Consider the following 45,026-nt stretch of genomic DNA (forward strand, 5'->3'; position numbering starts at 1 on the left):
TGGTGGCTATGACGGGATTCGAACCTGTGACCCCCGCATTATGAGTGCGATGCTCTAACCAACTGAGCTACATAGCCAACCTTGCTTCCGGTGAGTCGTTACCTCGTCACCGTGCGGGCCGAATTATGCGTATCTGGCTCTGGGGCGTCAACCCTTTTTTTGCCAGAAAAACGCAATTTGAGTGCGTTTGACCAGTTATTGGTCTCTGTTGCGCAAAAGCCCAACAATCTGGTTTTTTTTAAGACATTGCCATGATTGCCCGGGCAATGGCAGATAAAAAACAGGCCAGCAAATGCTGGCCTGTCATGGGATTAGACGTTGAACAGGAAGTTCATGATATCGCCATCTTTGACGATGTAATCTTTCCCTTCAGCGCGCATCTTGCCCGCTTCCTTGGCGCCTTGCTCACCCTTGTAGTTGATAAAGTCTTCAAAGGCGATGGTTTGGGCGCGAATAAAGCCTTTTTCAAAGTCAGTGTGGATCTTGCCAGCCGCTTGCGGGGCAGTGGCACCGACCGGAATAGTCCAGGCGCGTACCTCTTTCACACCGGCGGTGAAGTAGGTCTGCAGGTTGAGCAGCTGGTAGCCGGAGCGGATAACGCGGTTCAGGCCCGGCTCTTCGATGCCAAGGTCAGCCATGAACTCGGCGCGATCTTCATCGTCCAGTTCGGCGATGTCGGCTTCGATGGCGCAGCAGACCACGACCACGACCGCGTTCTCGGCGGCGGCGATTTCACGTACCTTGTCCAGATAGGGGTTGTTCTCGAAGCCATCTTCCGCCACGTTGGCGATATACATGGTGGGTTTCAGGGTCAGGAAGTTGAGGTGGCTGACAGCGGCCAGCTCTTCTTTATCCAGCTTCATGCCGCGGATCATCTGGCCGTTTTCCAGCGCAACCTTGATCTTCTCAAGCACTTCCACTTCCAGCTTGGCATCCTTGTCGCCGCCTTTGGCGCGCTTGGACTGACGGTGAATGGCGCGCTCGCAGGCGTCCAGATCCGACAGGGCCAGCTCGGTGTTGATCACTTCGATATCGTCAGCGGGAGAGACCTTGCCGGCAACGTGAATGATGTTCTCGTCGTCGAAGCAGCGCACTACGTGGCCGATCGCTTCGGTTTCACGGATGTTGGCCAGGAACTGGTTACCCAGACCTTCACCCTTGGAGGCACCGGCAACCAGACCGGCGATGTCGACGAATTCCATGGTGGTCGGCACAACGCGCTGCGGATTGATGATGGCAGCTAGCTGATCGAGGCGGGGATCCGGCATCGGCACCACACCTGTGTTCGGCTCGATGGTGCAGAACGGGAAGTTGGCGGCTTCGATACCGGCCTTGGTCAGCGCGTTGAACAGGGTGGATTTGCCTACATTGGGCAGGCCCACGATACCGCATTTAAAACCCATGGATTGTTACCTTACTTGATGGATGCTGTTGGGGGTCGCCCGCAGGCGGCCCATGTCATGCTTGTTCTGGTCGTTGCTCATGTACCGGCACAATGCCCGTACAGGGTCAAACCGACCTAACCCTTTTCCGCCTTGAAGCTGTGCAAGCGATTCATGGCCTTGGTCATATCTTGTTTGAACAGGATGTCGGTGGCACGCAGGGACTCGTCCAGCGCGGCGTCGATCAGGTTCTGTTCACTGCTGGGGGCCTTGGTCAGGACGAAGCCAGCCACCTGCTCTTTGCTGCCGGGATGGCCGATCCCGAGACGCAGCCGGAAGAAGTTATTGTTGTTGCCCATCTTGGCGATGATGTCCTTGAGGCCGTTATGGCCACCGTGACCACCACCCTGCTTGAACTTGGCGATGCCAGGCGGCAGATCCAGTTCATCATGGGCCACCAGAATCGCTTCCGGCTCAATCTGATAAAAACGCGCCAGTGCGGCCACCGCCTTGCCAGAGAGGTTCATATAGGTGTTCGGGATGAGCAGCCGCACATCCTGCCCCTCGACCAGGATGCGGGCAGTATGGCCGAAGAACTTGGGTTCTTCACGCAGGCTGACATTGTGCCAGCGGGCCAGTTGCTCCACATACCAGGCGCCCGCATTGTGGCGGGTCTTGGCATATTCCGGGCCGGGGTTGCCCAGTCCGACGATCAGTTTGATTTCGCTTGTCACGCTTGATGTCTTCACTCGCAGCTGCCGTGGGCACACTACCCAGGGCAATAGGACGCAATATTCTAGCCGCCGAGTGGCGATCACTCAACCAATGCGCATGTTATGGCGGGATTTGCAGCATTATTGCGGCCAATGGGTGGCTAACGGTGGGCAAACGGGCCTCTTGCATGAGGCCCATTTCAGCTTGCCGATGGGTTGTGCCCGGTTGACTACCGTCGTTATTTGGCACGCAGCAGGGTGACGGTCTCTTCATCCAGAGCGGTCAGGGTGGGACGGGCATCGCGCACATACTCCACGAAAGAGGCTGCATCGGTGCCGCAATCCACGCCGCTGGCTTTGCAATCGAGGGCCTGGCCCGGGGCGTAGACGGCGCCGAGCAACTCGCCATTTTGTGCCACTTTGAGCACCGGGAAGGCGGTCAGCTTGCCATTGACGCTGGCGATGTCGACCCGCTCGCTCTGGTGGCGCTGGGCATTGGCCAGTGCCTGCCAGCCATCGTTGCCGTTGGCGCTGTAGGCGTTCATCACTACCCAATAGCGCTGACTATCCACCAGATCTTGCCACTCGCCGCTTGCGGTCTTGCGCTGCAATTGGGTCAGGGTGCCCGCCTTGCCTGCGTCGGTCTCCTGGAAGGTGTAACGCAGGTGGCCGCCATAGGGGAACTTGCCGGCATGGGCGCTGGCGGGCAGGGTGGCGGTGATGGTCTCGGTCAAGAGGGCACGCACCTCGGCGCCGGTCAGGGTAAGCACCGAGAGCTGGTTCTTGAACGGCAGCAGGGTGAGGGCACTATCCCCCTCACGCCATTCGCCAGCAGGCAGGTCGGCGCGCACGCCGCCCACCGCAACCAGAGAAAAATCGACCGGGCCACCAGTCAGATTTTGTACTGCTGGGGTATTGGCCCAGTAGAACTCCCCTTCGGCAACCAGCGGCGCCACGTCGGAGCCATGGCTGTCGCTGCCGTTGTCACCGGGGCGACGGGCATTTTGCAGTTGCTTGGGGATGGTGCCGATCACCGGGCCGTAGGCTTTCTCCAGCGCCGGTTTGTAGTGGCTGTCGATGATGCCGCGCAGGCGCGGATCTTCGTCCACGGTCACCAGATTGGGCTGGTTGTCGACAAACTGGCTTGCCTCTTTGCTGCGGGCATCGTCGAGTGCTTGCTTGCGCGCCGCATCGGCGAAGAAGTCGCGGCTGGCCAGCAGGCTATTGTGGCCCTGGCAGTCGGTCACCTGACCCTGGCTGTCAAAGGTCACCTGTGCCAGACCGATGGCCTGGGCGTAGGAGCCCGCCTGCACCACGCAGGTCTTGCCGATGCCATCCGGATTGGTCACCAGCTTGGCGTAATCGCCAGTCTTGCCCCAGCCAATGTTGCGAAAATCGCCGAGCAGGCTGTGGGAGTGGCCGCCGACGATGGCGTCGAGGCCGTTTACCTTGGCGGCCAGTGCCAGATCCCGCTCGTTGCCGATGTGGGTCAGCGCCACGATCTGGTGGATCCCCTTGGCTTGCAGCATGTCGACCGTGGCCTGAGCCGAGGCGACCTCCTTGCCAAAGCGCAGCTTGCCGACGTTGGGGGCGATATTGCCCATGTCTTCCAGCACCAGACCGATGACGGCGACCAGCTGTTTGCCTTGCGGCAGGTTGTCGAGATCGGTGACCGGGCTCTTCTGGTTGCCGTCAAAGGCGTAGACCACGAAGGGCTTGAGGTTGTCAGCCTTGCTGAGGGCCGGATCGGCCTTGGTGTCGAGGTTGGCGGCCAGCACCGGGAAGTTGACCCCCTCGATGAAGCGGGCCAGCTTCTGGTTATCCAGATCGAACTCGTGGTTGCCCAGCGCCATGGCATCGAGGCCGAACTGGCTCAGCAACTCGGCGTTGGCCATCCCCTCGTTGAGCTTGAAGTAGCCGCTGCCCTGCCAGGCATCGCCGCCGTGCAGCAGCAGCAAGGGTTGGTTTTTGGCTAGTGCATCGGCCTGATAGGCTTTCGCCATGGTCAGCAGGCGCGGATAACCGCCAAAGCGGGTATAGAGGGTGTCCGTCTCCCCCTGCTGGGCAAAGATCTGCCCTTTGATCTCGGCATTGACCGGATCAAACTGGGAGTGGGTGTCGTTCATGTGAGCCAGAGTCAGCACGAAGGGCGGGTTTTCTTTGGCGGGCTGACAGGCGAACAGTGCGGAGGTGAGGGTCGCGAGCAGGAGGGGACGCAAGCAATTCATGGGTAAATCCTTAAGCCTGCCGGGGGCAGGGTCGTACCAGATAGCAGAAAGTTGGAAAGAGAAGGTCCAGAAAGACGAAAACCGCCTGATGGCGGTTTTCGTTATTGCTGAATCTATCAATGCTCAAACATGGCAGAGATGGACTCTTCGTTGCTGATGCGACGAATGGCTTCGGCCAGTACAGTTGACAGCGTCAGCTGCTTGACCTTGCCTACCGCTTTCATCTCCGCAGTGAGCGGGATGGAGTCGGTGATGATCAGTTCGTCGATCACGGAGTTCTTGATGTTCTCGACGGCGGAACCGGAGAAGACCGGGTGAGTAGCGTAAGCGAATACACGCTTGGCACCGCGCTCTTTCAGGGCCTCTGCGGCTTTGCACAGGGTGCCGCCGGTGTCGATCATGTCATCAACGATGATGCAGTCGCGGCCGGCAACGTCACCGATCAGGTGCATGACCTGGGAGACGTTCGGGCGGGGACGGCGCTTGTCGATGATGGCGATGTCGGTGTCATCCAGCAGCTTGGCGATGGCGCGGGCACGCACGACGCCACCGATGTCCGGGGAGACAACGACAGGAGACTCGAGGTTCTTGGACTTCATGTCTTCCAGCAGCACCGGGCTACCGAACACGTTGTCTACCGGAACGTCGAAGAAACCTTGAATTTGCTCGGCATGCAGGTCAACGGTCAGCACGCGATCCACACCGACGCTGGAGAGGAAGTCAGCGACAACCTTGGCGGTGATAGGCACACGGGCGGAGCGGACGCGGCGGTCCTGACGGGCATAACCAAAGTAGGGGATAACGGCAGTGATACGGCCAGCTGAAGCACGACGCAGAGCATCCACCATGACGATCAATTCCATCAAATTGTCGTTGGTCGGGGCACAGGTGGATTGAATGATGAAGATATCGCCACCACGTACATTCTCATTGATCTGTACGCTGATCTCGCCGTCGCTAAAGCGACCTACGGCAGCATTGCCGAGTTTGATAAACAGGCGATCTGCGATCTTCTGGGCTAGTTCCGGCGTTGCGTTACCAGCAAACAGCTTCATGTCAGGCACGGTTTGAAACCTCGGGGTTGCATCCAGTATGTGGGGGAGTCTGAAATCAGACCCTATCGTTTTGGGGCAAACGATTTATCAAGATAACGTACAAGGTGTCTGCTGCCCAATGATTGTGATGATACCGGTAACCCGAATCCGTGGCCGAGTGCAAAACCGGCCACGTTAATCATCATCAATACCGTTCGGTAAAATTGGCTGGGGTACTAGGATTCGAACCTAGGAATGGCGAGATCAAAACCCGCTGCCTTACCGCTTGGCGATACCCCAATCATTTGAACTGTTGCAATGTGGAGAAGAGAGGTGATATGTTCTCGCCCTTGGCGACAAACCCATCAAGTCCCTTCGGCACGCAGGCCAACACTTCCCGAGCAGTCACTTCGTCTTCAAATTGAGCAAAGACGCAGGCTCCTGTGCCCGTCATTCTTGACGGCGCGTATTCTAGCAACCAGCCGAGCGCATTGGCAACCTCGGGGTGGCGCTTTTTCACCAGTGATTCGCAATCGTTTTTCCACTCGCCTTCCAGCAGGTTGTCCAGCGCCATTTTCGGCGTGGCTCTCGGCAGGTCCGGATCCTGGAATACGGCCGCGGTCGCTACATGGCAATCTGGCTTGAGTACCAGATACCAGGCATCGGGCAGTTCGACCGGTTGTAGCCGCTCGCCCACTCCTTCGGCAAAGGCCGCCTTGCCACGGACAAACACCGGTACATCAGCCCCCAACTGGACGCCGAGCGCTGCCAGCTCATCTTCGCTCAAACCCGCTTGCCAGAGGTGGTTAAGCGCCACCAGCGTGGTCGCTGCATCGGATGAACCACCGCCAATGCCGCCGCCCATGGGAAGCACTTTTTCCAGCCGGATATGGGCACCTTGCGGGCTCGGCAGGGTTGCTTGCAGCAGGCGTGCCGCCCGAATAATCAGATTCTGCTCATCCGGTACCCCGGGAATGGCCGGGCTCAGTGTGAGTGTGTCGTTATTCGGTATCACCTCGAACTCGAGCCAGTCGCTGTGGTTGAGGAAGATAAACAGGGTCTGCAGCTCGTGATAGCCATCGGGACGACGGCCATTGACGTGAAGAAACAGGTTGAGTTTGGCCGGTGCCGGCCAGCGTGTGGAAGCCATTAACGTGCAAGAGTCCATTGGTTGATCTGAAGCTTGAGGCGGCTGTTCTGGCCAGTCATGGTCAGCTGGTGCGGCAGGCGGTAGCCATCCTGATCCCGATAATCGCCATAGACGATCTGCCACTGGCCGTCGCGCACGCTGGCCAGACTGCTGTCGGGGTTGAGTTCAAACTCCGCCTGACCCGGCAGCCCCTTGATCCACTCCGGTAATCCCGCAACCGGAATATTCCAGCCGGTCAGTTGATAGATGAGCGCTTCGGCATCCTGGCTCTGGTGGCGATTGCCGTCGCTGTCGAGCAGGGTGATTTCGCCCTTGCTGCGGGAGAGCTCCAGAATGCTGGTGCCAATCAGGCTGGTGAGGTTGAGGCGATAATCCTCCCCATCCTGCTGCCAGTTGAGACGGGCGCTGCCCTTTTGCTGTGGCGTGATGATGGCCATCTTGCCGGATAGCTGCCAGTGGGTCAGTTGCTCGAGACGGGTCCGCTCCTGGTTCCAGTTCACTTGGTCACGCTGGGGCTGGGTGGTGGCACAACCGGCCAGCAACAGCAGGCAGGTGAGGGTAAAAATACGTAGCAGCAAGAGATGGCTCCAGAGAGAGGAATTTGCCACAGTATACGGGGCGGCCGTATTGCTTTTAAAGACTTACCCTTTCTCGTACAATTGGCAGCCTTTGCACCCAGCGTATGAAATGATCGTCGCCCACTCATGAGTTTGCTTGCCCTCGGAATCAACCACAACACCGCCAGTGTCGCCTTGCGGGAACGGGTCGCCTTTGGCCCGGACTGCATCGATCGCGCCTTGCGTGAGCTGGTGAGCCAACCTGGTGTCAGCGAGGCGGTGATCGTCTCCACCTGCAACCGGACCGAACTCTATTGCAATCTGGAGGAGCAGCGGCAGGAGCAAGTGCTGCGCTGGCTGCAGCAGTTCCACGGGCTGGACGCTGCCGAACTGGTCACTGCCATCTATCAGCATCACGATGAAGAGGCGGTGCGCCACCTGATGCGGGTGGCGTGCGGGCTCGACTCGCTGGTGTTGGGGGAGCCGCAGATCCTGGGGCAGATCAAGCAATCCTATGCCCACGCCCAGCAGGCGGAGTCGTTGAAGGGGGCGCTGGAGCGGTTGTTCCAGAAATCCTTCTCGGTGGCGAAAAGAGTGCGTACCGATACCGAGATTGGCGCCAGTGCCGTGTCGGTGGCCTTTGCCGCCGTCAGCCTGGGTCGGCGGATCTTCTCCGATCTCTCCCAGACCAAGGTACTGCTGGTCGGGGCGGGGGAGACCATCGAACTGGTTGCCCGTCATCTGCGCGAGCAGAACGTCACCAAGATGATGGTGGCTAACCGCACCCTGCAGCGTGCCCAGACCCTGGCAGCCGAATTCGGCGCCCAGGTGATGACGCTCGAAGAGATCCCCGACTATCTGCACGAAGCGGATATTGTCATCAGCTCGACCGCCAGCCCCCTGCCCATCATCGGCAAGGGGATGGTGGAGCGCGCGCTGAAGGCCCGCCGCTTCAAACCCATGTTTCTGGTGGATATTGCCGTGCCGCGCGACATCGAAGCCGAAGTCGATGAGCTCTCCGATGCCTATCTCTACACGGTGGATGATTTGCAGGGGATCATCGAGCAGAACCTCGAAACCCGTAAACGGGCTGCCGCACAGGCGGAATTGATCGTGCAGGAAGAGCGGGACGAGTTTATGGGGTGGTATCGCGGCCAGAGCTCGGTCGACCTCATTCGCGATTACCGCCATCAGTCCCAGCAAGTGGCTGACGAAGAGTTGCAACGCGCCCTGCTGGCGCTGGCCCAGGGCGAGAGTGCCGAACAGGCGCTCAAGGCGATGGCCCATCGCCTCACCAACAAATTGATCCACGCGCCGACCCAGGCGTTGCGCCAGGCTGCCTCCCAGGGGGATCAGAGCGAGCTCTCCCGCTTGCGGCAGGCGCTGGGGTTGTCACAAGAGCCATAATTTTCGGGCAACCTGCCGGTTGTCCCGTCCTCCATTGAGAATGCAAGAGTTATGAATCCGTCACTGATCAGAAAGCTGGAAGGCCTCATCGAGCGCCACGAAGAAGTACAGGCCATGCTCGGCGAGCCAGATGTGGTCTCGGATCAGGATCGCTACCGCGCCCTGACCCGCGAATATGCTCAGCTGGAAGATATCGTTCACGCCTTCCAGCGTTACCGTCAGGCGCAGGATGATCTTGAGACCACCCAGATGATGCTGGAGGAGGATGATGCCGACCTGCGTGAGATGGCGCAGGAGGAGCTGCCGCTGGCCAAGGCCAATCTGGAGGCGCTGGAGCAGGAGCTGCAACTGATGCTGCTGCCCAAGGATCCCAAGGATGACAACAACTGCTATCTGGAGATCCGCGCTGGTGCCGGTGGCGACGAAGCGGCCATCTTTGCCGGTGACCTGTTCCGCATGTATTCACGGTTTGCCGAGCGTCAGGGCTGGCGCGTCTCCATCGTCAGCTGCAACGACGGTGAATACGGTGGCTACAAGGAGGTGATCGCCAAGATCGACGGCGAGCGCGTCTATGGCCGTCTCAAGTTTGAATCCGGTGGTCACCGGGTACAGCGGGTGCCGGAGACCGAATCTCAGGGTCGGGTGCACACCTCCGCCTGTACCGTCGCCGTGCTGCCGGAAGTGCCGGAAGCCGAGCAGATCGAGATCAACCCTTCCGATCTGAAGATCGACACCTTCCGCGCCTCCGGTGCCGGTGGTCAGCACGTCAACAAGACCGACTCGGCCATCCGCATCACCCACCTGCCGACCGGTCTGGTGGTGGAGTGTCAGGACGAGCGCTCCCAGCACAAGAACCGCGCCAAGGCGATGTCAGTGCTCTCCGCCCGCCTGCAAGCGGCCGAGGATGAGCGTCACCGCGCCGCCGAGCAGAGCACCCGCCGCAATCTGGTGGGCTCCGGCGATCGCTCCGAGCGCATCCGGACCTACAACTACCCGCAGGGTCGCCTCTCCGAGCACCGCATCAACCTGACCCTCTATCGCCTCTCCGAAATTTTGGAAGGGGATCTGGACTGCGTCATCACGCCGCTGGTGCAGGAGTATCAGGCCGATCAGCTCGCCTCGCTGGCCGAGAACAACTGATGCAAATGGTGATTCGGCAAGCTCGCATTAAGTGTCGTGCCCATAAGGTGGAGTGGCACTGATGCAGATACAGCAGGCCCGCACCCATATCATGACTGTGTTGGCTGAGGGGGAGTCCCCCCGCGCCGATGCCGATGTACTGCTCTGCCATCTGCTCGGGTGTCGTCGCAGCTATCTGATGACCTGGCCCGAGCGTGAGCTGGATGCCGCCCAGCAGGCCACCCTGCAGGGGTGGCTGGTCCGTCGTCTCAATGGCGAACCCATCGCCCATCTGGTGGGCGAGCGGGAGTTCTGGTCGCTGCCCCTCAAGGTGAGCCCGGCGACCCTGATCCCGCGCCCCGATACCGAGGTGCTGGTCGAGCAGGCGCTGACCAAAATCCCGCAGGGGCCGTGCGCCGTGCTGGATCTGGGCACCGGCACCGGCGCCATCGCGCTGGCGCTCAAGTCCGAGCGGCCCGAGGTCGATGTGTGGGCGGTGGATCGGATGGCGGATGCCGCGGCACTGGCGCGCGAGAACAGCGTCGCACTGGGGTTACCCATCGAGGTGCGCGATGGCAGCTGGTTCGAGCCCCTTGGCGAGCCGGATCACGACGAAACGCCACGATTTGCGGTGATTGTCTCCAATCCCCCTTATATTGATGGCGCCGATCCCCATCTCGAGCAGGGTGACGTGCGCTTTGAACCCCGCTCGGCGCTGGTTGCCGATGACGCCGGGCTGGCTGATATCCGCCACATCGTGGCCCATGCTCCCGCTTATCTGCTGACCGATGGCTGGTTGCTGCTGGAGCATGGCTGGGATCAGGGGGAGGCAGTGCGTCAGTTGCTGCGTGATGGCGGCTACCGCGAGGTAGCCACGGTGCGTGATTACGGGGATAACGACAGGGTGACGCTGGGCCTCTGCCCGCTGCGCTGACGGTTCCTCACTGTTACTCGGCGGGTTGCCTGTGCGCCCTCATGCAAGGATTGAATATGATTTTTGTGCTCAAACACCTGCACCTCACCCTGATTGCCGGGGCCGTGCTGATGTTTATGCTCCGTTTCTACTGGGTACAGACCGCCACTGGCCGAGCCTACAGCGCGCCGGTGATGAAGGTCAGCGGCTGGCTCAACGGTCTGGTGGTGCTCTCCGGCGTATTGCTCTGCATGGTGCTGGATCTCAACCCGCTCAATAACGGAACGCCCTGGCTCAGCGAGAAGCTGATGGCCATTCTGGTGCTGGTATTTCTGGCGGCGATGGCGCTGCGGCTGGCCAAAAGCAATCTGGTGCGCTGGTGCTCCTTTCTGGGGGCGCTCGGCTGGATCTACTTTATTGCCAAGTTGGCAGTGCTCAAACAGACGAGTGTGTTCGGCTAAGGCATGAAGAGAATGTTACACATAGACGAATGGACCGATTTCGAAGCCCACGACATCACCGAGCTGGCGTTGTCAGTCAGTGACGAGATTTATGGCTCGGTCGAGGAGGGGATGCGCGAGTTGAACCTGCTGGACGAGTGGCTGGACGAGCAGATCGAAGAGGGCACCTGCGATGAGGTGCGCCAGCAGTTGCTGCAGGGCTTCTACCACAGCCTCGGTTTTCATGGCGACTGGCAGGATTATTTCTCTGCCAACAACTGCGATCTCAATCAGGTGCTGGTTCAGCGCAAGGGGATCCCGGTCAGCCTCGGTATTCTCATCATCCAGCTGGGACGCAAGCTTGGGCTCGATGTGGAGGGGATCTGCTTCCCCGGCCACTTCCTGGTGAGCTTTGCCGGTGGCGAGGGGGAGGTCTATGTTGACCCCTTTACCGGCGACGAGCTGAGCCTGGCCCGCATCGAGCTGCTGCTGCGCGGTGCGTTGGGGGACTTGGCGACCCTGACCCCCGACTACCTGCAGCCCTCCGGCCAGTGGGAGATCATCGAACGGCTGCTCAACGTCAGCAAGGGGGCCCTGCTGCGGGAAGATCGTATGCCCGAGGCGCTGCGTTGCAGCGAGCTGTTGTTGCGTATGAAGCCCGGCGATCCGCTGGAGACGCGGGATCGCGGCTTTATCTACGAGCAGCTCGACTGCCCGCGTCAGGCCGCCGACGATTTTGAATATTTTATTGAACAATGCCCGGACGATCCCGTCGCCGATGTGCTGAAAGTGCAGCTGGCCGCGCTGGATCTGAGCCCCAAGCCCCTCCATTAAGGGCGGCTTGAAACTGAAACAGAAGAATATCAAGGCCGCTGCGTCCGGTCGCAACGGATTAACTAGGCTTCAGGCCCTTTTATTAAGGATGTCTTAGATGGAACAGAAGAATATCAAGATCAACCAGATCGACGTTGCCAATGACAAACCGTTCGTGCTGTTTGGTGGCATGAACGTGCTGGAATCCCGCGACATGGCGATGGCGGTGTGCGAGAAGTACGTGGAAGTGACCAGCAAGCTGGGCATCCCGTTCGTGTTCAAGGCGAGCTGGGACAAGGCCAACCGCTCCTCCATCCACTCCTACCGCGGCCCAGGTCTGGAAGAGGGGATGAAGATTTTCCAGGAGCTGAAAGCGACTTTCGGCATGCCGGTCATCTCCGATCTGCACGAACCCCATCAGGCCAAGCCGGTCGCCGAGGTGGTTGACGTTATCCAGCTGCCCGCTTTCCTGGCACGCCAGACCGATCTGGTGGAAGCCATGGCCCGCACCGGCAACGTTATCAACATCAAGAAGCCGCAGTTCCTCAGCCCCAGCCAGATGAAGAACATCACCGACAAGTTCGAGGAGTGCGGCAACGACCAGCTGATCCTGTGCGAGCGCGGTGCCAACTTCGGCTACGACAACCTAGTGGTGGACATGCTGGGTCTGGGCGTGATGAAGAAGAGCACCGGTGGATATCCGGTGATCTTTGACGTGACCCACTCCCTGCAGTGCCGTGATCCGCTGGGTGCCGCCTCCGGTGGCCGTCGCGAGCAGGTGACCGAGCTGGCGCGCGCCGGCATGGCGGTCGGTCTGGCCGGTCTCTTTATTGAATCCCACCCGGACCCGAAAATTGCCCGTTGTGATGGCCCGAGCGCCCTGCCGCTGGAGAAGCTGGAAGGCTTCCTCAAACAGATGAAGGCCATCGATGACCTGATCAAGGGCTTCGAACCTCTCGATACCTCGGCCTGATCCCGACGCTGTCATGCCTGATGAAAATGCCCCGCAATGCGGGGTATTTTTATATCTGCCATATTTAGTTGAAGACTCAAATTAATCTGCGAGCAAATAATTGTCGGTTGCCGTGGTGTTAATGGTGTTAATTTTGTTGTGTGATTAATGTCTCTTAATTGTTTTTTATTACATGTAAAGTGGTCCCCGTAGTAATGCAGAAACAGCATGGATCGGGTGAGGTACGCAGATATCTCGTCCGGCTATCTGCATGTTTATTGCTGCCATAACAATGTGCAATTAAATTAACAGGACGTTAATAATGCGAAAGAAACTATTTAGCAGCCTCTATTTTCAGGTATTGCTCGCGATTACCCTCGGGGTATTTCTGGGGCATGTCTATCCGGAACTGGGCGCCGATATGAAGCCCCTCGGTGATGGCTTCGTCAAATTGATCAAGATGATCATCGCCCCCGTTATTTTCTGTACCGTGGTTACCGGCATTGCCGGGATGGAGAGTATGAAGGCGGTCGGCAAGACCGGCGCCATTGCTCTGCTCTACTTCGAGGTGGTCAGCACCATCGCCTTGATCATCGGGCTGTGCGTGGTCAACCTGCTGCAACCGGGTGCCGGCATGAACGTCGATCCGGCAGCGCTGGATGCCAGCGCCATCTCCGCCTATGCGGAGCAGGCCAAGTCCCAGGGCATTATCGCCTTTTTGCTGGATATTATTCCGGGCAGTGTGATCGGTGCCTTTGCCAGCGGTAATATCTTGCAGGTGTTACTGTTTGCGGTGCTGTTCGGCTTCTCCCTGCATCATATTGGTGAAAAAGGACAGATTATTTTCGGCGTCATCGACAGTTTCTCCAAAGTCATATTTGGCATTATCAATATGATAATGAGACTGGCGCCGGTCGGTGCATTCGGGGCAATGGCATTTACCATCGGCAAATATGGAGTAGGTTCACTGGTACAGCTGGGCCAGCTTATTGCCTGCTTCTATCTCACCTGCCTCTTCTTTATCTTCATTGTGCTGGGCAGCATCGCTAAAGCCTCAGGCTTCAGCATCCTGCGTTTCATCTCCTACATTCGCGAGGAGTTGCTGATCGTGCTGGGGACTTCCTCTTCAGAGTCGGTACTGCCGCGGATGCTGGATAAGATGGAGAAGCTGGGTTGCCAGAAATCGGTGGTGGGGCTGGTCATTCCGACCGGATACTCTTTTAACCTGGATGGCACCTCCATCTATCTGACCATGGCGGCGATTTTTATCGCCCAGGCCACCAATACGCCGCTCGACCTGTTCCAGCAGATCACCCTGCTGGTGGTACTGCTGATCTCCTCGAAAGGGGCGGCGGGGGTGACTGGTAGTGGCTTTATCGTGCTGGCAGCGACCATTTCGGCGGTGGGCCATCTGCCACTGGCTGGTTTGGCGCTGATCCTGGGGATCGACCGTTTTATGTCCGAAGCGCGGGCGTTGACCAACCTGATCGGTAACGGGGTTGCCACCGTGGTGGTCGCCAAATACTGCAAGCAGCTGGACGAGAAGAAAATGGATGCAGTGCTCGGCGGCAAGGTCGGGCAACTGGAAGCGGACAGGGCGTAAGCGCTGTTCCCCCCCGCACGGCCGCGTTGGCTGGTGCGGGGGCAATAAAAAAACGGCCAATCGGCCGTTTTTTTTGTGCTGATACCGCAAGTATCAGCTTTTCACTGCAGGGCGCTGATTACAGGCTCTGGGTGAAAGTACGGGTAACCACGTCACGCTGCTGTTCCGGGGTCAGGGCGTTGAAACGCACTGCGTAGCCAGATACACGGATGGTCAGCTGCGGGTACTTCTCCGGGTTTTCGATAGCATCTTCCAGAGTTTCGCGACGCAGCACGTTGACGTTCAGGTGCTGGCCACCTTCAACAGCAGGCTCAGCCTGAACCGGCAGTTCGCGGTATTCGAACTGACCCAGGTCAGCCAGTTGCACTTCTTGATCGGCAGCGAAAGCATCGCCTTTGACGCAGATGCAGCGAGCTTGTTGCTTCTCTTCGTCCAGCAGCCAGAAAGAGTTCAGCAGAGCGGTGTTGGCGGCCTGGGTGATTTGAATGCCTTTGATCATGGTATGACTCCTCAATGGGAACGCGAATCCAACTGTAAGGAAATTACCCTGATGTATTTAAGCTACCGTCGATGGCGATGACTTAAAGGGCCCTTGCCTTACACCTTTTCTTTGATGGGGTCATATATACCACGGTGGTAATATTACCAAAATTGATCCAGATCAAGAAAACCCGACAAAGCGCCATTTCAATGGGATTAAATTCTTGAGTTGAATCAAAAATAGGTCATTTTTCTGATTTTGTAAGATATGCAAATTATGCATCTTTTATCTCGTCAATCTAGTAATTTAACTACATCTTTTCAGCTTTTTCTGAGGTTAATTGAGGGGTTGGCTACACTCAGCAAAAAAAGCGAGGAGAGTGCCGGGTGAATAATGGGTGGCGAAAGTGGGCATGGCTGGCCCTGTTCTGTTGCTGGGCAAGCAGTGTTGCGGTACGGGCCGAGACGGTGCGTATTGCTGTGGGCGAGTGGCCACCTTATATCAGTGAGGCGCTGCCCAATCAGGGCTTTCTCTGTGAGGTGGTGCGCCAGGCCTTTGCCGAAGAGGGGCTCGATGTCAGCTTTCACTTCTATTCCTGGGCCGAGGCTTACCGACTGACTCTGGAGGGGCGCTATGTGGTCACCATGCCCTGGTTTCGCTCCCGCGAGCGGGAGCAGCTTTTCTATCTCTCCGCCTCGCTCGGCCATTTCACCACTCGCCTGATGACGCTGAGCGGTACGCCCGCGGTCAATCTGGGTGAGCTGAAATACGAGCCGGTCGGGGTGACCCGTGGCTATTTCTATGGCGATGGTTTTGCCGCTCGTCAAGCCGGGCTCACCCTCGAGTGGTCAGATTCCGATGAGGAGAGCATGGGCAAGCTGCTTGACGGGCGGATCCACTATCTGGTGATGGATGAGCAGGTGGCACAGACCATGTTCCAGATGGCGCTCGTTCGTCATCCCCAATCGCTGTCACTGACCGGCGCCGCCGACCTCATCTGGTCGCAACCGGGATACCTGCTGATGCGCAAGGCTGATCCCGAGGCGCGCCGTCTGATGCTGCTGTTCAATACCGGCCTGCGCAAGCTGGAGCGCTCGGGGCGCCTCGCCAGGCTCTGGAAAGCGTGAGCCACGGTTGCGTCTTGCGGGCTGGCCCCCTATCCTGAGCCCTTCGCCGTATCAAGTGAGGAGGCCGGGGTGCTGACCTGGAGTGATGTGATTGGCTCTGAGAAAGAGCAGGACTATTTCAAGAGTACGCTGGCAACTGTCAGAGCCGAGCGGGAAGCGGGCAAGGTGATCTACCCGCCAGCTACCGATGTGTTCAATGCCTTCAAGCTGACCGAGCTGGATCAGGTCAAGGTGGTGATCCTGGGCCAGGATCCCTACCACGGCCCCAATCAGGCGCACGGGCTCTGCTTCTCCGTTCTGCCCGGCGTGCGTACGCCTCCCTCACTGGTCAACATCTATAAAGAGATGCAGCGTGACCTGCCAGGTTTCGTCACACCCAATCACGGCTTTCTCGAATCCTGGGCCAAACAGGGGGTCCTGCTGCTCAACACTGTGCTGACGGTGCAGGCCGGTCAGGCCCACTCGCACGCCCATCTGGGATGGGAGACCTTTACCGATCGGGTCATCGAGCAGATCAATGCCAGTTGTCAGGGTGTGGTGTTCCTGCTGTGGGGTGCCCACGCCCAGAAGAAGGGACGTTTCATCGACCGCCAGCGCCACTATGTGCTGACCGCGCCGCACCCGAGCCCACTCTCTGCCCACCGCGGTTTCATCGGTTGCGGCCACTTTAGCGAGACCAATCGCTTGCTGGAACAACAGGGCAAGAGTCCAATAGAGTGGAAATCTGTCTGCATCCCACTTGATTGAGTGCAAAGTTCGGGCGACAAATGACCGTATACTCAGGGACATAAGATTAATTCAGAGCCAAGGAGTGCCCATGTTATCCAGTCTGCACAAGGACCATCTCAACATCGCCCGACTTTTGGAGCTGCTCAAGCACAAACTGGCAGCCATTCGTGCCGAAGAGCCCATCAGCTATTTTCTGGTGCGCGATGTCATCGACTACCTGCGGGAGGTCTCTGACAAGTACCACCATCCCAAGGAAGACCTCATCTATGACTACTACTTGAAATATCGGGTGGTGGAGGGGGAGGTCGCCAACCGCCTGCAGGAGGAGCACGTCAAGCTGCTGGAGGCCGGGGCCGATCTCAAGGAGATGGTGGAGATGATCCTGATGGATGCGGTGATCCCCCTCGATCAGTTCACCACCAAGCTGGAGCGCTTCGTGGAGCTGCAAGAGGCACACATGAACTATGAAGAGGGGGTGATCTTCCCCCATCTGCGTGACACCCTGACCGAGGATGACTGGCGTCATCTGGAGCAAAACTGGCAGAACCGCGCCATTGGCGACCCCCTGTTCGGGGCCGAGGTGAGCCAGCACTTCCAGGCACTGGCCAAACGCCTCTCTCTGCCGCTCACGAACGGCTAAGACGAGCCCGTACCCGCCGCGTGGCGGGTATTGTGTGAGTGCAACTTGAGTGAAAACAGAAAGGCCTCCATCCGGAGGCCTTTTGCATGGTGGAGCAAGCTTACGCCTGTGGTTTCAGGAAGTTGCGATAGAGCATATAGAGGTGGGCCGAGCTCCAGCTGAAGTTGCTTGCCCCCTGCATGGCGCCGGTCTCCGGATTGTAGTTTTCGCGGATGGGGCCGCTGCCCGCCAAGCCTTCTGCGTTGTTGAACAGCTTGTTGACCAGTGCTTCGGCATCGCTGCGGTAGCCGTAGTTCTCCAGCCCCTTCACCCCGAAGTAGAACTGATCGAGCCATACCCGGCCGCGCCAGTAGATATTGGGGTCGTAGGCCGGGTTGGTCAGCGCGGCTGTGCCCAGCGGAATCTTTGTGTTGAACTCTTGGGCGTTGAGCATAACCTCGCGCACCCGTGCCGCTTTCTCCTTGTCGGCGACTTCTGCCCAGAGCGGGCTCCACCCTTCCGGGCCACGGCCGCGGGCGGTCAGCAATTTGCCGACGCAGCCGTTGCCGTCAGCAACATCCCCCTGAGCAATCTGACGATCGTAATAGAAGCCTGATGCCTCATCGAACATGCAACTGTTGATGTAACCAGCCAGCTGGGTCGCGCCATCGCGGTAGCGGCTTGCGTCGTTCGGCTTGCCAAGCAGGTCGGCCATGTCGGCTAGAATGCGTTTCTCTTTGGCGAGGAAGGCGTTGAGCTCCACTGACTCCTGATCGATGGAGAACCCGATCAAATCGCCATTGTCCTGATGGTTTTCAAAGAAGGCGACGTTCCAGTCCTGACGTGCCTTGGCCAAATCTCCGCCATAGGTCTTGTCGGCATAGCGTTGCAACTGGCCCGGTTCGATAAAGCCGAAGCGGGCGGCGTTGTCCATGCCTGACTCCCAACCGGCGCCGTGCTGGGCACCGATATCCATGTCGCTGTACCCGCCCACGTTCAACACCTGTTGATAGAGCGGCATACCGGCGCAGGCATACCAGCCATCCCCCTCACTGGTACAGCTGGAGAGATCCAGCCCGGCGGGAATACCGTTGGAGTACTGCACCTTGAAGGTGATATTGCCGTACTCGTCGTTGTGCTCCACATGCTTGGTGGCGCCATATTCGATGATGCCGTTGCGGTTGTTGTCCCGCGCGCGGTACCACCAGTCGTGGTAGGCCTGCAGCTTGGGATACATCTCGGCGATAAAGGCCTTGTCCTTGGTGGCGCTGTAGATTTCCCAGATGGCCCAGGCGGAGAGGGGCGGCTTGGTGTCGCGCTCGTTCCAGTTGCCGCCATCGCCACCGCGATCCGCCAGCTTGTTGTAGAAGACGGCGTCGATCACCATGCCCGCATCCTGTGGTCGCACCGGATCATCCGGCTGTACCTGATAGTCATACATGGCGCGCACGTTGTTCTTGGCTACCTCAGGGTTGAAGTGTGCCATGGCATAGGCGTGCTTCCAGCTATCCCAGGCCCAGACGCCGTCGAACCAGCGGGCGGTATTGGAGGGGGTTACCCCGTCGTGGAGGATGGCGCCAGCCGGGGAGCGCCAGTTGCCGTTGAGGGTCTCCATCGCCTTGACGGCGATGCGACGCTCCGACTCGGGGATCCCCTGATTGGAGAGACCCTTGGCAAGGTAGTCCTCCCAGCGGCGGATGGAGTCGGCAAAATAGCTGGCCGGGTTGGCCAGCAGGGCTTGACGGCTCTGCTGATGGCGGCTGGCGTCATCTGCGGAGTGGAGATAGCTCTGCAGGGTGTAGATATCCTCGCTCCCCTTGGCAGCCAGGGTAATGCTGGCGTCGCTTTGGTAGCCCAGTGTCTTCTGGTCGAGGGTGGTGCGGCTTGGCAGGGTACGGTCGATGCGATAGCGGGCGCTGCCGCTCTGCATGATGTTCCAGGTGCTGCGCAGTTTGCCGAACTGGAATTCGATTCCTCTGTCGCTCTCGCTGATGGTGCGAGTCCAGCCTGGATATTTGCTGGCAATCGTATCCTTGGTATCCCATTGATTGAGCAACTCGCCCTGCCAGTTGAGGTTGAGGGTGAGCGGTGTATCGGTCTGGTTGATGAGTCGGGTGCGGATAAGGGCGGTGCGGGCATCGCCATAACGCAGCTCCAGCTCCAGCGTAAAGGGTTCGAACTCGAAGCGTTGCACCAGCGCACCGGGAATGGCGTACACCTCCTGCTTGCGGGCGCTGGTGAGCGGGAACGGGCGGCCGCTCGCATCGCTCAGGGTGAGCTTGTCCAGCTCGCTGGCAAAGAAGAGGCTGTACTCCTCCGAGATGACCATGGGGCCGGTAAAGCCCCCCCACTCCTTGTCGCTGGCAGGCAGCAGGAAACCGTGCCATGCCCCCAGATCGAGCAGCGGGTTGTATTTGAGGTTGGAGTAGCTGTCAAAGTCGCGGAATTGGGTTGGTGTTCCCCGACGGTCGATCACGTCCTTGTACTGGATGGCCTGCTCCGGTTTGGCGACTGTGCTGTTCTCTGTCTGGTTATCGTTGCAGGCGGTCAGTCCGAACAGGGCGGTGCCTAGGGCTACCGAGAGTAAAGTTTTACGAAACATTTCTCGCTCCAATTCCGTTTATGTAGGTTAAAAGGAAGATTTTTTACGCTTATTTTTAGTGAAAAGGTGTTCGGTAGCCATTGTATGGCAAGGGGAAAGGGGGCGCTGGCGCGAGATCACACTCTGAAGAGACGGCAATGTGAGCGGGATCACCGGGTTACATCAGGTTACATAAGATTGGTTTTAAGTAATGCTTTACTTGTCGTTGCTCGCCAATCTGGCAGGGCAGGTGTGCAGGTATTGGTGAGGCGTCAGGCCGAACTCCTGTTTGAAGCGGGCGGCAAAGCGGCTGGGGGAGTCATAACCGCAGGCGAGGGCGACCTCCAGCGGGGTCAGGCCCTGTTGCAACAGGTTGAGGGCGTGGCTCATGCGTACCTGAGCCAGCAACTGGCGAAAGCTGCGACCTTCGGCGGCCAGCTTGCGCACCATGGAGGCGCGGCTCATGGAGAAGTGGGGGGCCACCGCCTCCAGGGTGTGGTCGATGCCGGGGTCCACCGCCAGGTAGCGTGCCAGCCGCTCTGCGAGGGTCATGGTGCTGGCGGGAAAGAGCAATCCGAGGGCGTTGGCGGCCCGCAGCTCGGCATAGAAGCCGCGCAGCAGTTCGGCCTGGGTCGCCTCGCTCAGTCCCCGTTCGGCCATGGTGCTGATGAGCTCGAAGCAGAAGGCGAGCCCGGGGGTGACCTTGACGGCAGGTTCCTCCAGATCGGCGTGGGAAGGGGCTGACTCGGCCAGCCATTCTGGTGGCGGCGGAGTGAGCAGCGTGATGGCGTGGGAGCGAAACTTGCCCTGCTCCGGCTGATTGACGAAGGTGAGCTGGTGGCCTGCCGGGATCAGCAGCCACCGCTCCCTGTCAAACGACAGACGCCGCTCGCGCCACCACAGTTGCTTGCTCCCCTGGGTGACCCAGATGAGGGTCGGGGCGTAGATGAGCACCCGGTGCAGGGGCTGCTGGCGGATCCCGAGATAGTGGCTCTGTTGCAGCAGGGGAGTGCTCATCCGGTTGGCTCCTAGGGGGTGACGAAGGTGGCGGTCAGGGTGGCCTTGCCGAGCGCCATGCTATTGAGCATGTAGCCTACCATAGCGGGCGGGGTATCAGCCTTCACCTCGAGGTCATGGGGCAGGGCCCAGGCGGTGAACTGATAGCGGTGCATGCCGTGACCAGCGGGCGGGCAGGGGCCGCCGTAACCCTGGCTGCCAAAGTCGGTGCGGATCTCCAACCCCTGCTTGAGCTTGCCGGAGGCATTGCTGGCCAGCTCGCTCTGGGTGGCAGGCAGGTTCACCACCAGCCAGTGCCACCAACCGCTGCCGGTGGGGGCATCGGGGTCATAGGCGGTGATGGCAACACTCTTGGTGCCTGCCGGCAGATCCTGCCAACTCAGCTGGGGCGAGTGGTTGTCGCCGCTGCAGCCAAAGCCGTTGAAGCTGAACTGTTTGGCCATCAGCTGGCCTTCGTGAATATCCGTGCTCTTCAGGGTCATGGCAAAGGCTGGCATGGCCGTCAGGCAGAGCAGTGGCAACAGGGCACTCTGTTTGAGCAATTTCATTGGGTGACTCCTCGTGTGGTAACGGGTTCACTTTAACGAGGGCAGGGCAGAATAATATTGCATAACGGCTCAATGCGAGGTTGATTGGTGAGTTAATTGAGCATTTGGGTTGTTTTATGGCAAGAAGGTAAACGGCAGCCATAAAAAAACCGGCATCAGGGATGCCGGTTTTTTGTTTGACGATGAGAAATGCGGCTTAGCGCAGGATCATCTCGTCACGGCCCGGGCCGACGGAAACCATCGGAACCGGTACGCCGAGCAGCTCTTCGATACGCAGCACGTACTGCTGGGCAGCGCGCGGCAGCTCTTCGAAAGTGCGGCAACCGGTGATGTCTTCGCTCCAGCTTTCCATCTGCTCGTAAACCGGCTTCAGGGCAGCGGTTTGCGGCCAAATTGGGTTCTCGGTGTGGGCACCTTCGTAGGCCACGCAGATCTTCAGATCCGGCAGACCGGTCAGGCAGTCCAGCTTGGTCAGAGCCACTTCGGTGGCGGCTTGCAGCTCGACACCGTTCTTGGTGGCGACGGCGTCGAAGTAACCGACATCACGGGGACGGCCGGTGGTAGCGCCGAACTCATTGGTGATCTTGCGGAACTCGTCCTGGTTCTCCATGGCGGTCAGCAGGGTGCCGGTACCGACAGAGGAGCTGAATGCCTTGGCCACAGCGATGACGCGCTCCGGGCGCAGACCCGGCAGACCGCCACCGATACCGGCGTAGGCGCCAGATACGTGGGAGGAGGTGACCCAGGGGTATTCGCCGTAGATCAGGTCACGGCCAGCGCCCAGCTGCGCTTCGAACAGCAGAGTCTTGCCTTCTGCCTGCAGCGCTTTGAGCGGCATGCTGACGTTGCAGACGGCGTCGATCCAGGGGGCAGAGACTTCCAGCAGCCAGTCGGCCATCTCCTGGGCAGTCTGGGTGAATTCGAAGGAGGGGTAGATAGCCTTCATCTGCGGCAGTTTCCAGTCCAGCATGAACTGGATGCGCTCGACCAGTACGTCCGGCTGTTTCAGCCAGCCAACCAGGATCGCTTTCTTCATCACGCGATCGCCGTAGGCAGGAGCGATGCCCTGACGGGTGGAGCCATAGGCGCCGTCACCCAGACGTTGCTCTTCCAGGGTATCTTCCAGTGCGTGCAGCGGCAGGCACAGGGTTGCGCGGTCAGAGATGGCCAGCTTCGGAGTCACGCCGGAGGCTTTGACTTCCTCGAGCTCGACGGTCAGTTTCTCGGGGCTGATCACCATGCCCGGGCCGAGGACAACCAGGCAATCCGGGTTGAATACGCCACTCGGAACCTGGTGCAGCTTGAAGGTGCCAAGGTCGTTGACCACGGTGTGGCCAGCGTTGTTGCCGCCCTGGAAGCGAATGCTGGCGCCAGCTTGACCTGCCAGATAATCCACGATGCGGCCTTTGCCTTCATCACCCCAGTTAGCACCTACGACTACGATAGACGACATGACTCTTTCTCCTAAGACGTTAGGCGTCCATCCTAGGAGCCTGATGCGGATTAGAAAAATTAATTATCTTTATAATTCCGATAAGAGAAACATATAATTATGGCCAATTAAGCGGCAAACCGTCCGATTTTGCCTGACAAGCCCCGCACATCGCGGGTTGAGGGACTCTTATGCTGGATATTCACTGGCTGCAAACCTTTGTCACTTTGGCCCGATTGCAACATTTTGGCCAGACCGCCACCGAACTGCACATGACCCAGCCCAATGTCAGCCTGCATATCAAGCGGCTGGAGCAGGCGACCCGGGTGCGGCTGATCGAGCGCAGCCCATTTCGCCTGACGCAGGCGGGGGAGCGACTGCTGCAAAGCGCCGAGCGCACCATTGCCGAGTTGCAGCTCTGCCAGTCCGATCTCAATGCCCTCAACCAACTGAGTCAGGGGACGCTGGCCATCGCCGCCAGCGACATTATCTCCCGCCTGCTGCTGATCCAGCCGTTCCAGCGCTTCAAGCGGGAGTTCCCCGGCATCGACCTCACTCTTTTCAACACCACTTCGGATCAGGCGGCCGAGCTGGTCAAGGCGGGCAAGGCGGATCTGGGCTTCGTGATGGCGCAAAAGCGCAGCGAACCGCTCTTCTATACCGAGCTGCAACAGGTGACCTGGTGCGCGCTGGGGCACGGCCTTGCCCGCTGGCAGGCGCGGGCGGTGGCGGGAGAGAGCGATCCCCTCGACGAGCCGACCCTGATCCTGCTCGGTCACGACACCCGCACCCGGGCGTTGATCGACCCGTCCCTGCCGCTGCTGGCATTGCCCCCCTGCCGCATCATGGAGGTGGGCAGCGTCGACGCCCAGCTCGATTGGGCCGAGGCGGGCTTTGGTGTCGCCATCGTGCCGGACTTCTCCCTGCATCCGCGCCTCAACCTCACCGCGCCGGTCACCAGCCTCGGCGACTTTCCCGGTACCAGTCTGGGCTACGTGGTGCGCCAGAATCAGGTGTTGTCGCGGGCCATCAAGCAGTTGCTGCACTGGGTAGAGGAGGAGATCCAGAAGCCCAACCCCTATCTGACCCGGGTGATGGAGCCGTAGCGGGGCGGCAAGGTGAGTAGGTCTATCGGGGTGACTGTGCCGCCATCAATTGCGTCACTATCGAACGTGCGTAAACAATCAGGGCAGCCGAGGCTGCCCTGATGCATTTGTGGGAGCTGACCATTCAGGGTTGCAGCTGTGTGGCTGCGCTGGTAGCAGGGGAGGGCAGTGTATCGGTTTTATCCTGCGTTGGGGTTTCGTCAGCAACCGCGCTGCTGGCAGGCTGGGTTGCCTGCTCTTGCGGCGCAGTGGCCGCAGAGGCGCTTTGCGGCAACTGAGCCGAAACGGCAGCCGACGGTGCTGGGGCCGTTGACGCTGCGGCCGAAGGGGCCACGCTCTCACCCTCGGTGGTCGGCGTAGCAGTGAGCTCGGGGGTGACCTCGAGTGCCTCTTCGGGCAAGGGATTAACCTCTGTGGCTTCTGTCGCCACTGCGGCACTGCTGGTGGCGGTCGCGTCAGAGGGCGCAGTCGTCCCGTTGGCGGCACTCACCTGCTCTGCCGTTGGTGCCGCCTCAGAGGCCGATGGCGCTGGTGTTAACGGCTCCGGCGTCAGATTTTCCGCGGTTAACTGCTCGGGGGGCAGTGGCAAGGGGGCTGGCGATTGATCCGACATCCCCGCATGGAGTGGCAGCTCGGTGTGGGCCTGCAACTGCTCGGGGGTCACCTTGCTCAGTGCCGGATGCAACCGGCTGAACTGTTTGACCCGGGCCAGCAGGGTATCGCGCACGGTACGGACGATGGGGTCCGGCAGGCTGGCCAGCGCCACCAGTTCGGCACTCATTCCGATATTGTTGATGGCGGTGGTCTGCCCCGGATAGAGGTTGGCGGCGATGCGGCTGCGCTGGTAGTAGGGGTGTTGCTTGAGCAGCCTGTCGATCTGCTCCCCTTCGATAGGGATGAGGCGCACCTTGCAGCGGCTGATCAGATCGCCGACCGCCAGACTGGGGTGACCGGCTACCACAAAAGCGGCATCCAGCGAGCCATCGCACAGCCCTTCCAGCGGTTCGCTGTCCGACTTGAGTTGATAGGCAGCAAACTGCCCGGGTTGCCATCCCATGGCTGCCATCAGGGCCTGGCTGGTGATCTGCTCACCGGCGCCGTTGTTGCCCGGATAGACCCGCTTCCCTTCGATATCTGCCAGGGTGGTGATGCCGCTATTGGGGGCGGCCAGCAGGGTTAACGACTCCTGATAGAGGCGAAACAGGCTGCGCAGCTCATTGTTGGTCCCCTGCCCGCTGAAGGGGCCGGTGCCGTGCAGGGCGTGGTGCAACACATCGGACTGTACCAGCGCCAGCTGTACGTCCCCCTTGTCGAGTGCCTTGAGGTTGGCCATCGAGCCACGGGTGCTCTGCACGGTGCAGCTGTCCCCATGCAGGGCATGGCCGGCATTGAGCACCCGGCAGATGGCGCCACCGGTCGGGTAGTAGACCCCATTGAGCGGGCCCGTTCCGATAGTCAGCGCCTGGCTGCCAAAGGGGAGCAGCGCAGAGAGTGCACAGAGGGGAAGCAGAAGGTGATGCAAGATCCGTAGAGACATAATTGACCGTTGACTGAGTTGACCGCTGGCTGATGACACAGGGAAAAAGGGATGGGGCTTGCCCATCCCGTTGCTGGCTGATCAGGGCTTGTTATTGAGGATTGCCCGCTCCATCCGCGCCAGCGCGTCGGTCAGCCGTGCCCTGGTGCAGCCGAAGTTGAGCCGCACGAACTGACCGTCGCCAAACTGGGCGCCGGGGGAGAGACCAACGCCGGCCTGCTCGAAGAAGGCGATGGGATCGGCAAGGCCAAGGGCGCTCACATCGATCCAGGCCAGATACGTCGCCTGATGGTTGGCCAGTTTGACGCCGGGCCAGCGGGCAACCGCCTGCTGGATCAGGGCCAGATTGGCCGCCAGATAGTCGAGCTGCTCGGTCAGCCACTGTTCGCCACCCTCATAGGCCGCTTCGGCGGCGACAAAGCCCAGCAGGTTGACGTCGGCGCTGATGCCGCGCATCGCCTGCTGCAGCCTGAAGCGCAGACGGGCGTTGGGGATAATGGCGAAGGAGCAGCAGAGACCGGCGATATTGAAAGTCTTGCTCGGGGCCATCATCACCGCGCAGCGCTCGGCCGCTTGCGCACTGATGGCGCCGTAGGGAATGTGGCGGGCGTTTTTATCCAGCAGCAGATCGCAGTGGATTTCATCGGAGCAGATCACCAGATTGTGGCGCGCGGCGATGGCATCGATGGCCAGCAGCTCGTCACGGGTGAAGATGGTGCCGCCCGGGTTGTGGGGGTTGCAGAGCAGCAGCAGATCTGCGGCGGGGGCCTGACGCTCAAGCTCTGCCAGATCCAGCACCCAGCGACCGGCTTCTTCAACCATCGGCACGGTGAGCAGGGGACGATCATTGAAGCCCGGCGCCTGCAGGAAGGGGTAGTAGACCGGCTTGGGGGTGATGATGCCGCGGCCATGCTGGCTCCACGCCTTGCAGGCGAGGTTGAGCCCCGGCACCACGCCGGGCAGGAACACCAGCCATTCGGGCTCGATTGCCCAGCCATAGCGGGTCGCCATCCGTTCGATAATGAGTTCGATCAGGCGCGGCGAGGGGCGTGAATAGCCGAAAATGCCGTGGGCAACTCGTTTGGTCAACGCCTCAATCACGGACGGGGGGGAGACAAAGTCGGTATCGGCAACCCACATGGGCAGCACATCCTGACCCTTGTACTTGTCCCATTTCAGGCTCATGGTGCCACTGCGGTCTACTTCCTGATCAAAATCAAACATGCGAACTCCTTGTGCTGGCAGGATGGGCTTTCACTCTACGGGGTCGCGGCCTCCCTCGCAAGGCGCACACCTGCTTATGCCATCCTTGAGCCCGCTCTTGATAGTGACATAAGATAGGCGCCGAATTTTCATACGGCTGCCGCCCGTTAGCCCGTATCGTCCCTCCAATCAGTGGTAACCCTATGAGCTTGTCGATAGCGGCGGTCAAACGCCCGGACCCCGTCTCTCTTTCATTTCTTGCCGTGACCTTTATGACCGGCGTCGCGGTGGCACTGCAGGTGCCTACCTTAAGTCTGTTTCTGGCCGAAGAGGTACAGGTGCGCCCCTTTCTGGTCGGGCTCTTCTATACCATCAATGCGGTGGTGGGCATTCTGGTCAGCCAGTGGCTGGGCCATCGCTCCGACAACAAGGGGGATCGCAAGCGACTGATCCTGCGCTGCTGCTTTGCCGGGGTGGCGCTCTCCTTGCTGTTTGCTTGGAACCGCAACTACTGGCTGTTGGCGAGTCTGGGGGTGATGCTGGCGGCGCTGGCGGCCACTGCCAGTCCCCAACTGTTTGCGCTGGCGCGGGAGTACTCCGACAGCCGCAACCGGCGGGCGGACATGTTCAGCTCGGTGATGCGAGCCCAATTTTCGCTGGCCTGGGTCATAGGCCCGCCCATCGCCTTCGCGCTGGCCATCGGCTACGGTTTCGAGCTGATGTACCTGGCTTCGGCACTGGCCTACCTGCTCTGTGCCCTGGTGGTGTGGCGCTGGCTGCCCTCGCTGCCGCTGCCCAAGCTGGCTGAAGAGAGCGAGCGGGTCAGCAGCTGGCGGGATCCGGCGGTGCGGGCGCTCTTTATCGCCTCAACCCTGATGTGGACCTGCAACAGCATGTACCTCATCAATATGCCGCTCTACATCACCCGGGAGCTCGGGATGGATGAGAAGCTTGCCGGTATCCTGATGGGCACGGCAGCGGCGCTGGAGATCCCCTTCATGCTGCTGGCGGGTTACTACACGGCCCGTTTTGGCAAGCGCCCCATGATGTTGCTGGCGGTGCTGGCTGGCGCGGCCTTTTACACAGGTCTGGTGACCCTCACCGACCAATACGCCCTGATCGCCTTGCAGCTGTTCAACGCCATCTTCATCGGTATCGTGGCGGGGATCGGCATGTCTTACTTTCAGGATCTGATGCCGGGGAGAGCCGGGGTAGCGACCACCCTGTTTGCCAACAGTATCCGCACCGGCTCCATCATGGCAGGGGCCATCGCCGGTGTGGTGGCGGAGGTGTGGAGTTTCCACGGGGTCTTTATGGTGGCGCTGGGATTGGCACTGGTGGCACTGGCCGCCAGCTGGCGGGTGCCCAACGTCTGACGGGGGATCTGGCTGTTATTTATCGTGCTGGGAGTGGGCGTGCGGGAGCGGCGCTGATTCGCCCTGATATTCGTTGCGCAGGCAGCGCAGCAGCAGCTCGGTCGCGGGGCCGAGGGATTCGGGGGAGAGGGTCAGCAGGTAGGTATAGAGATGGCGCTCGTTGCCGCTCTCCAGATCCAGCTGTATGAGTGAACCTTCCGCCAACTCCCGCTCCACCAGATGACGCGGCAGCCAGGCATAGCCGAGGCCGAGGCGCAGCATGGCGAGCACTTCGTGGTAGTGGGTCGCCTTCCAGCCGGTGTCATCCGCATCGTTCCAGTCCACCGAGCGGTGAATGGGGGGATGAAGGCTGATCTGGTTGTGACTGGTCAGCACGTCGCTGCGGATGGGCCCCTCCTCCTGTGCCAGCGGATGGCTGGCGGCGCAGAGGGGCAGCAGGCACACCTCGTCCAGCAGCAAACCGGTGCGATCGCCGGGCAGGTGCTCGGAGAGCATCAGATCCCCCGGTTGCAGGGCGTTGAAGTGGCAGTGAATGCGTTCGTGCAGGTTGACCCGGCAACCCCGGCTGCGGGGGTAGAAGCTGGCTAGCGCCCGATAGAGGCGATCCCTTGGCTGCAGCGCCGAGACATAGAGGTTGATCTGCGGTTCCCACTGCCGCTCGAGGTTGTTGGCCAGATTCTCCAGCTCCTCCACCTGCTGGCTCAACTGACGAGCCCGCTTGAGGAAGATCTCGCCCGCCGGGGTCAGCACCGCCTTGCGGCCGCGCACCTCCAGCAAGGGCACCCCCAGACTCTGCTGCAACTTCGCAACCGCATGATTGAGGGAGGACTGGCTCTTGTTAAGCGCCTCGGCCGCCTGGGCGTAGCCGCCGCAGTCGACCACCGCCTGAAAGATCCGCCATTGCTCAAACGTGCTCTTGGGACGAAACATAGTTCAACCTGATTGGAGATAGGATGGTCAGTGGTTCGAACAGGGAGCCTGTGCCCCCTATTCAATTTAACCCCTGCCGCACAACACTCTGGGTATTTTATTGATTTATTTGGGCTGAGCCACAAAGGTCTGGCCGGTTTTGCCGCGGCTGTCCGACCCCATCAGGTAGAGGTAGAGCGGCATCAGGTCGGCCGGAGTCTTGAGGTTCATGGGATCTTCTGCCGGGAAGGCGCTGGCGCGCATCTTGGTACGGGTACCGCCCGGATTGAGGGTATTGACCCGCACACCGGTGTTCTCAAGCTCGTCGGCCAGCACTTCCATCATCCCCTCGATGGCAAATTTGGAGATGGCATAGGTGCCCCAGTAGGCGCGCCCCTTGCGTCCCACGCTGGAGGAGGTGTAGACGATGGAGGCATCGCCCTGCGCCTTGGCGGTCTGGCGCAGCAGCGGCAGCAGCGCCTGGGTCAGCAGGAATTCCGATTTGACGTTGACCTGCATCACCTCGTCCCACTCCTTCTCCTGAATGTGTTCAAACGGAGAGAGGGTGCCAAGCAGACCGGCGTTGAACAGCACGCCGTCGAGGCGGCCAAACTGCTGGGCGAAGGTTTCGGCCATGCCGCGGTAGTGGGCGGCGGTGGCCCCTTTCAGATCCACCGGCACGATGGCGGGCAGCGGATAACCGGCCGCTTCAATCTGGTCATACACGGCTTCGAGTTTGGCGCTGGTGCGGCCGAGCAGGATCACGGTGGCACCGTGAGCGGCGTAGGTGAGGGCGGCTTCGCGGCCGATCCCGTCGCCGGCACCTGTGACCAGAATGACTTTATCCTTGAGCAGATCGCGGGGTGCCTGATAATCGAGCATGACAACTCCTGTTAACAAATTCCGGCCATAAGTGCATGGCAATCGGCGCCAAGTGTACTGATCCGCGCGCCTGTTTGACCAGCCAGCGGCAAGAAAAATGTGAAGAAAATAGAGAGGTTGTGATGCTCGGGTTGGTTTTTCCGGGCACTGGCTGCGATTTTTTGCGCGCCTCCATCAAACTCCCTAGAATGTGACGAAAACCGATCAATTTTGGAGTCCATCGTGACATTTCTGACCGAATATGGCCTGTTTCTGGCCAAGACAGTGACCTTCCTGCTGGCCATCGGCGCCATCATCCTGATAATCGTCAGCACTCGCCAGCCGAAAGCGCGCAAGGGTGAGCTGGTGGTGACCGATCTCTCGAGCGAGCTGGAGCAGGGGCAATTTGCGCTCAAGAGCGCGCTCGCCAGCAAGGCCGAGCGCAAGGTGATGGAAAAGCAGCAGAAAGAGGAGCAGAAAAAACGCGCCAAGGCGGGGGATGAGCGTAGTCGCCTGTTCGTGCTCGATTTCAACGGCAGCATGGATGCCAAAGAGGTGGCCTCCCTGCGCGAGGAGGTGAGCGCGGTGATTGGCGTCGCCCAGCCCGGCGACGAAGTGCTGCTGCGACTCGAATCCGGTGGCGGCGTGGTGCATGGCTATGGCTTGGCCGCTTCCCAGTTGCAGCGACTGCGCGATCGTGACATCAAGCTCACCGTGGCTATCGACAAGGTGGCGGCGAGCGGTGGCTACATGATGGCCTGTGTGGCGGACAAGATCCTGGCTGCCCCCTTTGCCATCGTCGGCTCCATCGGGGTGATCGCCCAGATGCCGAACTTCAACAAGTTGTTGAAAAAGCACGATATCGAATTCGAGATGCACACCGCCGGTCAGTACAAGCGCACCATCACCATGTTCGGCGAGAACGACGATCTGGGGCGCGAGAAGTTTCGCGAGGAGCTGGCGGCGATCCACGAGCGCTTCAAGGCCTTTGTGGCCGAACACCGTCCGCAACTCGATATCGATCAGGTCACGACCGGCGAGCACTGGCTGGCGAGTCAGGCCAAGGGGCTGGGGTTGGTGGATACCCTCTGCACCAGTGATGATTACCTGTTGGCGCAGGCCAGCCACCACAAGGTGATCGGCATCCGCTATCGCAAGCCAAAAAGCCTGACCCAGAAGCTGGGGCAGCAGGGCGCGCAGGCGCTCGAGGCAGGACTTGGGCGGCTGTGGCAGCAGAGCCCCTGGCGCTAGCCAGAGGGAAATCCCGTGATAAAAAGGCCAGTCGATGCCCATCGGCTGGCCTTTTTGCATCCGGTTGCACCTTGCTGGTGGGCGAGGGTTGTTTCTATTGAGGCCCTCTGTTACAACTGAATGCTTTCCCCGTTTATGACAGGATCTTGTGGTAAGAGCTGCGGGGCATGGAGCATAGCGATGTCATGGAGCACCTTCAGGCAATTTACCCCGCTGGTCTGGATCGTCATTCTGGGCACCTTCATGGTGCGTACCAGCTACTACATGGTGTGGCCCTTCCTCTCCATTCTGCTCTATCGGGAGTATGACCTTTCGGCCACCTTCATCGGCCTGTTGCTGGGGGGCTCAATGGCCCTCTCTACCCTGGTCAGTTTTTACGGCGGCTGGCTCTCTGATCGCTTCGGGCGGCGCAGCATACTGCTGGCTGGTTGTCTGGTGGCGATGATCTGTTTCGGCCTGCTCGGTTTCTCCCATGCGGTGTTCTGGCTCGGGGTCGGGGTGATGGGCAGCGGCCTCTCGTCGGGACTCATCGATGCCCCCGGCAAGGCGTTGATGGCTGACAGTCTGGCCTCGGCCAAGGCGCGGGAGCTGGCTCTGCATCTGCGCTATTTTCTGCTCAACCTGGGGGCGGCGTTGGGGCCGCTGCTCGGGGTGACCCTCGGGATCAACGCCCAGCAGGAGACCTTCCTGTTTCTGGTGGTGAGCTATTTGCTGCTGGCGCTGGCCTTTGGCTGGGGCTTTCGCCGGGCTGGCAGCACAGGCAAGCTGGGGACTGCCGGGCCCGGCTTACGGGATGCCATCAAGGTGTTGCTGGCGGATCGCGCCTTCCTGCTGCTGGTGATGGCCAATCTCCTGATGGTGCTGGTCTACTCCCAGTTTCACTCGCCGCTGGTGCAATACCTGACCCGGGCCGGTATGCCGCAGGTGGCCGAGCTGGTTGCCCTGCTGGTGGCGACCAATGCCCTGACCGTGGTGCTGCTGCAGTTTCCGCTGCTGCGCTTGTTGTCACGCTGGCCGGTGCGGGTACGGCTTCATATCGGCATGGCGCTCTTTCTGGCGGCCCAGCTGCTCTTCGCGCTGGGGGACCCGATGGTGCGCAGCCACTGGTTTGGCGCCGTGCTGCTGCTCAGCATCGGCGAGACCATCCTCTTCCCCCTGCTTAACGTGCTGATCGACCAGATGGCCCCCGCTCACCTCAAGGGGAGTTACTTTGGTGCCAGCGCACTGGCCGGGTTGGGAGGGGCTGCTGGCGCCCTGCTGGGAGGCTGGATCCTCGAGCAGTGGAGTGGTCAGTTGCTCTATGTGCTGATGGCGCTGCTTTGTGTGGCGATTTTTGCGCTCTATGAGTGGGGGGCCAGAGTACAGCGTCCCGCTGTGGTCACGTCTGTGGTTGAGCGGAGCTGACCCGGTTAATGCGGGGATCTTTGATGCTGAATGTTCAGTGCGTGCTACCCGGCGTCTTCTCTTTAAGCGCCTTCTTGGCAGCGTACATCCTCTCGTCGGCGAGCCGGATCAGGTTTAGCCCATCGTCGTAGTGCTCCGGCCCGGTCTGCACTATGCCGATGCTGAGGGTAAGATCGCCCAGCTGCTCTTTGACGGTGTTGACCAATCGTTTGAGATAGATATCCCGCGCCTGACTCTCGTTGCAGTTGGGCAGGATCAGGCAGAACTCATCTCCGCCATAACGAAAGCAGCTGTCTTCGGCGCGAAAGACCTGACGGATGCAGTGGCCGACGATGCGCAGGATCTCGTCTCCGCGCTGGTGACCTTCGGTATCGTTGATTTGCTTGAAGTTGTCGATATCGAGATAGGCGATGGCCATGGGTTCGGCACGGCGCTGACAGGTGCGCAGGCTCAGCAGCAACAGCTCGTTGAGGTGACGAACGTTGAGCAATCCGGTCAGGGCATCGGTGCGGTTCAGCTCCTCCAGCTGCCTGGTCCGCTCGCGCACTTTCTGCTCCAGACTCTTGGCATAGTTCTCCGACTTCTCTCTGGAGGACTCTATTTCCGACACCAGACTGCGAATATAGGTTTCGAAGACCAGAGTGATGTCGAACAAAAAGAGTTTGTCCAGTGCCGCCAGCATGGCGAGGCGCTCCGGTTCATCGTGGAGTTGCTCGAACATATCCTCGATAAGCAGAGCTTTGAGGGTGTTGATGGCGGCCAGATAGAGCTTCGGCTCGACCCCGATCCGCTTGTGAACCAGCCCGATCCGCAGCCGGTTGTTGACGTACTCCAGATCGTAATGGCCGCTGAAGAGATCGAGCACATAACGCCGTTGCGCGGTGCGCAGCCGGATGAGGGTGTCGGCATCGCCGATCAGCAGGGCGATTTCGGTGATGGCTGTCTGCTGCTGGTAGAAGCGATCCACCAGGGCATCGATCCGTGGCTCTATCTTGCTGCAGTAACTTGCCAGCCGCGCCACATCCTGTTCATTGAGCAGCAATAACTCCTTGCGATGAGCAATCTCGAATTCGGTGATCCTCATCTGCTCAAGCAGAGTCTGTTCGGTCGGATTCATCGTCGTCCTCGCTCTATGGCTGGGCGTTGTGCTGTCCGTGAGGTGGGACAAGCAAGAAAGAGTCTCAATTGATAGTGTAGTCAGCTGGGCGGGTGCGCACGCAATGCCCCCGCGTGGCGGGGGCCATGGAGGGTCAGATGATGGCTAAAGGGGCAAGAGATCCGGAGGGGGAGATTAGAAGGTCAGCACCTTGTCGGCAGCCAGGGTCCACTGGGCCAGCATCGGCAGGGTGCCGACCTCAATCCCCTCGATCAGTGGCAGGGCTGTGATGCCACGAGCATCGGTGCAGGTCTTGCACAGGCGAATGGTGACGCCTTGTGCCAGCAGGATCTCCAGCATCTGGCGCAGGTTGTACCCCTCGGCCGGTGCCTGACCGGCCAGCGCCGCGCTCACCGCATCGGACATCAGGAACAGCTTCAGGCTGGCACCCCCCTGTTCGTTGAGGGCGATAGCGAGACGCAGGGCGTTGAACAGGGATTCGCTGCCATAGGGGGCACCGTTGGCAATGACCACAATTTGTTGATTCATAACAGACTCCCGATTGGAAAGAGCGCCATTGTAGAACCAACAGGGTGCCAATTGCGTGATGTCGCACAACTTCTGTCGCACCTTTTTCCCACTTGCTTGACCCTGCTGTCGATCGAGGTTTTTATGGTCAGCTCGCAAACAAGACCGGATGAATCGAGATGTGGAAAGTATTGGGAGCCGGCTTGCTGCTATTGGCGGTCAGGCCTTTGGCAGTGAGGCTGTCGGTTGCAAGGCCCGTCTGCAGGCCGTCAATGACCAGCTGGTGTTTGCCAAAGCACACAACAACGCCGGGCAGATTGCCGGGCTCGAACAGGCAGCGCGCAATATCAAGGCCAACTGTACTGATGAAGGTCTGCTCAAGGAGCAGAAAGAGCGGGTTAACAAGCTGCGTGGCGAGGTGGATGAGCGTCTGCTTGAACTGCAGGAGGCGAGAGTCAGTGGCAAACCTGAGAAGATTGCCAAGCGGCAGGCCAGGCTGGAGGAGTCCCAGACCCGGATGCTGGAGGCCCAGCGGGAGCTGGACAAACTGATCCGGCTGGTCGGCAAGTGATGGCCAGCTGCTGCACGCAGGATCAAAAAAGGCCGATTGCTCGGCCTTTTTTCGTTTTATTGCCTGTGCATCCGCACAAATTTCTCCATCAGCTGATCTTCGGTCTCCACATGAGCGGGATCCCAGATGATGCAGTCGATAGGGCAGACACTGATGCAGGTCGGCTTCTCATAGTGACCGACGCACTCGGTGCAGCGACTGGGGTCGATCTCGTAGATCTCCTCACCCAGACTGATAGCCTGGTTGGGGCACTCGGGATCGCACATGTCACAGTTGATGCACTTGTCGGTGATGAGCAGCGCCATTTCAGGCCGCCGTGTGCGGGTTGCGGGTATCCTGGCTGTCGCCCAGATTGCGCAGCAGGATGCCGTAGTTCACATCCAGATCTTTCGGGACCGGCACATAGACCACGTGACCGTTGCCCGGCGCGGTGTCGATAAGCTCCCCTTTGCGGTTCTCCATCTGCTCCAGATTGAAACGGACGTTGCCCTGCGGGGTCATCAGCTCCAGGTTGTTGCCCACCAGGAACTTGTTCTTCACCTCGACCTCGATCATGTCACCTTTGCGACCGGTGATCTCGCCGACAAACTGCTGGGTGTCGGAGACGGAGTAGCCGTAGTCGTAGTTCTGGTATTCGCTGTGGTTGTGACGGCGCAGGAAGCCCTCGGTATAGCCGCGGTGGGCCAGATTTTCGAGGGTGCCCATCAGGCTGCGGTCAAACGGCCGGCCCGCTACCGCATCGTCGATGGCCTTGCGGTAAACCTGAGCGGTACGGGCGCAGTAGTAGAAGGATTTGGTGCGCCCTTCGATTTTCAGGGAATGAACGCCCATCTTGGTCAGTCGCTCGACGTGCTCGACGGCGCGCAAGTCCTTGGAGTTCATGATGTAGGTGCCGTGTTCGTCTTCGAACGCGCTCATGTACTCGCCCGGGCGGTTGGACTCTTCCAGCAGCACCAGGGCATCGGTCGGCTTGCCAAGGCCCAGGGTGTTGTCCGGGCGGATGGCGATGGGCTCCTGACGGTGGACGATCTGGCCCACGTCATCTTCTTTACCCTCGTGCACCTTGTACTCCCAGCGGCAGGAGTTGGTGCAGGTGCCCTGGTTGGGGTCTCGCTTGTTGATATAGCCGGAGAGCAGGCAGCGGCCGGAGTAGGCCATGCACAGCGCGCCGTGAACGAACACTTCCAGCTCCATCTCCGGCACCTGCATGCGGATCTCCTCGATCTCGTCCAGCGACAGCTCGCGGGAGAGAATGGCGCGGGTCAGGCCCATCTGATGCCAGAATTTCACAGTGGCCCAGTTGACCGCGTTGGCCTGCACCGAGAGGTGAATGGGCATATCCGGGAAGGCTTCACGCATCATCATGATGAGACCTGGGTCAGACATGATCAGCGCATCCGGCTTCATCTCCACCACAGGGCGCATGTCGCGGATAAAGGTCTTGAGCTTGGAGTTGTGGGGCTGGATGTTGGCCACCACATAGAACTGCTTGCCCAGCGCATGGGCTTCGTTGATGCCCAGCTGCAGGTTTTCGTGATCGAATTCGTTGTTGCGCACCCGCAGGCTGTAGCGGGGCTGACCGGCATAGACGGCATCGGCGCCATAGGCGTAGGCGTAACGCATGTTCTTGAGGGAACCTGCGGGGGAGAGCAATTCTGGTTTAAACATGGCGGACTCTTTATATCTGATTGCAAATCAGGACGACCCTACCTAATAGAGTCTAATAAACAATAACTTAACGCACTTTTCTTTGTGTGTATAGTCGTGTGTAGTTGGGGGCTCCCAACACGTCAAGATTTTACCACCAAACCAAGCTGCCAGCCACGCACACCGCTTTGCTGAGTTGATTTAAGGTGCACAACCGCTAGCAGAGAGGAAGATCGCAAAACAATATGGGGACATATCAGCAGCTATCTATAGAGGGTCATCCTGATTCATCAGCTCATCGTGACTGACAGCGGATGAGCTATTTGGAAAGGGTTAACTCGTGGATTCGAAATCAATAGACGACACTATGGGCTTCATGCAGCACATGCTGCAAAATCACAATGTAGTGATGTGATGGACGCCCCCACCCAGCGCGGTCAGTTTCATACTTAGGCTGACTGCGTTCAACTTGGGAGAGCACCACATGAGCACGATCAAAGTAGTTGGTATCGATATTGCCAAGTCTATTTTTCAGGTGTGTGTATGGATGGCTGATGGTTCTGTTGCCTGGAATCGTAAAATATCTCGCCAGAAACTGCTCCACACGATGCGCCAGTTTCCACCGCAAACACTGATTGCTATGGAAGCTTGCTCAACATCTCACTTCTGGGGACGAACACTGATATCGATGGGCTATGACGTAAAACTCATTCCTACACAGCATGTCAAAGCCTTTGCAAGACACCAGAAGAATGATGCCAACGATGCATTAGCTATTTGTGAAACCGCTTGCCGACCAGGGATCCACTTCGTATCAGTTAAAACTACAGAGCAACAAGATATCAAGGCGTTACGTAGTGCTTGCCAGCTCATAGTTGAGCAGCGAACCGCTCTGGCTAACCAACTACGGGCATTACTTGCCGAGTACGGGGTCATTATTCCAGCCGGGTTACAACGCCTGCAACAACAACTGCCAGAGGTGCTTGAAGACGGAGACAATACGATAACCTTCACGCTTCGCCGGCTACTGAGCCTGTTACGAGAAGATGAATCGCCCCGGCTTCTCTAGACACTTTCGAGCCGCTCGAAATATTGCTTTTCACACTCTACTGGCGATAGCCCATTGTTGAAACTGTGCCGGCGCTTGGGGTTGTAAAACATTTCAATGTAATCGAACACATCCTGACGGGCTTCCTCGCGATCCGCATAGGTTTTACGTCGGATCCGCTCGCGTTTTAGGAGCTGGAAGAAACTCTCCGCCAACGCGTTATCATGACAATTGCCACGTCTGCTCATGCTGGCCTTAAGCCGATGATCCCGCAAAAAATCCTGCCAGTCATAGCTGCTAAACTGGCTCCCTTGGTCGGAATGAACCAGCACTTCCTGCTCCGGTCGCCGTCGCCACACCGCCATCAGTAACGCGCTGATAGCCAGCTCTCGGTCGATCCGTGGCCCCATTGACCAACCAATGACTTGTCGTGAAAACAAATCCAATACCGCGGCCAGATAGAGCCAGCCTTCATGGGTTCGGATATAAGTGATGTCTGTTACCCAGACCTTATTTGGCTCAGTCACATCAAACTGGCGTTCAAGATGGTTCGGTGCAACCACCGTTGGCCGGCCACCATAATGACCGGGACGGCGGCGATAACCGGTTTGTGAACGTAAACCTTCATGACGCATTAATCGCGCCACCCGGTGTTTCCCACAGGTCTCGCCCATCTCTCGCAGGTCATCCCGGATCTTGCGATAACCATAGATGCCCCCGCTTTCTAGCCAACATTGCTTGATCTGGCCCAGGAGGCGTTGGTCTTCCAGAGCTAGGGCAGATAAAGGTTGGTGCTGCCAAGCGTAATAACCGCTCGGGTGGACATTCATCATCCGACACAGTCGGCGGATGGGATGTGTGGACGCGTGCTCCCGGATGAAGGCGTACCTTACCCTGACAGCTTGGCAAAGTACGCGGCGGCCTAATCCATCCACCCCGCTATGCTGGAGCCAGCATCAAGGAGGCTCATCATGACGCAAGCGCAGATTTACATTTACGGGATCGATTTAGGCAAAAATTGGTTTCACCTGGTGGCGATGGATCGCATGGGGCATGTATTGACCAAGCAAAAGCTCACTCGTTCACAACTGAAACAGTTCATCAGTACGACTCCACCCTGTCGGGTTGCCTTCGAGGCATGTCCTGGTTCGCAATACTGGGGACGCCTGTTCCAACAGGCGGGGTTCGAGCCCAAGATTATTCCCGCTCAATTTGTTAAGCCCTACCTCAAATCGAACAAGAATGACTTCAACGATGCCACCGCCATTGCCGAGGCTGGTAGCAGAGGCACTATGCGCTGTGTCCCGTTGAAATCTCATGAACAGTTGGCATTGCAGGCGACTCATCGCGTCCGTCAGCGTTTCATCGTCGAACGAACCGCCACTGTCAATCAGATGCGAGCGTTGCTGCTGGAATATGGGCTCACCGTGCCAGTCGGCAGAAAAGTCTTCGAGCGCTCTCTGCCGACGATCCTTGAAGATGCCGAGAATGGCTTGCCTGACTTTATCCGCGCCCTGGTATTACGCCTGAGAGAACGGTGGCAACAGCTGGATATTCAGATTGATGAGATGAGCCTCATGCTCGGACAAGCCTCAAGCGCATCAGGTTTGTGCCAAAAAATCAGTACCGTCCCCGGTATTGGACCGATTGTCTCAACCGCGTTGGTTGCCGCAATTGGCAATGGCTCACAATTCAAGAAAGCCCGCGACCTGTCAGCCTGGTTGGGGCTGGTCCCCAGGCAATATTCAACGGGCGGCAAATCTTCGCTCGGCGGGATCAGTAAGCGTGGCAATAGCTATTTGAGGCAAATAGTTATTCAGGGCGCCAAAGCGCTGAAAATTCACATGAAGCGTGACAAATCATCGTTAGGCGAATGGGTCGCGAGGCTAGAGGTCGGCCATCACCACCATGTGGTCCTTATCGCCTTGGCCAATAAGATAATGCGAATTTGCTGGAAAGTGCTGACATCCGGCAGGGATTACCAACCGTATCCCAACACAAGTTCAGCCGTTTAACTGATAGAACTCATACTCGGTTTTGCGAGCCAAAAACAGATGACAGAAGCGTTTACCCCACGACGTTGCAGCCTGGCTAAAAAAGCAGTCTCTCATGACTGGTAGCTTTATTAGGACGACGACGTGCGGATCCCATCAAGGCCAGAGCCGGAAAACGGCTCACAGAGAGGCCGGATACATTGACGCAAACGACTTCTGGAAATCAGTTCAAGCTTGCAGATAAGGAGCAGACCATACATTTTTTAAGATATCTCGCTCATCGGTGACGCGGCGCAGTTCAGCCTTGAGGCGCCGAATTTCGGCTTGCTGGCTGGAGTTATCCTGTTGCTGCGCTTCGGGTTGGCTGTAGCGTTTGAGCCAGACATAAAGACTGTGGCTGGAAATACCAAGTCGTTCCGCGACCTCTGCCACTGGGTAATGGCGCTCAGTCACCTGCTTGACGGCGGCCAGTTTGAATTCTTCCGTGTAACGTTGCTGCTTGCTCATAACACCTCCTGATTGACCTCAGTTTGAGGCTCTTGAGGTGTCTAGGAAAGTAGGGGCGATTCAGATGCAACTTGCGCCAGATTCGCCGTTTCTCTGCGCCGTGTTTTCTGACCTTCCACTCGCCTTCACCAAACACCTTCAGCCCGGTTGAGTCGATAACCAAGTCGGTAATGCGTCTCTTTGGGGGCTGTCGATAAGCGACCGTCACTGTGCGTGCTCGCTTGCTGACGCAGCTGTAATCGGGGGCACAAAGCGGTAAGTTCATCAACTCGAACAGGGAGTCGAGTAGTCCCTGAGTGGCCCGCAGAGTGAGGTTGAAAATCCCCTTGAGCATCAGGAAGGTACAGATGGTCTGGTCAGTGTAAAGCTGGCTGCGATCCCGCCGCCCATGATGGTCGTGTGGAACCAGTTGTTCATGGCCTCGGTATCAACCCAGAAGGTGAGTGAACCACGGTTAATCGAAGACTTGTTGTATTGAGGCCAGTTGGTGATGGGGTGAAGCGACGTGCCCATGATGCAGACTTGAAGGGGGTAGTGGTGATCAGATCACCGCGCCCTCAGTTAGTTCCATTCAAGCTGCATTGATTTGGGAAACAACGCCGAGCATGGGATAGCTGTGCCCAAAAATCGAGATAAGCCTCGAAAATGAGGCTAAATGGCGCTTAATAGCCGAATACTTGTGGCAAAAAGTCAGGTTTTTGGAGTGATGGGCATTTCAAATGTGGACAAAGAGCTCGTGATGAAGGTGCGCTCCACTTGTTCGCACCTTCCGTAGCACTATTAGGATCAGTTATTTAGGGACCTGGGGACGATTCACTATTGGGATCAGTTATTTAGGTGACAGAAAGTCGTCAATATCCAAAGAAGATTGGCTGTTGAACAGCCAGGGTATATTATTCAGACAGCCCTCCAAGAAAATTCAAACGATGCAATTTTCCTAACCAAACTATCAGTGGATGAGAGATTTCATTTTTCCCCAAGGTTGAGATGTTAATGTTCTCCATGTTTTTTGAACATCAAATCTGCTTTTATTCCCATCGTCTAACTCAGCAATTCCTCGTTTATCTACAGTGTAAGGATGTATAAAAAGCACATGCAAAATATGCCCGCCCCCCGTCTTTGTTACCTCTTTAGTCTCCCTACACTCAAAGATGTCCGGTTGACGACAGATCTTGGTGAAGTCATTACTTATGGCCCAAGATGAGACATTAAAAACCTTCGCAACCTCTCGTGAGCTAATAGGTACTCGTTGCTCAAGCAACCATTGCGCGACTCTCAAATAACGTGGCAAGCCCCCTCCCATACGTTAACCAGCCATAAGATAGATTGAAACTGAAAAAAACATGCTTATTTGAAGCACACATTAGAGCACGCATTAGTCTATATGCATTAAAATTTAATCATTGAGTGCCATGCTCTGGTTATAAGTTACTATGCATTAAGTGATAATGGCAAGTTCTATATCTTTTACATCTGAAGAAAAAGTATAACCGTAATTACCCGGGTGCTTGAGTAGGGGGCGTAAATATTCATGATTTACCGCTACCGGGATTGGTTGGCTTGGCGGGTTGTTCAGGTTTTTTCTGAATTTTTCATTTTTGTTTTTTCATTTAATATGTTTTCATGGCCTTTTATGTCAAGTCAAAGGTAGGCTTTGTTATGTATAAAATAAAATGCAACCACTTAGCGCTGTGTATTATTTCTGTGCTGTTCACTTCAGTACAAGCTAAAGCTGGTTTGGAAGCATGGAATGGACAAGTTTTTGCTGAAAAGGGAGCAGGTGAAGTAATATTTGGCGGTAGTGTATATAAAAATGAATGGTGGGTCGGCCCAGACCAGTGCCCGCTCATGGCAGCGACAGAACCTGCGAATAACGGCTGGCGTTTTTCTCGTGTGGCAACTACCGATGAAATCACATCCATAGGCAACCCATCAGATTGCATTATAACCACTGATGAAAATCCAGATGATAGTAAGTATGAAGAATTCAGTTATGAGTCGTCATACACAACTGGTGATATCGTTTCTCTTGGCGGAGTGACTTATAAAGCAACACAAGATGTAAGGCCAAAATCTTTTTCACCTGGATCCGGTAATCCATGGTCTAAATATACCCCGTTGATGACATGGGAAAATAACAGGGTCTATCATAAAGGTGATGAGGTTGTCGGGACCGATGGCAATCGTTACATGGCGTTATTTTATGTTGAAGCTAATGTTGACCCTGTTGATGTAGAGAATCAAAATCCAACGCAACAAAACTCAAAACCGTGGTATCCAAAAGGGGAGTGGCACAATTTCACCCAAGAAGAGCTGGCACAAGTATCCGAAATAAATTTGGAAAGCATCTATCAACCTGATACGTTAGTTAAATATAACAGTGACTATTACTTCAATAAAGTTTCAGTGCAAGGCGTTCTTCCTGATGGACAAACTCCATGGAAGGTGTACATCGATTGGGGTAACACTAAAGAATTGGTTGGCTCACCAAAAACTGAGTGGCCAAAGCAGTTTTATGCTCCTTATATCGATTTTGTGATGAATGACGTGCCAGACATGGTCAAACTCAAAAATGAGAAAGGAGTTAACAATTTCGTTTTGGCATTTATTGTGGCAAAAGACGAAAACACATGTTTGCCGACTTGGGGGACTTCGTATCCTGTTAATGGCTATAAGCAATACTCCAAGGTGAAAGCACTCCGGGATGCTGGCGGTGATGTAATGGTTTCTGTGGGGGGCGCGAATAACTCGCCAATGGCGGTTGCATGTAAGAACATCGATGATTTGGTAGAAGTGTATGATGGTATTGTTAAAAATCTCAATTTAAAAGTGCTTGATTTTGATATTGAAGGGATGGCTGTTGCGGATTCAGAATCGATTGAACGTCGAAATCAGGCGTTGGCTATTCTCCAACAACGCTGGATTTCAGAGGGTCGCGACATCAAACTCTGGTATACTTTGCCTATTATCCCTGAAGGTCTTACCGCAGATGGGATGGCCGTCTTGATAAACGCCAAAAAACATGGTGTTCGATTGGATGGTATAAACGTTATGACAATGGACTATGGTCGACCACAATGTCAGTCGGATAATACTGAAGGGCAAAAGATTCATGGTAAGTGTGCAACCACCGCTATCGAGTCGCTGTTCGAGCAAGTAAAGAGCATTTTCAATACCAAGTCTGATGATGAGATTTGGAACATGCTTGGTACCACACCAATGATTGGCTATAACGATGTTAAAGGAGAGGTGTTCTATAAGTCTGATGCTGAGTTGGTTTTGGAGCATGCGAAGACCCATAATCTTGGAATGATAGGGATCTGGTCGTTACTTCGTGATCGCCCCGGTGTGAGTGGTCAAGTTTCACCTGAACATAGCGGTCTAACATCAGAGCAAGCGGATACTTATGAGTTTAGTCGAATCTTTAGTCCATTTGCTGAATCTGGTTTACCCACCATTGATGAGGTGAGTGCGAATGCCGGACTGGATCAAGTTATTGTAGGACCTGGGACTATTACGCTTGATGGCAGTTCGAGCCATATTCCTGCAAATGTAGAGTCGATAAATTATCAGTGGACTCAAGTGAGCGGGCATCAGGTTGCATTGAATAATCCCACGGCCGCAATTGCCTCATTCAACGTTGATGCTATCGATGCCCATTATGAGTTTAAGTTGAAAGTGACAGCTGATGAACACACATCAGAAGATATTGTAGCCATTAATGTTACAGCTTCGGAAATTGAACCCGTGATATCAATTATTGGTGATCATCTTGAAGTTAAAGAAAATGATACGATCACTATCGGTACGACGACGAATTTAAATGATGTGGGGAATTACAGCTGGACTATTTCTCCTGATTGTATTGACTTCATTGATGGGGGTAGTTCGCTGACATTTACGGCTCCTGTGGTTAATGAGGATGTAATATACAATGTCAATGTGGTGTTGAGCGACAGTAATGGACATGTAGCTTCTGATTCAACTCGGCTTGTAGTAAAAAATACTGATAATGAGATTGCTGGTGATGGATATCAGTACATCTTCCCTGCGGGAGTAAATAATTATGTCGCAGGCACTCGTGTTTTGTTTTCAGATGGGAACATTTATGAGTGTTTTGGTGACTGGGCCGCTACTTGCCAAAACCAATCACTTGCACCAACCGTCGCAGCAGACCCTAACTGGTGGATGCAACAGTGGAGAGTTGTTGGTAACATTCAGTAACATTTAATTTGATGTTTGAGGGAGCTTTGCTCCCTCCATTTTATTAATTATTGATACATCCACGATGCTAACTTTTTTGACTAGTAGAACAGTTGATGTCCCCCATCTCCTATTCCCCAAGTGACGACTGTACCGTCCTACTTCAGGGTAGCACATGCATTACTGGCACTAAAAAGGTGTTTTACATTCACCAACTGTGGCAGTACTGCACTACTTATCAGCACCCGAACCAGGATCGCCCCAAGATACTTGAATCGCCCCTGGTTTTCTAGACACTCTGTTGCTGAAAAATAAACTGCCTTTCAAACTCTACCGGCGACAGCCCATCATTGGAACCATGGCGCCTGATTGGGTTGTAAAACATCTCGATATAATCAAATACGTCGCTGCGGGCTTCGTCTCTTGTCGCATAAATCCTGCGCTTGATCCGCTCCCGTTTGAGCAACTGGAAGAAACTCTCGGCGACCGCATTGTCGTGACAGTTGCCCCGTCGGCTCATGCTGCAACTCAGGTTGTGGGTCTTCAGAAAGTCCTGCCATTCGCTGCCGGTAAACTGGCTGCCCTGATCCGAGTGCACCAGTACCGGCTGCTTGGGCTTGCGCCGCCAGACGGCCATCAATAACGCATCAACCGCCAAGTCTGCCGTCATGCGTGATTTCATCGCCCAACCGACGATCTGGCGAGAGAACAGGTCGAGCACCACCGCCAGGTACAGCCCCCTTCTTGAGTGCAGATGTAGGTTGCATATTCCGGCCGATCATGAACACCAATTCCGATTCAACGTGAACACCATTTCCGGACCAATGTGAACGCTCATTCCGGTTCAACCTGAACACTTCGCCCCTCCTTTCCGGAAACAGTGTTCAACATCCCGGAATCACTGTTCACATTCACCGGAATCATCCTTAACGCATTGATT

The 45,026-nt window shown here is 57.5% G+C and carries 36 protein-coding genes, 2 tRNA genes and 5 pseudogenes; 18 read left to right on the forward strand and 25 right to left on the reverse strand.

What is annotated here, in order from left to right; translation table 11 throughout:
• The 8 genes and pseudogenes from NOM06_RS03370 to lolB all read right to left on the reverse strand — a co-directional run bounded on the left by NOM06_RS03370 (position 1) and on the right by lolB (position 7,085).
• Positions 1-77 (reverse strand) — tRNA-Met (locus NOM06_RS03370).
• A 234-nt stretch (positions 78-311) separates the two neighbouring features.
• Positions 312-1,403, reverse strand: a complete 1,092-nt coding sequence (ychF, locus tag NOM06_RS03375; protein WP_005353921.1) for a redox-regulated ATPase YchF — start codon at positions 1,401-1,403, stop codon at positions 312-314.
• A 116-nt stretch (positions 1,404-1,519) separates the two neighbouring features.
• On the reverse strand, positions 1,520-2,116 hold the full coding sequence (gene pth / locus NOM06_RS03380) for an aminoacyl-tRNA hydrolase (protein ID WP_058059203.1): 597 nt from the start codon (positions 2,114-2,116) through the stop codon (positions 1,520-1,522).
• 218 nt (positions 2,117-2,334) lie between these two features.
• Positions 2,335-4,323: a bifunctional UDP-sugar hydrolase/5'-nucleotidase gene (locus NOM06_RS03385; RefSeq protein WP_255909914.1), complete on the reverse strand. Its 1,989-nt coding sequence runs from the start codon at positions 4,321-4,323 to the stop codon at positions 2,335-2,337.
• 116 nt (positions 4,324-4,439) lie between these two features.
• Positions 4,440-5,387 (reverse strand): ribose-phosphate pyrophosphokinase, encoded by a 948-nt coding sequence (locus NOM06_RS03390; protein WP_005343846.1) that lies wholly within the window; start codon positions 5,385-5,387, stop codon positions 4,440-4,442.
• 195 nt (positions 5,388-5,582) lie between these two features.
• Positions 5,583-5,657 (reverse strand) — tRNA-Gln (locus tag NOM06_RS03395).
• Positions 5,637-6,507, reverse strand: a pseudogene (gene ispE / locus NOM06_RS03400) (4-(cytidine 5'-diphospho)-2-C-methyl-D-erythritol kinase). Before ispE ends, NOM06_RS03395 begins: the two are co-directional and overlap by 21 nt.
• Positions 6,507-7,085 carry a lipoprotein insertase outer membrane protein LolB gene (lolB, locus tag NOM06_RS03405; protein WP_005353907.1) on the reverse strand — a complete coding sequence of 193 codons (579 nt, stop codon included), beginning with the start codon at positions 7,083-7,085 and terminating at the stop codon, positions 6,507-6,509. Before lolB ends, ispE begins: the two are co-directional and overlap by 1 nt.
• Before the next feature lie 126 nt (positions 7,086-7,211).
• Between lolB and hemA the strand changes: the two genes are divergently transcribed.
• The 7 genes from hemA (at position 7,212) to NOM06_RS03440 (ending at position 14,311) form a co-directional block, all read left to right on the forward strand.
• Positions 7,212-8,471, forward strand: a complete 1,260-nt coding sequence (hemA, locus tag NOM06_RS03410; protein WP_255909915.1) for a glutamyl-tRNA reductase — start codon at positions 7,212-7,214, stop codon at positions 8,469-8,471.
• Between the two features lie 51 nt (positions 8,472-8,522).
• Positions 8,523-9,611: a peptide chain release factor 1 gene (gene prfA / locus NOM06_RS03415; protein ID WP_005353897.1), complete on the forward strand. Its 1,089-nt coding sequence runs from the start codon at positions 8,523-8,525 to the stop codon at positions 9,609-9,611.
• A 61-nt stretch (positions 9,612-9,672) separates the two neighbouring features.
• On the forward strand, positions 9,673-10,524 hold the full coding sequence (prmC, locus tag NOM06_RS03420) for a peptide chain release factor N(5)-glutamine methyltransferase (RefSeq protein WP_139731176.1): 852 nt from the start codon (positions 9,673-9,675) through the stop codon (positions 10,522-10,524).
• A 56-nt stretch (positions 10,525-10,580) separates the two neighbouring features.
• The gene (locus NOM06_RS03425) at positions 10,581-10,964 is read left to right on the forward strand and encodes a SirB2 family protein (RefSeq protein WP_005362206.1); all 384 of its coding nucleotides are present in this window, start codon (positions 10,581-10,583) and stop codon (positions 10,962-10,964) included.
• Between the two features lie 12 nt (positions 10,965-10,976).
• Complete coding sequence (locus tag NOM06_RS03430; protein ID WP_005334938.1) at positions 10,977-11,777, forward strand: SirB1 family protein; 801 nt, start codon at positions 10,977-10,979, stop codon at positions 11,775-11,777.
• Between the two features lie 97 nt (positions 11,778-11,874).
• A complete protein-coding gene (gene kdsA / locus NOM06_RS03435) occupies positions 11,875-12,729 on the forward strand; it encodes a 3-deoxy-8-phosphooctulonate synthase (RefSeq protein ID WP_005334937.1) in 855 nt (284 codons plus the stop codon).
• 301 nt (positions 12,730-13,030) lie between these two features.
• Complete coding sequence (locus NOM06_RS03440; RefSeq protein WP_058059198.1) at positions 13,031-14,311, forward strand: dicarboxylate/amino acid:cation symporter; 1,281 nt, start codon at positions 13,031-13,033, stop codon at positions 14,309-14,311.
• A gap of 118 nt (positions 14,312-14,429) precedes the next feature.
• Here NOM06_RS03440 and grcA read toward each other — a convergent pair whose 3' ends face one another.
• Positions 14,430-14,810, reverse strand: coding sequence for an autonomous glycyl radical cofactor GrcA (gene grcA / locus NOM06_RS03445; protein WP_005334936.1), 381 nt, complete (start codon positions 14,808-14,810; stop codon positions 14,430-14,432).
• A 368-nt stretch (positions 14,811-15,178) separates the two neighbouring features.
• On the opposite strand from grcA, the gene NOM06_RS03450 reads away from it, so the two are divergent.
• From NOM06_RS03450 to NOM06_RS03460, 3 genes are all read left to right on the forward strand, one after another.
• Entirely contained in the window at positions 15,179-15,919 is a 741-nt protein-coding gene (locus tag NOM06_RS03450; RefSeq protein ID WP_255909916.1) for a transporter substrate-binding domain-containing protein, read from the forward strand.
• 69 nt (positions 15,920-15,988) lie between these two features.
• Positions 15,989-16,666: a uracil-DNA glycosylase gene (ung, locus tag NOM06_RS03455; RefSeq protein ID WP_005353881.1), complete on the forward strand. Its 678-nt coding sequence runs from the start codon at positions 15,989-15,991 to the stop codon at positions 16,664-16,666.
• Between the two features lie 70 nt (positions 16,667-16,736).
• Positions 16,737-17,288 (forward strand): hemerythrin domain-containing protein, encoded by a 552-nt coding sequence (locus NOM06_RS03460; protein WP_255909917.1) that lies wholly within the window; start codon positions 16,737-16,739, stop codon positions 17,286-17,288.
• Between the two features lie 100 nt (positions 17,289-17,388).
• On the opposite strand, the gene ygjK is transcribed toward NOM06_RS03460, so the two are convergent.
• The 4 genes from ygjK to NOM06_RS03480 all read right to left on the reverse strand — a co-directional run bounded on the left by ygjK (position 17,389) and on the right by NOM06_RS03480 (position 22,866).
• Positions 17,389-19,869, reverse strand: coding sequence for an alpha-glucosidase (gene ygjK / locus NOM06_RS03465; RefSeq protein WP_255909918.1), 2,481 nt, complete (start codon positions 19,867-19,869; stop codon positions 17,389-17,391).
• Between the two features lie 195 nt (positions 19,870-20,064).
• Positions 20,065-20,865: an AraC family transcriptional regulator gene (locus tag NOM06_RS03470; RefSeq protein ID WP_255909919.1), complete on the reverse strand. Its 801-nt coding sequence runs from the start codon at positions 20,863-20,865 to the stop codon at positions 20,065-20,067.
• Between the two features lie 11 nt (positions 20,866-20,876).
• Positions 20,877-21,413, reverse strand: coding sequence for a YbhB/YbcL family Raf kinase inhibitor-like protein (locus NOM06_RS03475; protein ID WP_069526371.1), 537 nt, complete (start codon positions 21,411-21,413; stop codon positions 20,877-20,879).
• A 196-nt stretch (positions 21,414-21,609) separates the two neighbouring features.
• Complete coding sequence (locus NOM06_RS03480) at positions 21,610-22,866, reverse strand: adenylosuccinate synthetase (protein WP_005347796.1); 1,257 nt, start codon at positions 22,864-22,866, stop codon at positions 21,610-21,612.
• Between the two features lie 170 nt (positions 22,867-23,036).
• Here NOM06_RS03480 and NOM06_RS03485 point away from each other — a divergent pair, with 170 nt between their 5' ends.
• Positions 23,037-23,951: a LysR family transcriptional regulator gene (locus NOM06_RS03485; RefSeq protein ID WP_005353868.1), complete on the forward strand. Its 915-nt coding sequence runs from the start codon at positions 23,037-23,039 to the stop codon at positions 23,949-23,951.
• A gap of 124 nt (positions 23,952-24,075) precedes the next feature.
• Here NOM06_RS03485 and NOM06_RS03490 read toward each other — a convergent pair whose 3' ends face one another.
• Both NOM06_RS03490 and NOM06_RS03495 read right to left on the reverse strand, forming a co-directional pair.
• Positions 24,076-25,488: a TAXI family TRAP transporter solute-binding subunit gene (locus tag NOM06_RS03490; RefSeq protein WP_255909920.1), complete on the reverse strand. Its 1,413-nt coding sequence runs from the start codon at positions 25,486-25,488 to the stop codon at positions 24,076-24,078.
• Between the two features lie 81 nt (positions 25,489-25,569).
• Complete coding sequence (locus NOM06_RS03495; protein ID WP_255909921.1) at positions 25,570-26,712, reverse strand: MalY/PatB family protein; 1,143 nt, start codon at positions 26,710-26,712, stop codon at positions 25,570-25,572.
• A gap of 182 nt (positions 26,713-26,894) precedes the next feature.
• Here NOM06_RS03495 and NOM06_RS03500 point away from each other — a divergent pair, with 182 nt between their 5' ends.
• Positions 26,895-28,067: an MFS transporter gene (locus tag NOM06_RS03500; protein WP_064335729.1), complete on the forward strand. Its 1,173-nt coding sequence runs from the start codon at positions 26,895-26,897 to the stop codon at positions 28,065-28,067.
• A 15-nt stretch (positions 28,068-28,082) separates the two neighbouring features.
• Here NOM06_RS03500 and NOM06_RS03505 read toward each other — a convergent pair whose 3' ends face one another.
• Entirely contained in the window at positions 28,083-28,997 is a 915-nt protein-coding gene (locus tag NOM06_RS03505; RefSeq protein WP_201984547.1) for a LysR family transcriptional regulator, read from the reverse strand.
• 105 nt (positions 28,998-29,102) lie between these two features.
• Positions 29,103-29,858 carry a YciK family oxidoreductase gene (locus NOM06_RS03510; protein WP_005334909.1) on the reverse strand — a complete coding sequence of 252 codons (756 nt, stop codon included), beginning with the start codon at positions 29,856-29,858 and terminating at the stop codon, positions 29,103-29,105.
• A gap of 222 nt (positions 29,859-30,080) precedes the next feature.
• Here NOM06_RS03510 and sohB point away from each other — a divergent pair, with 222 nt between their 5' ends.
• Both sohB and NOM06_RS03520 read left to right on the forward strand, forming a co-directional pair.
• A complete protein-coding gene (gene sohB, locus NOM06_RS03515; RefSeq protein WP_255909922.1) occupies positions 30,081-31,088 on the forward strand; it encodes a protease SohB in 1,008 nt (335 codons plus the stop codon).
• A gap of 180 nt (positions 31,089-31,268) precedes the next feature.
• Entirely contained in the window at positions 31,269-32,492 is a 1,224-nt protein-coding gene (locus NOM06_RS03520; protein ID WP_255909923.1) for an MFS transporter, read from the forward strand.
• Positions 32,493-32,526: 34 nt separating this feature from the next.
• On the opposite strand, the gene NOM06_RS03525 is transcribed toward NOM06_RS03520, so the two are convergent.
• Both NOM06_RS03525 and NOM06_RS03530 read right to left on the reverse strand, forming a co-directional pair.
• The gene (locus tag NOM06_RS03525; protein ID WP_184232959.1) at positions 32,527-33,609 is read right to left on the reverse strand and encodes a protoglobin domain-containing protein; all 1,083 of its coding nucleotides are present in this window, start codon (positions 33,607-33,609) and stop codon (positions 32,527-32,529) included.
• A 174-nt stretch (positions 33,610-33,783) separates the two neighbouring features.
• Positions 33,784-34,137, reverse strand: coding sequence for a DsrE/DsrF/TusD sulfur relay family protein (locus NOM06_RS03530; protein WP_005334901.1), 354 nt, complete (start codon positions 34,135-34,137; stop codon positions 33,784-33,786).
• Positions 34,138-34,297: 160 nt separating this feature from the next.
• Between NOM06_RS03530 and NOM06_RS03535 the strand changes: the two genes are divergently transcribed.
• Positions 34,298-34,687 carry a DUF1090 domain-containing protein gene (locus NOM06_RS03535; protein ID WP_255909924.1) on the forward strand — a complete coding sequence of 130 codons (390 nt, stop codon included), beginning with the start codon at positions 34,298-34,300 and terminating at the stop codon, positions 34,685-34,687.
• Positions 34,688-34,743: 56 nt separating this feature from the next.
• Here the strand turns inward: NOM06_RS03535 and NOM06_RS03540 are convergent, their stop codons facing one another.
• A complete protein-coding gene (locus tag NOM06_RS03540; RefSeq protein ID WP_005334896.1) occupies positions 34,744-34,992 on the reverse strand; it encodes a YfhL family 4Fe-4S dicluster ferredoxin in 249 nt (82 codons plus the stop codon).
• A gap of 1 nt (position 34,993) precedes the next feature.
• On the reverse strand, positions 34,994-36,355 hold the full coding sequence (gene yegQ / locus NOM06_RS03545; RefSeq protein ID WP_255909925.1) for a tRNA 5-hydroxyuridine modification protein YegQ: 1,362 nt from the start codon (positions 36,353-36,355) through the stop codon (positions 34,994-34,996).
• Positions 36,356-36,818: 463 nt separating this feature from the next.
• Here yegQ and NOM06_RS03550 point away from each other — a divergent pair, with 463 nt between their 5' ends.
• Positions 36,819-37,403, forward strand: a complete 585-nt coding sequence (locus NOM06_RS03550) for an IS110 family transposase (protein ID WP_255909926.1) — start codon at positions 36,819-36,821, stop codon at positions 37,401-37,403.
• On the opposite strand, the pseudogene NOM06_RS03555 reads toward NOM06_RS03550, so the two are convergent.
• Positions 37,400-38,305, reverse strand: a pseudogene (locus tag NOM06_RS03555) (IS3 family transposase); the annotation flags it as partial. The gene NOM06_RS03550 and the pseudogene NOM06_RS03555 overlap by 4 nt on opposite strands.
• A 48-nt stretch (positions 38,306-38,353) precedes the next feature.
• On the opposite strand from NOM06_RS03555, the gene NOM06_RS03560 reads away from it, so the two are divergent.
• Entirely contained in the window at positions 38,354-39,397 is a 1,044-nt protein-coding gene (locus NOM06_RS03560) for an IS110 family transposase (protein WP_255909927.1), read from the forward strand.
• A 240-nt stretch (positions 39,398-39,637) separates the two neighbouring features.
• Here the strand turns inward: NOM06_RS03560 and NOM06_RS03565 are convergent.
• Positions 39,638-39,883, reverse strand: a pseudogene (locus NOM06_RS03565) (transposase); the annotation flags it as partial.
• A 61-nt stretch (positions 39,884-39,944) separates the two neighbouring features.
• Positions 39,945-40,396: pseudogene (locus tag NOM06_RS03570) on the reverse strand (IS5 family transposase); the annotation flags it as partial.
• A gap of 1,110 nt (positions 40,397-41,506) precedes the next feature.
• Between NOM06_RS03570 and NOM06_RS03575 the strand changes: the two are divergent.
• Positions 41,507-44,107 carry a chitinase gene (locus NOM06_RS03575; RefSeq protein ID WP_255909928.1) on the forward strand — a complete coding sequence of 867 codons (2,601 nt, stop codon included), beginning with the start codon at positions 41,507-41,509 and terminating at the stop codon, positions 44,105-44,107.
• Between the two features lie 268 nt (positions 44,108-44,375).
• Here NOM06_RS03575 and NOM06_RS03580 read toward each other — a convergent pair.
• Positions 44,376-44,848, reverse strand: a pseudogene (locus NOM06_RS03580) (IS3 family transposase); the annotation flags it as partial.
• Between the last annotated feature and the right edge of the window lie 178 nt (positions 44,849-45,026).

It is taken from the genome of Aeromonas sp. JL9, from assembly GCF_024436075.1.
GTDB lineage: Bacteria > Pseudomonadota > Gammaproteobacteria > Enterobacterales > Aeromonadaceae > Aeromonas > Aeromonas veronii.

Bases quoted from the DNA above. Each gene is read 5' to 3' on its own strand.
- ychF (WP_005353921.1), bottom strand. From the start codon at position 1,403: ATGGGTTTTAAATGCGGTATCGTGGGCCTGCCCAATGTAGGCAAATCC.
- NOM06_RS03385 (WP_255909914.1), bottom strand. From the start codon at position 4,323: ATGAATTGCTTGCGTCCCCTCCTGCTCGCGACCCTCACCTCCGCACTG.
- hemA (WP_255909915.1), top strand. From the start codon at position 7,212: ATGAGTTTGCTTGCCCTCGGAATCAACCACAACACCGCCAGTGTCGCC.
- prfA (WP_005353897.1), top strand. From the start codon at position 8,523: ATGAATCCGTCACTGATCAGAAAGCTGGAAGGCCTCATCGAGCGCCAC.
- prmC (WP_139731176.1), top strand. From the start codon at position 9,673: ATGCAGATACAGCAGGCCCGCACCCATATCATGACTGTGTTGGCTGAG.
- NOM06_RS03425 (WP_005362206.1), top strand. From the start codon at position 10,581: ATGATTTTTGTGCTCAAACACCTGCACCTCACCCTGATTGCCGGGGCC.
- NOM06_RS03430 (WP_005334938.1), top strand. From the start codon at position 10,977: ATGTTACACATAGACGAATGGACCGATTTCGAAGCCCACGACATCACC.
- kdsA (WP_005334937.1), top strand. From the start codon at position 11,875: ATGGAACAGAAGAATATCAAGATCAACCAGATCGACGTTGCCAATGAC.
- NOM06_RS03440 (WP_058059198.1), top strand. From the start codon at position 13,031: ATGCGAAAGAAACTATTTAGCAGCCTCTATTTTCAGGTATTGCTCGCG.
- grcA (WP_005334936.1), bottom strand. From the start codon at position 14,810: ATGATCAAAGGCATTCAAATCACCCAGGCCGCCAACACCGCTCTGCTG.
- NOM06_RS03460 (WP_255909917.1), top strand. From the start codon at position 16,737: ATGTTATCCAGTCTGCACAAGGACCATCTCAACATCGCCCGACTTTTG.
- ygjK (WP_255909918.1), bottom strand. From the start codon at position 19,869: ATGTTTCGTAAAACTTTACTCTCGGTAGCCCTAGGCACCGCCCTGTTC.
- NOM06_RS03470 (WP_255909919.1), bottom strand. From the start codon at position 20,865: ATGAGCACTCCCCTGCTGCAACAGAGCCACTATCTCGGGATCCGCCAG.
- NOM06_RS03475 (WP_069526371.1), bottom strand. From the start codon at position 21,413: ATGAAATTGCTCAAACAGAGTGCCCTGTTGCCACTGCTCTGCCTGACG.
- NOM06_RS03480 (WP_005347796.1), bottom strand. From the start codon at position 22,866: ATGTCGTCTATCGTAGTCGTAGGTGCTAACTGGGGTGATGAAGGCAAA.
- NOM06_RS03485 (WP_005353868.1), top strand. From the start codon at position 23,037: ATGCTGGATATTCACTGGCTGCAAACCTTTGTCACTTTGGCCCGATTG.
- NOM06_RS03490 (WP_255909920.1), bottom strand. From the start codon at position 25,488: ATGTCTCTACGGATCTTGCATCACCTTCTGCTTCCCCTCTGTGCACTC.
- NOM06_RS03495 (WP_255909921.1), bottom strand. From the start codon at position 26,712: ATGTTTGATTTTGATCAGGAAGTAGACCGCAGTGGCACCATGAGCCTG.
- NOM06_RS03500 (WP_064335729.1), top strand. From the start codon at position 26,895: ATGAGCTTGTCGATAGCGGCGGTCAAACGCCCGGACCCCGTCTCTCTT.
- NOM06_RS03505 (WP_201984547.1), bottom strand. From the start codon at position 28,997: ATGTTTCGTCCCAAGAGCACGTTTGAGCAATGGCGGATCTTTCAGGCG.
- NOM06_RS03510 (WP_005334909.1), bottom strand. From the start codon at position 29,858: ATGCTCGATTATCAGGCACCCCGCGATCTGCTCAAGGATAAAGTCATT.
- NOM06_RS03520 (WP_255909923.1), top strand. From the start codon at position 31,269: ATGTCATGGAGCACCTTCAGGCAATTTACCCCGCTGGTCTGGATCGTC.
- NOM06_RS03525 (WP_184232959.1), bottom strand. From the start codon at position 33,609: ATGAATCCGACCGAACAGACTCTGCTTGAGCAGATGAGGATCACCGAA.
- NOM06_RS03530 (WP_005334901.1), bottom strand. From the start codon at position 34,137: ATGAATCAACAAATTGTGGTCATTGCCAACGGTGCCCCCTATGGCAGC.
- NOM06_RS03540 (WP_005334896.1), bottom strand. From the start codon at position 34,992: ATGGCGCTGCTCATCACCGACAAGTGCATCAACTGTGACATGTGCGAT.
- yegQ (WP_255909925.1), bottom strand. From the start codon at position 36,355: ATGTTTAAACCAGAATTGCTCTCCCCCGCAGGTTCCCTCAAGAACATG.
- NOM06_RS03550 (WP_255909926.1), top strand. From the start codon at position 36,819: ATGAGCACGATCAAAGTAGTTGGTATCGATATTGCCAAGTCTATTTTT.
- NOM06_RS03560 (WP_255909927.1), top strand. From the start codon at position 38,354: ATGACGCAAGCGCAGATTTACATTTACGGGATCGATTTAGGCAAAAAT.
- NOM06_RS03575 (WP_255909928.1), top strand. From the start codon at position 41,507: ATGGCCTTTTATGTCAAGTCAAAGGTAGGCTTTGTTATGTATAAAATA.